General features: G+C 29.6%; 43 protein-coding genes and 2 pseudogenes (1 of these 45 cut by a window edge). 9 read left to right on the forward strand and 36 right to left on the reverse strand.

Annotated features, from left to right (window positions below; translation table 11 throughout):
• On the reverse strand, nucleotides 1–133 hold the 5' end (the start) of the coding sequence (locus I4V16_RS05925; protein WP_049178853.1) for an iron-containing alcohol dehydrogenase. The gene continues 1,034 nt to the left of window position 1, outside the view; only the first 133 of its 1,167 coding nucleotides appear in the window; its start codon is at nucleotides 131–133; the stop codon falls past the left edge of the window.
• A 190-nt stretch (nucleotides 134–323) separates the two neighbouring features.
• Between I4V16_RS05925 and I4V16_RS05930 the strand changes: the two genes are divergently transcribed.
• Nucleotides 324–1,073 carry an FAD-binding oxidoreductase gene (locus tag I4V16_RS05930; protein WP_195618466.1) on the forward strand — a complete coding sequence of 250 codons (750 nt, stop codon included), beginning with the start codon at nucleotides 324–326 and terminating at the stop codon, nucleotides 1,071–1,073.
• Nucleotides 1,074–1,116: 43 nt separating this feature from the next.
• On the opposite strand, the gene I4V16_RS05935 is transcribed toward I4V16_RS05930, so the two are convergent.
• From I4V16_RS05935 to I4V16_RS05975, 10 genes and pseudogenes are all read right to left on the reverse strand, one after another.
• Nucleotides 1,117–1,554 (reverse strand): immunoglobulin-like domain-containing protein, encoded by a 438-nt coding sequence (locus I4V16_RS05935; RefSeq protein WP_195618468.1) that lies wholly within the window; start codon nucleotides 1,552–1,554, stop codon nucleotides 1,117–1,119.
• 106 nt (nucleotides 1,555–1,660) lie between these two features.
• Entirely contained in the window at nucleotides 1,661–3,547 is a 1,887-nt protein-coding gene (locus tag I4V16_RS05940) for an endonuclease MutS2 (protein ID WP_195618470.1), read from the reverse strand.
• Nucleotides 3,548–3,881: 334 nt separating this feature from the next.
• A complete protein-coding gene (locus I4V16_RS05945; protein ID WP_049178846.1) occupies nucleotides 3,882–4,109 on the reverse strand; it encodes a hypothetical protein in 228 nt (75 codons plus the stop codon).
• Between the two features lie 78 nt (nucleotides 4,110–4,187).
• Nucleotides 4,188–7,238: an SNF2-related protein gene (locus tag I4V16_RS05950; protein WP_195966575.1), complete on the reverse strand. Its 3,051-nt coding sequence runs from the start codon at nucleotides 7,236–7,238 to the stop codon at nucleotides 4,188–4,190.
• 66 nt (nucleotides 7,239–7,304) lie between these two features.
• Nucleotides 7,305–8,270 (reverse strand): hypothetical protein, encoded by a 966-nt coding sequence (locus tag I4V16_RS05955; protein ID WP_195966576.1) that lies wholly within the window; start codon nucleotides 8,268–8,270, stop codon nucleotides 7,305–7,307.
• Nucleotides 8,271–8,606: 336 nt separating this feature from the next.
• A pseudogene (gene pulA, locus I4V16_RS17430) lies at nucleotides 8,607–10,670 on the reverse strand (type I pullulanase); the annotation flags it as partial.
• Between the two features lie 189 nt (nucleotides 10,671–10,859).
• A pseudogene (locus I4V16_RS17435) lies at nucleotides 10,860–11,582 on the reverse strand (pullulanase-associated domain-containing protein); the annotation flags it as partial.
• A gap of 431 nt (nucleotides 11,583–12,013) precedes the next feature.
• On the reverse strand, nucleotides 12,014–12,517 hold the full coding sequence (locus I4V16_RS05965; protein WP_049178321.1) for a QueT transporter family protein: 504 nt from the start codon (nucleotides 12,515–12,517) through the stop codon (nucleotides 12,014–12,016).
• Between the two features lie 218 nt (nucleotides 12,518–12,735).
• On the reverse strand, nucleotides 12,736–13,617 hold the full coding sequence (locus tag I4V16_RS05970) for a hypothetical protein (protein ID WP_049178320.1): 882 nt from the start codon (nucleotides 13,615–13,617) through the stop codon (nucleotides 12,736–12,738).
• 162 nt (nucleotides 13,618–13,779) lie between these two features.
• Nucleotides 13,780–16,347, reverse strand: a complete 2,568-nt coding sequence (locus I4V16_RS05975; RefSeq protein ID WP_195966578.1) for an SH3 domain-containing protein — start codon at nucleotides 16,345–16,347, stop codon at nucleotides 13,780–13,782.
• Between the two features lie 415 nt (nucleotides 16,348–16,762).
• Between I4V16_RS05975 and I4V16_RS05980 the strand changes: the two genes are divergently transcribed.
• Nucleotides 16,763–18,256: an immunoglobulin-like domain-containing protein gene (locus I4V16_RS05980; protein WP_099329961.1), complete on the forward strand. Its 1,494-nt coding sequence runs from the start codon at nucleotides 16,763–16,765 to the stop codon at nucleotides 18,254–18,256.
• 62 nt (nucleotides 18,257–18,318) lie between these two features.
• Here the strand turns inward: I4V16_RS05980 and I4V16_RS05985 are convergent, their stop codons facing one another.
• From I4V16_RS05985 to I4V16_RS06005, 5 genes are all read right to left on the reverse strand, one after another.
• On the reverse strand, nucleotides 18,319–19,266 hold the full coding sequence (locus I4V16_RS05985) for an SAM-dependent methyltransferase (RefSeq protein ID WP_099329960.1): 948 nt from the start codon (nucleotides 19,264–19,266) through the stop codon (nucleotides 18,319–18,321).
• Between the two features lie 47 nt (nucleotides 19,267–19,313).
• Nucleotides 19,314–19,745 (reverse strand): hypothetical protein, encoded by a 432-nt coding sequence (locus tag I4V16_RS05990; RefSeq protein WP_053089729.1) that lies wholly within the window; start codon nucleotides 19,743–19,745, stop codon nucleotides 19,314–19,316.
• A gap of 106 nt (nucleotides 19,746–19,851) precedes the next feature.
• A complete protein-coding gene (locus I4V16_RS05995; protein ID WP_195966579.1) occupies nucleotides 19,852–20,469 on the reverse strand; it encodes an ABC-2 transporter permease in 618 nt (205 codons plus the stop codon).
• A complete protein-coding gene (locus I4V16_RS06000) occupies nucleotides 20,462–21,322 on the reverse strand; it encodes an ABC transporter ATP-binding protein (RefSeq protein WP_049178314.1) in 861 nt (286 codons plus the stop codon). The genes I4V16_RS05995 and I4V16_RS06000 overlap by 8 nt, the downstream gene beginning before the upstream one ends.
• A gap of 5 nt (nucleotides 21,323–21,327) precedes the next feature.
• Entirely contained in the window at nucleotides 21,328–21,702 is a 375-nt protein-coding gene (locus tag I4V16_RS06005) for a GntR family transcriptional regulator (protein ID WP_049178313.1), read from the reverse strand.
• 310 nt (nucleotides 21,703–22,012) lie between these two features.
• On the opposite strand from I4V16_RS06005, the gene I4V16_RS06010 reads away from it, so the two are divergent.
• A complete protein-coding gene (locus tag I4V16_RS06010; RefSeq protein WP_049178312.1) occupies nucleotides 22,013–22,606 on the forward strand; it encodes a zinc dependent phospholipase C family protein in 594 nt (197 codons plus the stop codon).
• A 51-nt stretch (nucleotides 22,607–22,657) separates the two neighbouring features.
• On the opposite strand, the gene I4V16_RS06015 is transcribed toward I4V16_RS06010, so the two are convergent.
• The 9 genes from I4V16_RS06015 to I4V16_RS06055 all read right to left on the reverse strand — a co-directional run bounded on the left by I4V16_RS06015 (nucleotide 22,658) and on the right by I4V16_RS06055 (nucleotide 30,314).
• On the reverse strand, nucleotides 22,658–22,861 hold the full coding sequence (locus I4V16_RS06015) for a hypothetical protein (protein WP_049178311.1): 204 nt from the start codon (nucleotides 22,859–22,861) through the stop codon (nucleotides 22,658–22,660).
• Between the two features lie 426 nt (nucleotides 22,862–23,287).
• Nucleotides 23,288–24,796, reverse strand: coding sequence for an IMP dehydrogenase (locus I4V16_RS06020; protein WP_111938076.1), 1,509 nt, complete (start codon nucleotides 24,794–24,796; stop codon nucleotides 23,288–23,290).
• Nucleotides 24,797–24,955: 159 nt separating this feature from the next.
• Nucleotides 24,956–25,324: a phage holin family protein gene (locus I4V16_RS06025; RefSeq protein ID WP_099329957.1), complete on the reverse strand. Its 369-nt coding sequence runs from the start codon at nucleotides 25,322–25,324 to the stop codon at nucleotides 24,956–24,958.
• A gap of 55 nt (nucleotides 25,325–25,379) precedes the next feature.
• Nucleotides 25,380–25,712 carry a hypothetical protein gene (locus I4V16_RS06030; protein WP_049178308.1) on the reverse strand — a complete coding sequence of 111 codons (333 nt, stop codon included), beginning with the start codon at nucleotides 25,710–25,712 and terminating at the stop codon, nucleotides 25,380–25,382.
• Between the two features lie 263 nt (nucleotides 25,713–25,975).
• Nucleotides 25,976–27,067, reverse strand: coding sequence for a MupG family TIM beta-alpha barrel fold protein (locus I4V16_RS06035; RefSeq protein ID WP_195966580.1), 1,092 nt, complete (start codon nucleotides 27,065–27,067; stop codon nucleotides 25,976–25,978).
• A gap of 83 nt (nucleotides 27,068–27,150) precedes the next feature.
• A complete protein-coding gene (locus tag I4V16_RS06040) occupies nucleotides 27,151–27,891 on the reverse strand; it encodes a class I SAM-dependent methyltransferase (protein WP_099329955.1) in 741 nt (246 codons plus the stop codon).
• Nucleotides 27,892–27,969: 78 nt separating this feature from the next.
• Nucleotides 27,970–28,332, reverse strand: coding sequence for a hypothetical protein (locus I4V16_RS06045; protein ID WP_099329954.1), 363 nt, complete (start codon nucleotides 28,330–28,332; stop codon nucleotides 27,970–27,972).
• 140 nt (nucleotides 28,333–28,472) lie between these two features.
• A complete protein-coding gene (locus I4V16_RS06050; RefSeq protein ID WP_207745414.1) occupies nucleotides 28,473–29,723 on the reverse strand; it encodes a S41 family peptidase in 1,251 nt (416 codons plus the stop codon).
• A 12-nt stretch (nucleotides 29,724–29,735) separates the two neighbouring features.
• Nucleotides 29,736–30,314: a hydrolase gene (locus I4V16_RS06055; protein WP_195966581.1), complete on the reverse strand. Its 579-nt coding sequence runs from the start codon at nucleotides 30,312–30,314 to the stop codon at nucleotides 29,736–29,738.
• Between the two features lie 142 nt (nucleotides 30,315–30,456).
• Between I4V16_RS06055 and I4V16_RS06060 the strand changes: the two genes are divergently transcribed.
• Complete coding sequence (locus tag I4V16_RS06060; protein ID WP_099327510.1) at nucleotides 30,457–30,957, forward strand: HD domain-containing protein; 501 nt, start codon at nucleotides 30,457–30,459, stop codon at nucleotides 30,955–30,957.
• A gap of 494 nt (nucleotides 30,958–31,451) precedes the next feature.
• Here the strand turns inward: I4V16_RS06060 and I4V16_RS06065 are convergent, their stop codons facing one another.
• The 6 genes from I4V16_RS06065 to I4V16_RS06090 all read right to left on the reverse strand — a co-directional run bounded on the left by I4V16_RS06065 (nucleotide 31,452) and on the right by I4V16_RS06090 (nucleotide 38,097).
• Nucleotides 31,452–34,346, reverse strand: a complete 2,895-nt coding sequence (locus I4V16_RS06065) for a cellulose binding domain-containing protein (RefSeq protein ID WP_195966582.1) — start codon at nucleotides 34,344–34,346, stop codon at nucleotides 31,452–31,454.
• A 312-nt stretch (nucleotides 34,347–34,658) separates the two neighbouring features.
• A complete protein-coding gene (locus I4V16_RS06070; RefSeq protein ID WP_207747064.1) occupies nucleotides 34,659–35,195 on the reverse strand; it encodes a flavodoxin domain-containing protein in 537 nt (178 codons plus the stop codon).
• A 23-nt stretch (nucleotides 35,196–35,218) separates the two neighbouring features.
• Nucleotides 35,219–35,803, reverse strand: a complete 585-nt coding sequence (locus tag I4V16_RS06075) for a TetR/AcrR family transcriptional regulator (RefSeq protein ID WP_195631415.1) — start codon at nucleotides 35,801–35,803, stop codon at nucleotides 35,219–35,221.
• Between the two features lie 424 nt (nucleotides 35,804–36,227).
• A complete protein-coding gene (locus I4V16_RS06080; RefSeq protein WP_049178300.1) occupies nucleotides 36,228–36,632 on the reverse strand; it encodes a hypothetical protein in 405 nt (134 codons plus the stop codon).
• Between the two features lie 166 nt (nucleotides 36,633–36,798).
• Nucleotides 36,799–37,140 (reverse strand): zinc ribbon domain-containing protein YjdM, encoded by a 342-nt coding sequence (locus I4V16_RS06085; RefSeq protein WP_049178299.1) that lies wholly within the window; start codon nucleotides 37,138–37,140, stop codon nucleotides 36,799–36,801.
• Between the two features lie 69 nt (nucleotides 37,141–37,209).
• On the reverse strand, nucleotides 37,210–38,097 hold the full coding sequence (locus tag I4V16_RS06090) for a LysR family transcriptional regulator (protein WP_049178298.1): 888 nt from the start codon (nucleotides 38,095–38,097) through the stop codon (nucleotides 37,210–37,212).
• Between the two features lie 112 nt (nucleotides 38,098–38,209).
• Between I4V16_RS06090 and I4V16_RS06095 the strand changes: the two genes are divergently transcribed.
• Nucleotides 38,210–39,403, forward strand: a complete 1,194-nt coding sequence (locus I4V16_RS06095; RefSeq protein ID WP_027097763.1) for a coenzyme F420-0:L-glutamate ligase — start codon at nucleotides 38,210–38,212, stop codon at nucleotides 39,401–39,403.
• A 52-nt stretch (nucleotides 39,404–39,455) separates the two neighbouring features.
• On the opposite strand, the gene I4V16_RS06100 is transcribed toward I4V16_RS06095, so the two are convergent.
• The 3 genes from I4V16_RS06100 to I4V16_RS06110 all read right to left on the reverse strand — a co-directional run bounded on the left by I4V16_RS06100 (nucleotide 39,456) and on the right by I4V16_RS06110 (nucleotide 42,496).
• Nucleotides 39,456–41,051 (reverse strand): beta-N-acetylhexosaminidase, encoded by a 1,596-nt coding sequence (locus I4V16_RS06100; protein ID WP_049178297.1) that lies wholly within the window; start codon nucleotides 41,049–41,051, stop codon nucleotides 39,456–39,458.
• A gap of 150 nt (nucleotides 41,052–41,201) precedes the next feature.
• Nucleotides 41,202–41,792, reverse strand: coding sequence for a glycerol-3-phosphate 1-O-acyltransferase PlsY (gene plsY / locus I4V16_RS06105; protein ID WP_049178296.1), 591 nt, complete (start codon nucleotides 41,790–41,792; stop codon nucleotides 41,202–41,204).
• A 71-nt stretch (nucleotides 41,793–41,863) separates the two neighbouring features.
• Nucleotides 41,864–42,496 (reverse strand): pentapeptide repeat-containing protein, encoded by a 633-nt coding sequence (locus I4V16_RS06110; RefSeq protein ID WP_049178295.1) that lies wholly within the window; start codon nucleotides 42,494–42,496, stop codon nucleotides 41,864–41,866.
• A 176-nt stretch (nucleotides 42,497–42,672) separates the two neighbouring features.
• Between I4V16_RS06110 and I4V16_RS06115 the strand changes: the two genes are divergently transcribed.
• Nucleotides 42,673–42,999, forward strand: coding sequence for a hypothetical protein (locus I4V16_RS06115; protein ID WP_049178294.1), 327 nt, complete (start codon nucleotides 42,673–42,675; stop codon nucleotides 42,997–42,999).
• A 66-nt stretch (nucleotides 43,000–43,065) separates the two neighbouring features.
• Here I4V16_RS06115 and I4V16_RS06120 read toward each other — a convergent pair whose 3' ends face one another.
• Together I4V16_RS06120 and I4V16_RS06125 are read right to left on the reverse strand one after the other, a co-directional pair.
• Nucleotides 43,066–43,752, reverse strand: a complete 687-nt coding sequence (locus I4V16_RS06120; protein WP_099329948.1) for an ABC transporter ATP-binding protein — start codon at nucleotides 43,750–43,752, stop codon at nucleotides 43,066–43,068.
• A gap of 6 nt (nucleotides 43,753–43,758) precedes the next feature.
• Nucleotides 43,759–44,919, reverse strand: coding sequence for an FtsX-like permease family protein (locus I4V16_RS06125; protein ID WP_049178292.1), 1,161 nt, complete (start codon nucleotides 44,917–44,919; stop codon nucleotides 43,759–43,761).
• Nucleotides 44,920–45,075: 156 nt separating this feature from the next.
• On the opposite strand from I4V16_RS06125, the gene I4V16_RS06130 reads away from it, so the two are divergent.
• From I4V16_RS06130 to I4V16_RS06140, 3 genes are all read left to right on the forward strand, one after another.
• Complete coding sequence (locus tag I4V16_RS06130; protein ID WP_243282789.1) at nucleotides 45,076–45,777, forward strand: response regulator transcription factor; 702 nt, start codon at nucleotides 45,076–45,078, stop codon at nucleotides 45,775–45,777.
• Nucleotides 45,767–47,140, forward strand: a complete 1,374-nt coding sequence (locus I4V16_RS06135) for a HAMP domain-containing sensor histidine kinase (protein ID WP_049178290.1) — start codon at nucleotides 45,767–45,769, stop codon at nucleotides 47,138–47,140. Before I4V16_RS06130 ends, I4V16_RS06135 begins: the two co-directional genes overlap by 11 nt.
• Before the next feature lie 125 nt (nucleotides 47,141–47,265).
• On the forward strand, nucleotides 47,266–48,723 hold the full coding sequence (locus I4V16_RS06140) for an IS1182 family transposase (RefSeq protein WP_055185269.1): 1,458 nt from the start codon (nucleotides 47,266–47,268) through the stop codon (nucleotides 48,721–48,723).
• Nucleotides 48,724–48,936 lie beyond the last annotated feature (213 nt).

Genomic DNA, 48,936 nt, shown 5'->3' on the forward strand with positions numbered 1-48,936 from the left:
TCTGTAGAAAACCAAACCTTTTCATTGATCCTCCACCTACTACTATAAATGCTTTTTTACCTTTTAAGGTCTTTAACACTTCTAAAGATCCCTCACCATGATATATATCTCTTGGTAATGTAAAACGTGCCACTTTCATCCCTCCATCTTCATATAATTATATTAAGATTTAACATCTTATATCTTCTATAATTTATTTAAGAATAAGTATAAAAATGATTGACTTTTAATATTAATTAATAATTTACAAAATCTTAATTGTTATTTTTGCAATATATACTAATAATAATTATAAGATAAACTTTTAGAAAGAAGTGATACTTATGACTTTAACAAGTGGAAAATGGTCAGGATTTAGGGAGCTTGTTCTATTTGATGTAACTAAAGAATGTGAAGGAATCAAATCTTTTTATTTTAAAACAAAAGATGGCGCTAAATTAGTAAGACATATAGCAGGTCAGTTTCTTCCTATTAGAATAAAAACTGATAATCCTAAATATAAAGACATTATACGTACATACAGCTTATCTATGATTCCTAATGAGGATGTTTATAGAATAAGTGTTAAAAAAGTAGATGGAGGCCTTATAAGTAGCTATCTACATGATTCACTAAATATAGGCGATTCAATTGAAGCTATGATTCCAACTGGCCTATTTACTTTAAGGGAAAGTTCTACTGAAACCCCACTAGTATTTATATCTGGTGGTATAGGGATTACTCCCCTAATTTCTATGCTTTATTATGAAGCACTTAAGCGAAAAAATATCACATTTATTCAAGCAGTTATAAACTCTTCTGTACATCCTTTTAAAAATGATATAGATTATTTCGCTGATATAAACGGCCTTAAAAACTTTGTCTTTTATTCCGATCCTTTAAAGTCAGATATAAAAGGAATAGACTATACGGAAACAGGATATGTAACAAAGGAATGGCTTGAAAAGAATACACCTTTAAATGGTGACTTCTACTTTTGTGGACCACCTCCATTTATGAATAGTGTGAAAAAATCTTTATCAGAGCTTGGTGTTCCAGAAGATAGAATTCATTTTGAATCTTTTACACAATAAGAAAAAGTCTCAGTCAATTTATATTGCTGAGACTTTTTATAATTTATAAAGAAAACTCTACAAATACCTTTTTCTTTTCTTCATCTTTATAAAACTCTTTTACTATTCTATATTTTCCTTTTTTCAATTCCCCAAAGCATGTATCTAACTTTATATTTTCATTATTATTACTCTTTGGTTTTAATATAATCCCAATTTCAATAAAAGCCACATTATCTTTGAAAGGAACCCTATACCAGTTCTCATCCTTTTCTACTTCTAATTCAAATACATATCCATATACATATTCATCATCAGTTTTATTCTCTATAACTAAGTCTAATTCTTTATCACTTTTATCTTTTATAGTCATTACAATGTTATCGGCATTTTCAATTTGTGTATTTTTTGTAAGAGTTAACTCATATTCTTTTGCACCACAAGAAATAACTGTAAAACTAAGAATGATAAGCATTATTACAATAGATATTTTTCTTTTCATTATCTCACCTCTACCCCTTATTGTACCAGTCCAGCTAATAGTTTATTTACAAAAATATTAAATACTAGTTACAAAAGAGACTTTGATTTTCAAAGTCTGTTCAAGTTTACTTTAAATGATCTTTCCTTATTTTCTTTAAAGCCTTCTTAGAACCTCTCTCAATATCTCTTTCAAGTTTTCTCTCTTTATAACTTACAAATAATTGATTTAAGTCATATCCTTCCGGGTAAAGCTCCTCGGCCTTTAGCTCCAACTTAACCCTTTTATAATTAATCTCAATAAACTCTTTATTATAAAGTATTACAACATTATTAAATTCATCTCTGCCTTTGTATATAATTGCAGAATCATTCTTATCTAAAAGAAGCACCTTATCTCCAACAGAGAAATCATAATACTTTTCTTCACTTTCTACCTCTTTAACCTTCTTCTTTTTGCTTTCTTTAATAGTCTCATAATTATAGTCTTTATTCTCAATATATGTTCTAGTTCTTTCTATAATAGAATCAGAAATCCCCATCTTTTTAGATATATAAAGAGCATTACTATCTCCTGTTTTTCCAATGGTTAGCTTATATAAAGGTTCTAATGTTTCCTTCTTAAACTCCATAGCTGCATTTTCAAAGTCTGGATGGTTGTGTGAATAGTCTTTAATTTCTCCATAATGTGTTGTAGCAACTGTTATACAACCCTTATGATATAGTTCTTCTAAAATTGCAATGGCTAAAGCTGCTCCTTCATTAGGTTCTGTACCACTTCCTATTTCATCAAATAATAAAAGTGTGGACTTGCCTGATTCCTTTATTATTCTAGCTAAATTTTGTACATGAGATGAAAAAGTACTTAATGCATTTTCAACGCTTTGGTTATCTCCAATGTCAACAAATACATCTTGGAATATACTAATTTCCGTCCCCTCTTTAGCTCCAATATGAAAACCTGATTGAACAGCTAGTGTTAACATTCCTAATGTCTTTAAAACTACTGTTTTTCCTCCAGCATTAGGTCCTGTAATTATTAAAGTTCTATAATCTTTACCTATTTCAAAGTCTAATGGTACTCCCTTTTTTATTAATGGATATCTTCCTTTTATAATTTTTGTATATCCATAATCATTAACCTTAGGCTTAATTCCTTGAATGTCTAAGCTATATTTTGCTTTAGCCCAAATCATATCATACTCTGATATTACTTCCACATTCATTTTTAAATCCTTTATTCTTTCATATATCATCTCAGTTAATATGGCTAGTATCTTATAAACTTCCATACTTTCTTCAGCTTGTATTACACTAAGCTCTGAAGTAAACTTTGACACTATATCTGGCTCCATAAAGACTGTTGTCCCTTTTGATGACACTTCCACTATTGAGCCTGCCATCTTGTTTTTATAGGTAGCTTTAATTGGAATTGTATATCTTCCATTTCTTTGGCTTATAAAAAACTCTTGAATACATTCCTTATTAGCACTATTTCTTAAAAACTTATCTAGCTTTTCTTTTATTTTTCCTTCACAAGTATCAATTTGTTTTCTTATTTTTTTAAGCTCTTTAGATGCATTTGAATCAACTACAGAACCTCTTATAGATATATTTATTTCTTCTTCTATGTAAGATAAATCACTTATATTTTCTGAATAAGAACATAAAGTAGGCGCATATCCTTCCTTGTCCTTTAAGAACATTTTTACTTTTCTGCATCCTCTTAAAAAATCTGAAACCATTGTTAAATCTGATGGTTCTAGAACTCCTCCCTTATCCATCTTATCTATAAGAGGAAATATATTGTGTATTCCTTCAAGAGGTAGATGATAAGAAACATCTAAAAGCTTTCTTCCCTCTGAAGTTTCATCTAATCTTCTATTTACAACCTTAAGGTTTGAACTTGGTTCTAATTTATCTATTAATGTTTTACCCAAACCACTAACACAATAAGATTTTACTATTTCCTTTAAATCATAATAATTTAATTTATCTAATGATATTTTATCCATTTCTTAAACCTTCCTTAACTCTATTTAAGTCAACGAACCCTTTGACAGATTCCAATATTTTATAACATTAAAAAAAGCTATGGATACCTCCACAGCTTAAAAATTCAACTTTAATAAGGTAGATATAATACTACCCTAAAGTAAGTTCGTGGACTTGTATCTTAAAATAGTTTAATTAATTCCATGACAAATAAAGGCTTTTATGGCCCTATCTTTAAGAATTAATATTTAAATGTACTATTTTTTGATACTAAACACTCACAAACTTCCCTCGTTTCATTTGAAATCTATCTTTAATTAGTATATTAGAAAATTTCTATTTTGGCAATACTTTTTAATCATCACAGCCACAATCACAATCTCCACTATCACAGTCGCAATCACAATCAAATCCACAATCACAGTCATCATTATTATTAAAAAACCAACCAGAACTATGACTTCCAGAATCCCCATACCATGGTCCATCATCATGTCCACTATATAATCTACCATTTCCATTAATAGCATTTTTAATAGAAATTATAATAATAAAAATTATAATTAACCCTATTAAATCCATATAATACCCCCTATAAATTACTTATATACTTATTATATCAGAGCATATGGAAAGTATATACAATTGTTTTGTTAAAGCTTATCCTAATAAACTTAATATTTCATCTTCACTTAGTCTCTTAAACTTCTTTCCATCCATTTCTTTCTCATCCATTAAACTTTCTATAAGCTCCTTCTTATCTTCCTGTAATAATAGAATCTTTTCTTCTATGCTATCTTTAGAAATAAGCTTAATTACCTCCACCACATTCCTTTGCCCAAACCTATGGGCTCTATCTGTAGCTTGATTTTCAATAGCTGGGTTCCACCATGGATCAAAGTGAATAACAACACTTGCAGATGTTAAGTTTAGTCCTACACCACCTGCTTTTAAGGATATTAAAAACACACTTATTAAAGGCTCTTCATTAAACTTTTTAACAAGCTCTACCCTTTCTTTGCTACCTATGCTTCCATCTAAATATATATAGTTTATTCCCTTTTCTTCTAAGTTCTGTTCTATATTTTTAAGAGCTGAAGTAAATTGAGAAAATACTAATATCTTTTTATTTCCTTCAATATAATTGTCCAACAGCTCCATTAATGCATTTATCTTTCCACTTCCACCATTGTAATCATCCATTATTAGAGATGGGTCCAAGCACACTTCTCTAAGCTTTGTAATAAAAGTAAGCATATTAATGTTACCCTTTGACGACTTTAACTTTTCCTTTATCCCCTTTACATAAGACTTATAAATAGACTTCTGCTTTGTTGTCATATCTACCAAGTACTTTTTTTCAATCTTTTCTGGCAACTCATCTAATACATCCTCTTTTACCCTTCTTAAAATAAATGGAGTAATTAAAGACTTAAGTTCCTCTGTATTTTTATTTTGTATAAACTTCACCTTAAATCTTTCTTTTGTAAATAAGAAACCTGGCATTACAAAATCAAATATTGACCATAGTTCCATTAGGTTGTTTTCAATTGGAGTTCCTGTTAAAGCAAAGTTACATTTTGAGTTGATTTTCTTTACAGAAAGGGTAGTTTTTGAAGTTGGATTTTTTATATTTTGTCCTTCATCAATAATACAATAATCAAACTGTAGTTTTTCATATTCATTTTCATCATTCTTTAGGGTTCCATAGGTTGTTATAAGCACATCATACTTTTTAATTTCACTTAACATCCTATTTCTTTGAGCTTTTGTTCCGTGAACTAAACCAACCCTTACATTAGGAGCAAACCTTTCAAATTCATCCTTCCAATTATATAAAACAGAGGTTGGAGTTATAATTAAGGTTTTTTTACTCCTTTTAGAAAGAACAAAAGTTATTACCTGAATTGTTTTTCCAAGGCCCATATCATCTGCTAGTATTCCTCCAAAGCCTAATTCCGAAAGTTCATTTAACCACTTAAATCCTTCTTTTTGATATTTTCTTAAGGTTCCGTTAAAGGATTTTGGGGTAACTGACCTTTTAAAGTCATTATTAACTAGCTTTTGAACAATTTTTTGGAGAACATCTCCACCTTTAATAAAATCTAATACTCTAAGTTTTTCTTGAAGATATAAGCTTTTGTTCTTATCTATATCTATTTCAAGGCTTAATTTATCTTCTGATAATTCTCCAATTAAATTTAAAAACTCACAAACTCCTGGGTCTTCTAAATCTAGATATCTATCCTTACTTTTGAAAAATCTTTCACCTTTTTTCATAAATGCAATAGCACTATTTAATTCTTCAACTGTAAAATCACCAACTTCATAGTTTAATCTATAAAAGTTATCAAATTCTACTATGGATGAATTAATAAAGCTACTATCTAATATTTGAATATCTTCAAATTCTTTTGAAAACTGAACTTTTCCTATAGTTCTTAATAACTTAACACCTGTTGTTAAAAGGTCAAACTCTCCATTACCTATATAAAAATAATCTCTTTCTCTTTTTATAAATCCTACGTTTTCTAATTTTATATCTATTAAGTTTTCCTTATTATAATCCCTTAAAAAGCTTTTATCATTTTTATCTTTAATTAAATCTATAATATAACCACAGTAATCAATCTTTACATTGCAGTAAATTTCTTTTCCAACTTTGTATATTCTAAATGTAGGTTTAGACATATCTCTTAAGAACCATCTTGTTCCATCATCTAACACAACATTCTTTGTAATGCTCTTTAAGTCTGAAAGAAGATTATTTAAAACCTTTAAGTTCTTCTCATACTTTATCTCGTTATTTTTTATAAATAATTTATGATAAGGAAGATATGTTTCCATAGCCTTCTTACGTGGAAGGTAAATATCCCTATCATAAAACATAACATCTCCATTATTAGTTAATAAAATAGGAAACTTCTTCTGGGATCTTAATATAAAGCTATCATTATCAGCTCTTATTGTAAGAGAGAGAGGAACATTCTCCTTTTTCACTTTAGATTCATAGGTTATAAAATCATAATTAAAAGTTATTTTTCTTTCATTTAATAATGAAAGGAACTCTCTTAAATCTTTTCCTTTTAAATTTAAGAATCTATCACTAATTCTTTCCTTATGATTTTTTAAAAATTCTATTATTTTTGTATCCTCTTCACTAAAAAAGTCTCTTTTAGAGTCGTAAGTAAATAAATCATTAAATATAATTTTATCCTTTTCCAAGAAATCTTTAAGTGATGTAATTAAATGAGTAGTGGATTCCCCTATTCTAAACTCACATTTATATGTATTAACTTCATTTAACATGCTACATTTAATTGATATATGTAACTTTAAATTTCTCCTATTTATAACTTCTTCACTTCTTTTATTTGTATTTAAAGTCTTAGATTTTCCAACAAGATAAAAGGCTAAATTAGTAGCTATAATATGCTTACAAACATAGTTTCTAATATGTCTTCTATTTTCTATGAAGGTATGGCAGGAGCACTTTGTATCTAATACCTTATTAGTTTTCATATCAACTTTAATATGCGTGTTGTAATCCTTATTTTCGCTATTTACTTTTCCATATATGTGATAAATATTTTCTATTTTCTTACCCTTAAGGTCTTTTACTCCCTTAGCTTTAAGTATGGAAGTTCCCCCTTCTCTACTAAAGCTTGAACTAAACTTCATAACATTATCTCTAACAACTTTAATATCCATTACTCCTCACCTCCAATAGCATATTTTATCATAAATATTCCACTTAAACTAGAAAGGAAGAGTACTTTACCCTTCCTTTAAGCATTTATCAGGATCTAATTTTATAATCTTCCACTTTCCATTCTCTTTTACATATTGAGAGACTTCTATATCATAGTCATTAGTTAAAATATAAAATTCTATTCTATAATCCCTGTTATCTGTTCCTTTAAAATAAATATTCTTTACGTATCCTTCAGTGCTCACCTCATAAATTTCTTTAACAAGCTTACACCAACCACCATATTCAATTTCAACTTTAGATTTCCCATCATAGCTCCAACCATGATATGGTGCACAAAGATATTCTTCTGGTGATATACTTATATCTTTTATTTTAAATACACCAGCTTCATTAGAAAGCTTTATAAAGCCATAGTAATATACAAAGTTCGCAACATTCTCTTTTGATCCTTGTATGGTCTCAATTTCAAAAAAATATTTCATTTCATTTTCTGGGTTATTAACGATTCTAAACTTAATTAGATTTATGTGTAGAATATTTAAAAAGGAATTTTCATAAGCTTTAAAGCTTACCCTTTCCTTATATTCTTTTGTGAAAAACTCATAGGCTATTCTATAAGGTTCTTTCCATCTGCCTATAGTACCACAACCAGCACCCTTATCCCTTTCAACGTTAGCTGCTTCCCTAAGAACTGAAAAATAATTAATTATTGTATTATTAGGAGTTATTAAATAATTGTCTGGAATAACTACTTTTTTATCACTACCTCCATATTCATTTAACAACACTTCTACTTCACTTGATGTATTTAGAATTGGAAGCTTTGAAGGTCTAAAGTATTTCTCATAGTCAGTTTTATTTATAATTTCCTTATCTTGCTGTTTAAACTCCTCATTTTGAAATAAGACTCCTCCAGCTATTAATTTAATTTGCCTATACCTCCATCCATGATGTCCAAATACTAATATTATAATAAAAATTATAGCTATAAATATGAATATCTTATTCTTCTTTACAAATGTAATCATAATTACTCCTTTTATAATGCTTTACTATAATATTTATTAAATAAAAAAGAGAAATTGACATCAACTTCTCTTTTTACAAATTAATTATTATAACTTTTTATATAAAGGGGTATAATTTTATGAAATTTACTTAGTTAATGATTGTTTCTTTCTAGCAAATACTACTATTGCTAAGCCTGAAACTAATAATATTATTACTATTGGTAAAACAGTAGTTTCATCTCCAGTTTTGCTTGGATTACCACTCTCACTGTTATCAATAGTTGGTTTATTTGTATCTTCTGATGGTTTTTCAGGATTATTACCATCTTCAATGCTTCCTTCATCAAAGCTTGTTTTATCAACTAAAACATAAGAAGTTTGAGCTGGAATCTTAACCTTTGAACCTTCAATTGTTGCTAACTTCTCTATGCCAGCATCGTTTTGGTCCACTACTACAACCCAATCCTCTCCTGGTAAAATTACTTCTTTTGCTTCCTTATTTGCGTTGAACAATACTGCTATCTTATCCCAAGAATCTCCTATATTTGTCCCATCTAAAGTATAAGCAACTAAATTCTTATCCTCTACATCTATGAACTTAAGATTATCTTGAATATCTTCGGCAGAATTCATTCTAAATGATTTATGTGATTTTCTAAGAGAGATTAATCCTTTATAGTAATTATTTAAATCACCATATTCAACCTTTCTCTCCCAGTCTATTTTGTTAACGCTATCTGGAGCGTTATAACTATTGTCATTTAGGCTTCCATCTGGGTTAACCTTAGTTCTAGCAAACTCTTCCCCTGCTTGCATGAAAGGAATTCCTTGAGAAGTATATACTATTGCAGCTGACATTTTATTCATTAATAATAGCTCTTCCTCTGATGCATTTGGATTAGTAGTTTGAAGTTTGTCCCATAGAGTTAAGTTATCATGAGCTGAAGCATAGTTAATTGTTTGATATGGTTGATTAGCCCATGCCTTAGTTCCATTTGCAACCTTACTATAATCTATTTGTTCATTTTCAGTAGATGCCACTATACCAAACTTAATGGTTTCTTCAAATCCTTCTCCACCATTTACAAATGCAGGTGCAGTAGCTGTGAATACATGACCTTTTATGCCATCTCTTATATCATCGCTAAAAGCTGCTATTTGCATATTTCCATACTTAGTTGTATTTGCTTTAATAGCCGCTTCCTCTGAAGATAATGGTGAATCTCCACCTGTCCATCCCTCACCATACATAAGTATAGTTGGATCTATCTTATCAAGTTCTGTTCTAATTTGTTTCATAGTTTCAATATCATGTAATCCCATTAAGTCAAATCTAAATCCATCAATATGATACTCACTTGCCCAGTAAACTACAGACTCAACAATTAACTTTCTAACCATTGAACGTTCTGAGGCTGTTTCATTACCACAACCTGATCCATTAGAGAATCCACCTTGTGAATTTTGTCTATAGTAGTAATCTGGAACTGCTAAGTTTAAGTTAGAATCTAAAGTAGCACCTGTATGATTATAAACCACATCCATAACCACCCTAATTCCTGACTTATGCAATTCTTGAACCATTTCCTTAAATTCTTTTATTCTTATTTCTCCAGCATATGGATCTGAAGAATAAGAACCCTCAGGAACATTATAATTTTGAGGATCATATCCCCAGTTATATTGATTTGTATCTAATTTTGTTTCATCGATTGATCTATGATCAAATGTTGGAAGTATATGAACCGTTGTTACTCCTAACTCTTTCAAGTGATCAACACCAGTTTTTACATCACTTCCTGGAATAGTTGTACCTGATTGCCATACTCCATTGTATTTTCCCTTATACTCCAAAGTAATACCTGAGTTTTCATCTATTGAAAAATCTCTAATATGCATTTCATAAATAATAGAATCTGTTGGATCTACTAATGCTGGCTTCGTATCATTTTCCCATCCTTCAGGATTTGTTGACGCTAAATCAACAACCATTCCTCTATTACCGTTTACCCCTACTGCCTTTGCATATGGATCAGTAACCTCATTAATATTTCCATCAATTGTTACTAGGTAGTTATAATACTCTCCATTTAAATCTCCTAATTTTTCAACATACCATGTGCCTTTTTCACCTTTATTCATAACTATTGTTTCTTCAGCATCATTTGTATAGTTCTTGCTATTATCACCATATAAAGCAAGCTTAACTTCTGTTGCTGTTGGAGCCCATAAAACAAATCTTGTTTTATCCTTATAATAATTCGCACCTAAGGAACCAGAATAAGTATATATATCAGCAAATTCTTTACTATCATATATCTTACCTAATGAAAGTTCTTTACTATTAAATCCTTCTATGGACAATTGATATTTAGAATTTAAATCTAAGTTTTCTCTTACCTTAATAGTACCTTCCATTAAATTATCATTTACTGTTACGCTTTCAATTTCAACATTATTATTACCTTTTTTTAGTGTGACTTTATTTAATATATCTTTTGAAGGTAACTTAAAATTAGTCTTAAAAGTTATATCTTTTAGGGTGTCAATTTTTGCAGATGTTATTTTAGGGTCCTTTACTACATCCTTTTCCGAATAATATACAGTACCTTCTCCTTGTACAACATACGCATTAATTAATCCATCATTATTAGCATAAACCTTATTTATAAATCTATCTGATTCCCAATCCTTTTGAGACCAGTCTGATTTCCTTATAATAAAGCCTATCTTATCATCTGTACCTACATTATTATAAGCCATTGTACTTACTCTTCCAAAATCACTTTCAACAAAAGGATAGCCTTGTCCATCTTTGTTACCAATCCATCCCCAAACATCCCAATCAGTATAGTTACCATCAAATCTGAAATAATTAAGCTTTACTGTAACCTTATCAAAATCTAATTTGATATTACGTTCTGATAATGTTTGCTCTGAACCATTTTGATTTATTACTACCTCTGTATCACCCTTACTTAATTCTACAAACTTATCATCATTGAATACTTTTTCTGCCCAATCATTTCCCTGAACACTCTTTCTAATGATAAATCCTAACTTTTCAGCATCTTTACTAGTCTCGATAACAGCAAACTTACCTTCACTATCCTCACCAATAAAGTCTATTCTCTTACCTTCTTTACCTTGCTCCCAAGCCCAAATGTTCCATCCATCATAGATAGCATCCTCTCTACTATAACGAATCTTTACAAAAACTGATTCATTTTCAGGTGAAGCACTTGTAAAAATAGGCATTCTGATTAATGATACAATAAAAACGATTACAAGTAACCATGAGAAAGCTTTCCTCTTTTTCAACTTTATCATCCCCTTAATTTTATTATCAAACTCATTTTACTTGCTTTAAGCGCTTGTGTAAATTATTTCCACAACAGCATCTATGTATAAAAGTCTTCTAAGATATAGATTTTATATCGTGTTTGTGAAAGTGAACTAACTTTAGGATTACTTTTAAGTTTTATTATCTACTTTTCCTCCAAGTATTTCTCAAGTATAATTTTTAAAAGAATAGAAAAGGTGGAGTGGATATTTATTTTGTTTGTTCCGTCGCTACGCTCCAAGTCACATCAAAACAAATATCCCCCCACTCATACTAAAGGTAAGGAAATTATAAAATTATTATCCTTGATTTTATATTTTTTAATATGAAAAGCTAATTAAAATTTTATACGTTCCTATACTTTAAAAAAGAAGGCCCTAGCAAAAATAAACTAGAGCCTTATCCTACTTCTTTATATTTAAAATTCTGTTTTAAGTAATTTAGTATATCTATTTTGTATCATTTTAAATACTGGAATACCAACTATCGTAATAACAACAAATTCACCTAATGCAACTTCTCCAATAGTTATCCATAATGGTGCTCCTACAGTAATATTTAACATCCATCCAATAATTAATCCGTTAAATATTGTTGGCCATAATGAAGCTATAAATAAAGAAGCTTTGTTCTTTATATATTTTGCTGTTAAGCTTATAGCTCCAACACTTATAAATGTTGCTAAAGTTCCAAAAATAACATCCATTGTTCCATTTGGTCCAAGCAAGTTAGCTATGAAACATCCTAAAGTTAATCCACCTACGTAAAATGGATCAAAGTAAGCTAATAATACTAAAATTTCAGATACTCTAAACTGAAAACTTCCATAGCTTATTGGTGCAAGTGCAACAGTTAATAATGCATATAAAGCTGCAATTACTGCTGTTCTTACTAGTCTTTTTGTTTTTAATTCATTTGTCATAATAACTACTCTCCCATTCTTCGAGAATTAGTTCAAGCCATGCAAAACAAAAAAGTCGTAGAAGAAATTCTTCCACGACAATAAAAAGCAATATAAATCCTATGCTTTGTTGCCGTAGTTTTGTTTATTGACAGGAGGCTCACGAACTGTCTCTATTTAATTTACTAAAATAGTATATATCAACTAATTTATAAAATCAATACTTATGCTCTTATTTTCTAATTATTTGATTCATATAATACTTGTCCATCCTTATTATATACATCTATAAGTTCTCCCCTATATTGCTGATCTAAATCAGTAAAATTAACCTCTGTTGCTTTGCCACTAACTAAAGAATACTTATATTTATTACCTAAATTATCTACTATATTCACTTGTATTTCATAATTTGAATTTCTCTCTACACTTTCTTCCATAGAAAGATTATTAGTAGTACCTACATCATTAATTCCAAACTCCTTTGATGAAATAACCTTATTATTCTCAAGAATATCAACTGTATATTTATCTATATGAATTTCATTTAAAATTCCATCCTGATAGCTACCTGATAAGTAAGATATATTAGTTTCTAGGTTTCCTTTTAGTTTTAATATTTCATTTTTATAGCTAATAGAACCATAATAATTAATAATCTCGCTCATATTTCTATCATAATTAAATAAACCTTTAGCATTTTCGACTTTCTCTGTATTTCCATTCTTAATAACCAAGTATGAAGGAAGATCATAATCACTTAAAAGAGGCATATCTATAGTTCCAGTAAAATTAACTCCATCCCTCTCAAGTTTATAATCCTTATTATTTATCCTATATATAACTTCAGTGGTATCTGTAATTTCTTTTAACACTAGACTTATTTTATATGTGCATTTTAGAGCATCTAAGTCTTCATTAACCATTTCAACATTACTTTCACTTATAAGAGAGTTATCATCTTTTGCTTGAAATCTAATACTGTTTAACTCCCCACTTAAACCATTTATATAATTATTATTACTATCTATTTTTTTATTAAGCTTAACTATATAACTTAATGAAATAATATTTATAAAGATAAGAATCCCTATTATAATTTGTAAAGCATATTTTTTCATATTTCCCCCTAAACCCGATATTTTAGTTTAATTGTATAATACAGGAAATAATTAATCAACAAAAAAGGTGGTGTGGATACTTATTTTGCTTGTTCCGTCGCTGCTCTCCAAGTCACATCAAAACAAATATCCACACCACTCATACTAAAGGTAAGAAAATAATTAATTTATAAATGTTGGTATATCGAATTCAAAGGCTACTCCACACTTTTCTAAATATGGTGCCATTATTCTAGCTTGTTTTTCTGCCCAAGCTATATCTGAAGCATATTGATGCCATCCAATACTTGTAGAACTCATATTCCATCTCATCTTATATAATGTATTTTGATTGTATTTAGTACTGTTTATATAGTTTCTGCTTATCCAACTAGCCCCCTCTGAAATTGCTAGTTCTGGAGTAAACCATCCTTGTTTATATGCATATTCTGAGCCACCTCTTAATGGATCACTATCAATTGCTCCTACACCATACATATTATAAACAACCCTTGGTTCAACTGGCACACCATCAACTTCTGTTACTAGTACACCATTTGATAGTGTTGATGTACCATTGCCTGTTTCAAGTCTAGCATGGGAAAGAAGATACATTACATTAACATTGTACTTTTTAGCACCTTCTAAGAATGCATTACCTTTTCCAGATAAAATTCCTCTTCCTTGTATAACTTCATTAATTACAGACATAGGAATTCCATCTACATAGTTTAACTTCATAAACATATATTTACTAACATCATTTATAAAGTTACTTGGATTCATATAATATTTAATGTCTTCAAGAGAAGCATTAACCCACTTTCCATCCTTTTGAACCATATTTAATGTAGGGAATTGTAACTCAGCAAATTTGTCTACAGTTAATCCATAGTTGCTTGCTCCAGTACTTATATTAATATACTTTGAACTTACATATGCTGTATCTTCTTTATATTTTATTTTGTACCAACCATTTTCTTCTCCAACAATTTCTACTATATGGTTAAGAGTTACTGTACCCTTTATGGTATGGCTTGTCCCAGCTCCACTTCTAACATTTAGGTTAGATGCATTAACAGATCCAATAGATATAACCTTTAGATTTTCTTCTGGTTTTTCATCAGGTACCTGTGGCTTATCTTCTGGAACATCCGGAACTTCTGGAGTTACAGGTGGTACTACTGGAGTAGTTGGCTTTTCATCTACTAGCCTTACATAATCTTTACTTACAAAACCAGTTTTATCTTTAAAATTGATTTTATACCAATTACCCTCACTACCTATAATATCTACTTTTGTTCCATCAACTAAATATCCTAATACAATAGAATTAGTATTTGCTGCTGATCTAACTCTTAGATTACTTCCTGTATTATATACTTCACCTTTTTTTACAACTACTTCTGGCTTATTATCAGGTTTTTCTTGTGTATTATTATTGTTACTTGATGTTTTAATTGTTACGTAGTCCTTATGTACATACCCGTATCCTGAACCATACTTTACCTTGTACCAACTTCCATTAGTATCAACTATCTTTACAGCTGAGCCATGATTTAGTACTCCTAGTATCTTAGTATTTGTTCCAGCTCCTTCTCTTACTCTTAATCCATCTGTTGCATTTATAATTCCATCCTTTTCAGTAACAGTGGAACCATTATTATTTGATGAATTATTGTTTTGAGATCCTGAACCTGTTGATCCAGTAGATCCTGAAGAAGTTACTTTTATATAATCCTTATGTACATAACCATATCCTGAACCATACTTTATTTTGTACCAACTTCCATTAGTATCAACTATTTTTACAGCTGAGCCATGATTTAATACTCCTAGTATCTTAGTATTTGTCCCAGCTCCTTCTCTTACTCTTAATCCATCTGTTGCATTTACTGTTCCATCCTTTTCAGTAACAGTGGAACCACTATTATTAGATGATGAATTATTGTTTTGAGATCCTGAACCATTAGATATTTTTGTTATGTAATCTTTATGAGAATATCCTACTTTTCCATTGAAGTTAATTTTATACCAATCTCTACTTTCACCAGTTATTTCAACCTCTTGTCCACTTAAAAGGTAGCCAATAGTTAAAGAACTAGTGCTTGGAGCTTGTCTAACTCTAAGATTGCTTGTAATATTATTTACTTTTCCTTTAGTTATGTTAGTATTTGTACCAGATTCAGTTGTTTGAATAAGCTTAATATATTTGCTATGTACAAATCCTGTTTTATTACCATAACTTATGTTATACCAATCTCCGCTTTTAGAATTGATTTGTACAACTTCTCCATCTTTTAACATTCCAATTTTAGCTGAAGTTGAACTAGCAGTTTGTCTAACATTTAGCCCTACTCCACCTGTGTTATATACCTGTCCCTTTTGAACTGCTCTAGACGCTTTATTTAAGGTAGTAACTTCTACATATTCCTTTGACACATATGCTTCGTGTCCTTTAAAGTCAATTCTATACCAATCTTCAGTTTCACCTTTTATATTAACTACTTCACCATTTACTAAATATCCTATAACCGTTGATTGTAAGCTTGCACCTTCTCTTACTCTCAAATTACTATCAATGTTTACAACCTTTCCTTCATATGAATCATTTAAATTCATAATGCTTTCTATATCTAAAATATTATCATTAGTTAATTCAGTAGCAGCTACAGAACTATTAGCTAATGACATTCCTCCTGAAAAAGTTGCACCAGCTAAAATTATTTGTAGTATTTTTTTCTTATTCATACAAAATAATCTCCTTAATAACTATATTGTAATTATTTATCGAATATTATCACTCTTATTTTACATTATATACTAAGTTAACCATCATTCCTATACACTTTGATAAATTTAGTAAAATTTTTAAGGCTTATTCCATACCTCAATCACTAAATTATTTACTTGCATTTATTAATATAAAATCAATTAATCTTTCATTAAAGTTTCTATAAAAGCTAGCTTGATTTATTTATCAAAAAGGCTTACACTGTAAATAAATGGATATCTATTGCAATATTAGCTAGTTCTAGCTATAAGAATTCTTTAAATGACATTTCAAAAGTTAACTCTAAAATTACATCTAAGTATTACATGTAAACTTTTACCCGAATTTTATTGACATAAGAAAATATTAATTAAATTAGGAGGCGTATTAATAATGAGAAAAAACTTCTTTAAGAAAGTTTTTTGTCCATGCATCATGATACTATCTCTCTTGTTACCTATGTCTTTAAAAGTTAATGCAGCAACTTCTACTGGTTCTTTTGGTGCTGGAGTAGGAATTAAAAATTGGCCAACCCAAGTAAATGCCCCATATGTTGACATGGTAGATTGGGTAATAAAACAAGGCTACTATGTAGGTGAAGATACTGGAGGGCCCGCAAATTTAAGTAAATTATCCCAAGATACAGGCATTAAATTCTTTAACTTAGCATTTATTCAGTCTACTGGTTCAGTCTCTAATGGCAAAGTTAATTGGGGATGGGGTGGATACTCTGTTTTATCTGAAGGCAAGATAAATTCTCAATATGATGCAATTAAACAATCTTTAAGAGAATTAAGATTGCTAGGTGGAGATGCTACAATATCTTTTGGCGGAGCTAATGGAGTTGCTTTTTGGCAAACATCTCAAGATATTGATGTTTTATATAACACTTATCTTGATATTGTAAATGGATATGGTTTAACAAGAATAGATTTAGATGTAGAAGGTGGAGCTCAAAACAAACAAAATAATATTGCTAATGCAAAGGCAATAAAGAAGTTACAAGATGAAACTGGAGTTGAGGTTTCTTTAACTCTACCTGTTCTTCCATCAGGACTTACACAAACACAACTAGATGTTTTAGAAGCTTATCTATCTAATAACGTAAACTTAAAATACATTAATATAATGGCAATGTGCTATGGAAGTGGAGTACTACAACCTAATGAAAACTATGGTACAGCTTCTGTAAGAGCCATGGATTCTACTAAAAATCAAATAAAAGATTACTACAAAAAATATGCAAACACTACTCTATCAGATTCAGAGGCTTATGCTAAATTAGGTGTAACTGTTTCTATAGGATATGAAAGTGGTTCAGACCCTATATTTATCCCTGAATGGTCTCAACTTGTTACTAATCATGCAAAAGTAAATAATATAGGAATGACCTCATATTGGTCATTAAATAGAGATGCACTACTTGATAATAATTCAGGAATTTCTAGTCAATATGAACACTCTAAAATTTTTGCAACATTTGGATCTTCTCAAGTTGATCCAAGTAATACCTTACCTATAATCTCAGGAGTTGCAGACAAACAACTTCTAATTGGTGATCGCTTTAATCCTTTAGATGGTATAACTGCAACTGACAAGGAGGATGGAGATTTAACTAATAAAATAATTGTTAGTGGTTCTGTTGATACTACAAAGGCTGGAACTTACACAATTACTTATGCTGTTACAGATAGCAAAGGTGGAAGCGCTATAGCTTATTCAAAGGTTACTGTAATAGATACATCTATCCCTGTATATGACTCATCGAAAATTTATCTTTCAGGAGATATTGTAATGTACGAAGGTGTTCAATATAAGGCAAAATGGTGGACATTAGGAGAAACTCCAGGTGCCTCACAATGGGGTCCTTGGGAAAAAATAAGCTAAGCCTATATCTCTACCACTTATAATTTTAGAGGGTGCATCACTTTTTTGTGAGCACCCTCTATTTAAATACAAACACTTATGTATCTAATAAATTTCCCTTTAGATACCTTGCATCTATCAATAATCTCAAATCCAGCATTGTATACAAATTCATCCATATCTTCAAAGGTAACTAAAATTAATTTATCTGCTATTTTCCTTGCAGAATTTATAATATCCATCTGTTCATTAGGTCTTATTGGTGTAAATAGCCCATAAGGTAGATCTATTATTGCTACATCAAATTTTTCTTCTATATCTTTAATATCCATTCCTTTAACCACATCATTATACCCAAAGAACTCTAAATTTCTTCTAGCATTACTACAGATTTGTTTATTAATATCAAAGCCTTTAATATTAAATCCCATGGATATCCCCTCTATAACAACAGTTCCTACTCCGCAACAAGGATCAACCATTTTTATATTAAAGTCATTTCCACCAGCTATATTAACTAAAGCTCTTGCTAGTTTTAACCCTAAGGAATTTGAATATGAGTAAGGCTTTTTATCGTGAATATGCCATTCAAAATCATTCTTTTCATATTCACCAAAATACCATCTGTCTCCTATTTTGCTAATTCCAATTCTTACTCTAGGGTTATGAATATCAGGTTCACCAGTTATAACAAAACCAACTGCCCTTAAACTATTTAATCTCTCTTCATATGTTGTATTCTTCTCTTCCGCTTTAACATAAACAACCTTAAAATCATCATAAGATAGATTTTCATCCTTTATCTTATCACAAATTTCTTCTACACTATCTCCTTCATAAATCACTTTCAAAGCTTCTTTTATAAATGGACTTCTTGAAGGATTAACCCATATATCAGAGAAAAAGTACTTTTCTTCTATGTCATCCTCAAATAAAGACTTCATCTCCATTTTATATAACTCCTTTTCATAAGGAGGATAGTTTGCAACGTATAGATACTTTTTATCATCTGTATTTATATTTTCTAACATGTAATACTTTCCTTTCAATAACTTAGATTAATCTAAGTATAACATATCTATAGTCCAAATACAGGTAAGCTTAAATCTCTTTCGTAAATTCCCATAGTTCCCCTTAAAAGATACATATATGAAATCACTCCAAATATATTTCCTAAATTAATATCTTCATCAGGACTAAGTGAGAAATCTATTTCACCATTATTAAATTTTTCTACTAAATGTCCATACCTAGCAAAACCTACGTCAAAAAGAATACTTCTTGCTATTACTGCTAAATAAGCAGATTCTAAAGCAGGTGTATCTGGATCTGGCAAGTTTTCTGATGTATTCTCATATTTACTATAGACTAGGTTTATACTTTCAACAGTTGATATATATGATAAAACATCTGACACTATAAATACTAAATTTCCATATAGTTGCAGATCTAAAAGCCTCAATGTTTCTACATCTTCATCTGTAAGATTATAAAAGTTATTGTTTTCCATCTTGCCTCTCCTAAAGATTACTACCTACTTATTAATATAGCTTTACCTCCTTTCTTTGTGATAACATTGTAAAAAGACGTGCATCAATAAAGACGCACGTCTACAATTAAAGTTTTACTCTCTTATATATATTAACTGTTACTAAATAAGATATATACATTATCAATATTGTAACCAACATAATAAGTAAAAATAATATATTCTTATTTAATATATTTATGTTTATATCACTTAATAGCTCAGGTAATTTCATTATAAACATAAGTGGTAAAAGTGTAAGAAGAATTACGACTATTTTACCCTTTTCAGGACCTATTATTGTTACAATGGGAGTTATTATTCCTACTAATACACTTCCAAGTACAAGAGCTGATATTACAACACTTTCCACTGATATATATGGACTTCCTTTTAGCAATAATGCCACTATGCTCATAATGCCAATAGAAATTAATATTCCTATTGCTCCAAACACATATCTAGATAAAATATATTCATTTACCTTTACTGGTAGTGTTCTCACAAGATTATCAATATTGCATGTTTTCTCTCTTCCAACTGTAATATTTGTAAACGCTATAACTGTTATTCCAACAGCATATGTAGCCATCTCTGGAATTATAAAAGGTATAAGTACACTTATTCCAATCATAGCTAAAAAAGTTTTATTTAATGAAAATAAATTTTCAAATTGCATTTTAACAAGACTTATAACATTACGCATTCTCATCACCTCTAGTATAAAATAATAAAATATCTTCTAAAGTGGCCTTATCATAAACCACTTCTTTTCCAAATATCTCATAAGCTTTATTCTTATCAGATGCCATTCCCTCAAATCCATACCTAGTTATTTTAATTCCTCTTAAAATTTTCTCAGATTCCATATCTAAAAGTTCAGTTTTCCCCCTTATAATGGCATGTTCTTCTAATATTTCATCTTTTATTCCAGTTAAAATTATTTTACCTTCATAAATCATAACTATATAATCTGCTGTTTTTTCTAAATCAGATGTTATATGAGTGGAATAAAAAACTGTAGCTTCCTCTCTTTCAATGTGATCCTGAAGCATTTCTAACAAATCACCTCTAACCCTTGGATCTAGGTTAGCAGTTGGCTCATCCATAATAATTAGCTTTGGATGATGAGATAAGGCAATTATAAGTTCAAATTGTTTTTTCTGCCCCTTTGAAAGATCTTTATATGCCTTATTTTCATCTATTTTAAATCTACTTATATACCTTTTATATAAACTTTCATCCCATTTTTCATAAAAATTACTCATATACTTTTTTATATTCTTTACCTTAACAGTATCTAAGAAACCCGCTTCATCCCCAACATAACCAATTTCACTTTTATAAGTAAAATAATTTTGTATATCATTATTAAAAACCTTTATGATTCCAGAATCCACCTTGAGCATATTCATTATTAATTTTATTGTTGTAGTTTTACCTGAACCATTGGGCCCAATAAAACCTGTTATATATCCACTTTCAATTAACAAATCATCTATAGAGAGTTGAAAGTTCCCTCTTCTTTTTTTAACTCCTTGAAGTTCTATAGCTTTCATAAAAATTACTCCTCCAAAAATAAACTTTTAAATATTTCTATGCATTCATCTAATGTTAATCCAATAGCCTTAGCTTGGCTAATAGCATCATCTAACTTACTTTCTATTTCACATATTGCTGCTTCCTTAAGCCTGTCAGAATTACCTTCTGACACAAAGGTTCCTTTTCCAGCTACTGTTTTTATAAAACCTTCTTTTTCAAGTTCTTCATATGCCCTTTTAGTTGTTATAATACTTACCTTCAAATCTTTAGCTAGCATTCTTATTGAAGGTAAAGCCTCACTAGGCTTTAATTCACCGTTTAAAATTTGATTTTTTACTTGGTTAGAAATTTGTTCATATAATGGAACTGATGAAGAATTACTAATTAATATATTCATTTTTCCTCCTAAGTGTATATACTCTCTATATACAGATATTAACACCTATACACACCACAGTCAATACTAATATCATTTTTTTTATATTTTTCCACATTATACATACTTTTTTAAATGAGAAATGTTTCAAAACTTAGTAATATAAGATTAAATTTAGCTGCTAGAACACTTTGCAGAGCAATAAATTCCCTTATAGGTAACAATTACAGTTTTACTTTTTTAATTATCTCCGTTATATTTAAGTTAGTAATTTCAGAACTTTTGCATATAATAAAACCACGTAGCAAAATTTTTACGGGAGCTAGATTTTATGAAATTAAAAACGCATTTATTTATAGCAAAAAAAATAATAAACAATAATAAAGAAGATATTTTATTAAAATATTACTCACCATTTTTTTATCTTGGAACAATATTACCTGACTTGATTGCTTCTTATAAAGTTCATCCCCATTACTTTGAAGAATCATCAGATTATATTTATAGCAAAATAGAAAAAATATCAAACTCTGGTAAACTTAATATATTTAATTCTATAAGAGCAGGTATAGTAGTTCATTATTTATGTGATTTCTGTTGTCATGCACATATAAGAGGAAACTTTAGTTCCTTAAGAAAACATCTTAAATACGAAAATGAATTAGAGAAGTTTATACTTGATGGGGAAAGTAGCGAAGTGGCAATGGATAATAATATAACCCCTGAAACTTCAAATATATTGTACGAGCCAGAATCTTTGAATTCTTATATTATTGAACAAATTAAATCATATAGACTTGGAGACCCAAGTTATAACTGGGATTATACAAATGCTACAGAGGTATGCTCTACTGTATTTAATTCTTTATTTAATCTTTGCACATCTTATAGCATAATTTATAGAAAATTAGCATTTAGTAACTAAAAAAGGAGCCAATACTGTCTCCTTTTTACTAATATTCGATTTTCCCTAATTTCAAAACAATGATTTGTTAAGTATAAATATATTTTCTATTTCATTATTATCTTCATCATAATATTTAACGTCAGCTCCTAAGATATATCCAAGATTTTCTCTTCCAAGTAATTCCCCTTGCATATCTAATAGCATCTTAGGTTCCATAGGAAGATCAACCATAGCCCCTTTCCCTGTAGTGTCACAAAACATTTTAACTTTCATACTAAGCCACCTCCAAAAGTATTTAGCATACTTAGTATTAATTAAAGTACAAACATTTATTAAAATCCCTTCACTGCTGCGATTTTTTAGTGGAGAGATAATAGTTAATGGTGAAGAGTTATGGATAATTTTTCTGCTAAAAATTCTAACGCAAGCAGCTTGAGATAAAAGGGATAATCAAAATAATAATGATAATAAAGTTATGAATAATTTTCTTACAGAAAATTTTTAGTCCTAAGTGCTTGTCCCCCCTAATAAACATAGAATTAGAATAAAAACTATCTTCCAATAAAATATACTTTCCATTCAGTACAGCAGACTTATTAATTGTAAAAACACTAGCGCCAGCAGAATTTCCTCCGTATCTTCTTACCTATACTGTGCGAAGCACTGCTTGTACCTTTTTACCTTTTTACCTTATACCTTCTATTTTACCGTCATTCCATTTTTGTCCTTTAATAAAACATCATGTGCTCCACCTTCAACTATACTTGTAGAGGAAACTAAAGTTATCCTTGCCTTTTCTTGAAGTTCTGGAATAGTTAAAGCTCCACAATTGCACATAGTGGATTTAATTTTTGCTAAGGTAACCTCTAAGTTACCATGTAAGTGTCCTGCATATGGAACATAGGAATCTACTCCCTCTTCAAAGGAAAGCTTGTTTGCCCCGCCCATGTCATATCTTTGCCAATTTCTTGCTCTTGCAGAACCTTCTCCCCAATATTCCTTCATATAGTTACCATTTATAATTACTTTATTTGTTGGACTCTCTTCAAATCTTGAAAAATATCTACCAAGCATACAGAAATCTGCTCCCATGGCAAGAGCCAAGGTAATATGATAATCATGAACTATTCCACCATCAGAACATATTGGAATATAGATTCCTGTTTCCTTATAATATTCATCACGTGCTTTTGCAACCTCAATTACAGCTGTAGCTTGTCCTCTTCCAATACCTTTTGTCTCACGAGTAATACATATAGATCCTCCACCTATACCTATCTTTACAAAATCTGCTCCTGCTTCAGCTAGGAATCTAAAGCCTTCTCTATCTACTATGTTTCCAGCCCCAACCTTTACCTTATCACCATATTTTTCACGAATAAAGGTGATAGTTCTCTTTTGCCATTCTGTAAACCCTTCAGATGAATCTATACAAAGAATGTCTGCTCCTGCATCTATTAATGCTGGTACTCTTTCTTCATAGTCTCTTGTATTAATTCCAGCACCTACAACAAATCTCTTTTGCTCATCTAAAAGCTCATTTGGATTTTCTTTGTGAGAATCATAATCCTTTCTAAAAACAAAAGCAACAAGCCTTTGTTCATCATTTAATATTGGAAGTGCATTAAGTTTATTATCCCAAATTATGTCGTTTGCCTCACTAAGGCTTATTCCTTCCTTTGCATAAATAACCTTGTCTATAGGTGTCATAAATTCAGAAACCTTAGTAGACTTATCCATACGACTTATACGATAATCTCTACTTGTAACAATTCCAACCAATTTCCCTGTAGATGTTCCATCATCTGTTACTGCAACAGTGCTATGTCCAGTTCTTTCTTTTAAATTAAGTATATCTTCAAGAGTTTCATCAGGTTTTATACTTGAATCACTAGTAACAAACCCAGCTTTATAATTCTTAACTCTTTTTACCATTTCAGCTTGATTTTTAATAGTTTGAGAACCATATATAAAAGATATCCCACCCTCTTTAGCAAGGGCTATAGCCATTTTATCATTTGATACTGACTGCATAACTGCAGAAACAAGAGGAATATTCATGGTGATAGATGGTTCTTCACCTTTTTTAAACTTTACAATTGGTGTTTTTAAACTTGCTTTTGCTGGTATACATTCTGCTGATGAGTATCCTGGTACCAATAAATATTCACTAAATGTATGTGATGGTTCATTAAAATAATACGCCATTTCCATGCCTCCCATAATATTTTTAAAGATAATTATAACTCTTATACCATATGTTTACAATACAATGTATTAAATATTACCAAGAAAAAGTAAAGTGGATATTTATTTTGTTTAAGTACATCAAAATAAATATCCACTCATCTTATACTGAAGAAATAATTATAAAACTTTTATAGGGAAAATAGCATCTAATATGCCAATCACAGCTGCTGCTAATATTGCACCAATTATTGATACTCCCATATATGGAACGAAGAATTGCGCTACATAAATAATAACAGCAGAAATTAGAAATCCCTTTATACCTTTACCAAAAGGTGATATATTCTCATCCATAAAAGACTCTACTAAATAGTCAAGAACAGATATTACAATTGCTGCAATTAAATATGACCATAATCCATAGATAGTAAATCCAGGTGTTAAGAAAGATGTAACTCCTAAAATAATAGCTACTACTACCATTCTTCCCAGCCACCTTAAAAAAGTATTACTACCAGAAGTATTTTTTTCACCATTATATCCCATACAAAAACCTCCTTTAATAGGTTTAGTATGCTCTATAATTAAATTTTTATACCTATTACACTACCCAATGACCGTCTTTAGGTAATTCTTTGCTTTCCTCGTACCTACTTAAGATATTAAGAACTGCTCTAAAAGCAAAAATATCTATTCCTAATTCATTTTTTTCAGCATAATAACAATCTTTTAGGACCTTAACATTTCCTTTTTCAAAACAATCAAAACACTCATTATTTTCTAAAACACATAAATTAATTTGAAGTCTACCATCTAATGAGTCAGCTAGCTTTTCCTCAGCTGGAAAGCTAAAATTATCTCCTGAATATGCATACAAAGCATTTTCTTTATCAATAGAAATTAATTTGTATATTCCCTCATAACCCCTGCTCATAATACTTCTCCTTCTTTATTTCAAAAGATTCTATATTTTATATTTTAGCATATATATACATTTATATAGATATCCATATTTATTCTCTTAGTATAGAGTTTTTAACATTTTATGAATCATTTGTATGTTTTGTTTACATTGTATTAACCTTTTATTAACTTTATGTTTGGTAAATTTATATCTTTCTTTTACTAATGTTACATATATTTTAACATATTTAACCACAATGAAAAAGGAACTAACTTTCGTTAGTCCTTTTACTTTTAATATTCAATTATGAACTTTTTACCATACTTAATATAATCTAATAAATCTAAATAATCCTCTTCAATAGAACCTATAACATTTCTTCTATTATCTATTTTTAATTCTTCTCTTGCAATTATTAATTCCCCTTTATAATTTAGATATTCATCATTATTTATAAGAACAGTACCTCTTTTAACCACCTTGTTTCCAGTATTATCACTTGGAATAGATGTATTCTTAAACTCTACTCTTCCCATAGAATATCTTATTATTTGCTCACTACTTTCATGTCTATCATTAAGAATCTTATTAAAGAAGCTTTTTTCTACTTCTGTTAATTCCTTTGATGCTTTAAACTTAAGCTTAATTATATCTTTATCTAGATTAGCCAAAGCTTCTAGCTCTTCATTAGTAGCAAAGGCATTTCCTATTATTACATCATCAACACCTAAAGCAAATAATTCATCTGCCTGAGCTATTATATCTTTATATCTGTGTTTTTCTAATGTTGGAAGACCATCATTAGTAGGCCAAGGTCCCATCTTGCCACCCTTAGTTCCATTTACAAAAGCAGCTGTCTTTAATCCTAATGCTTTATGTCTGTCCATACAGCTATTAAAAAACTCTAAAGAAAGACCTGTGTACTCTTCAGGATAGAAATTATGGCATACAACTAGCTTTTCTTTCTTGCACCCAAAATCAACTATATTATTTGCATAGGATGTATTTAAGGAACCATTTATTTCTATATCTAAGTTATACTCATTATATGTCATCATCATTTCATGAATTCCATTAAATATTCCATCTAACCTTATTCCTGTAACACCTAAGTCAAGGAAAAACTTCAAATCAGTTGGATCTACTCCAATATTCTTAAGAACCTGAGGATTTATATCTATAAACACTCTCATTCCTAAGTTTTTAGCATAATTCATTATTTCTCTATAACACTCTATTTGTTCAAGAGCCTTTTCCTTTTCAGAATCCACCTCAAGCATTGATGTAAAGATTCTTGAATAACCTAAATCATAAGCCTTTTTTATATAATTTAAGTTATCTTCCTTTGAACTTAATAGTGGATAAACACTTATACCTATTCCCATAATACCCCTCCTAAATCTTAATGTTTATGTTTACAGTTACATATTATCTAATTTATATATTTTTTTCAATCTAATATTTTTATTTACCTAATTTTCTTTTTTGCTGAAACTAATAGCATCATAGGTCTTCGTAATTCATCTTCCATTCCAGGAATTTCTTTCAACATATTTTCTTCAGGCTCTGGTTCTACTACATTTGTTATTTCAAATCCTGCTTTTATCAAGGTATTAAGATATGTTGTTAAAGTTCTATGATACTTAGTAACATCTGCCCCTAAAAAATTAGCATGTCTCAATCCTTCATAAAAATATCTATCAACTGGCCAATGAAGTATTTCTCCCTCTTCTCCATAATACCAATCTTGTGTTCCATGTGCAGTAAATATTGGATGCTCTACTGAGAAAATAAAGTCACCATTTTCCTTCAAGAGGCTATATACCTTTTTACAAACTTCATCAAAAGATTTAATATAGTGTAATGCTAAAGAACTAATTACTACATGGAATGAATTTTCTTCAAATTCTATATCCTCAATGGGTACTTTAATATACTCAATAGCTTTAGAATCCGTCATCCTTTTAGCCTCATCTAACATTTTTTCTGATATGTCTATTCCTATTACTTTGTTTGCTCCATGCTCCTGAGCATATCTACAGTGCCACCCAAAGCCACACCCTAAATCTAATACATCTTTATCTTTAAAATTTGGCATCATCTTTTCTAATTCATGCCACTCTCCAGCACCCTCTAAACCTTTTACAGATCTAAGCATTTTCTTATATTCATTGAAAAAGTCTATATCATCATATTTATTTTCCTTCATACTTAACACCTCAATTTGTATTTTAAGTATATTCTAACATAAAAATGATATGCAAGACTTACCTTCGCACCTTTATATCTAGTCATTTCTTTCACTATAATTTAATTTTCCACCCATATATATATTACTATCTTCAATATATTCACTTCTATATCCATATAACAATATCTCTTCATATAGCGTTGTCTCAATATCATTAGTATTAACTTTAGTTAGTATATCTCCTACATCATTAGTATTTTCAATAGACTTTATGTTTATTAATTGGTACATCGTGTTTACATCTTCTACTGAAAAACTACTAAATCCATAATATTTTAGCATTTGTAAAATAAACTGAATCTGCTCATAAAAAGACATACACCTAAAGTTAATTTTGCTATATTTACTATTACATGCGAACTTTATTTCATTTAAGTTTAAATTTACCCAACCCTTCACAATTACACCTCTTATCTTTTTCTAACACCCCTACTTTTACCACCATTTTAAGTTTTGACATATCCTTAAGTATCCATACACTAACACCAAAAACAACCCATAAAAAAGGACCATGATTATTTATTCCATAGTCCTTTTTACTATTTTAAATTTTCAAGTTCTAACACCTTTTGTATACATTCATCATCCAAGTAATTCTCCTTCTTTCTGGCAATTGTAACTTCATAATCTGGAATAGTTTTATATTCCTCATTACATGTTCCATCAGAAGTTGTTCCTAGTTCTTTTGACATTCTAAATATATACCCACTATTAGGCAAAGATATCAAGACTGGAGCGCTACCAATTCCATCCCCACCTGTTGTCTTCCCTATCAATGTAGCAAAACCAGATTCTTTAGCAAAAACTGCAAAGGTTTCAGCAGCTGAATATACTACGTCATCCACTAACAAATATATATTTCCTTTAAAATCAACTGAATCATTAGGATTTATTGTAATTGTAATCTCATCATAATACTTAAATTTCTCCTTTACTTCAGGAGGAATATTAGAAAGCTTATCTACATCTAACTTATCTATAGTTTCATATGGATTCCCTTCATCTTTTTCAAGAGCTGAAAGATATTCTCTTATTATCTCTCCATCCTTCATAAAGTTATATTCTGTGTGGCTATATGGTTTATTAATCAATTTTGGTACAATTAAATCCATCCAATAAGCTGATCCTCCACCTCTATTCCCTCTTATATCAATAATTAAGGCTTCATAGTTCTTTATTTTATTAAAATAGGTATTAATCAAATTCCTATCCCTATCTAATTCATAGTAATTTAACATTGAAGGTATTGTTATATATCCAACCTTGCCCTCAATAATATCTTTTACTGATGCATTATTAGTATTATTTAACTTGATTTCTTCCTTGCTTATTTCAGACATCTCATTTAATTCCTCTTCAGTAATACCATATCTACTTAAGACTTTATCATTATTAATGACATTTAACTGAGCTCTTAGCCATCCATAACAATTACTGTAAAATTTATACATCGCTAATAATTCTTCTTTTTCACTAATCATATGTGTATGCCTGTTATACAACCTTGACACCATAATATTTAACAATTCTAAATACTCTTCATCATTTTTTGTTTCTTTAGCCTTTTCTAAATATTCTTCCTTATGGCTAAGCCAATCTATACCTGTAAGCCTTTCATTAACCTCTAAAAAAGGATAATTCTCTTCTATAGTTTTATAAAGATATTCAACTTCTTCTACCTTCTCCTTCTTAGAAAGTCCTGTAGACTTCCCACTCTCATTTAAAATTAACAATAAAGGAGTGATTAATATTATTAATATAACAAATATCTTTCCCCATCCTTTTTTCATACTTCCCCCTAATTATACTGTAATTTCTTCATTAACTCTTCCTTCACAAGATCTCATAGCCATAATTGTCATTTCCATAAGCTTCTCTAAGTCCCATCCTAACATTTCAGCACCTTGTCTTATAACATCCCTTGAACAACCAGCTGCAAATTTCTTATCCTTAAATTTCTTCTTTAAGCTTGATACTTCCATATCCATAACACTCTTTGATGGCCTCATTCTTGCTGCTGCACCAATTAGCCCTGTTAATTCATCAGTTGCAAAAAGAACCTTTTCCATTTGATGCTCAGGTTTTACATCAACTGTAATTCCATAACCATGACTACATACTGCATGTATTAATTCATCGCTTACCCCTGCATCTTTTAATAGTTCAGGAGCTTTAATACAATGTTCATCTGGATACATCTCAAAATCTATATCATGCAAAAGTCCTGCCATTGCCCAAAAGTCTTCCTCTTCCCCATATCCTAGTTCTTTTGCAAAGTATCTCATTACCCCTTCAACAGTTAAACCATGTAATATATGAAAAGGTTCCTTATTATATTTCTTTAACAAATTTAATCCTTCTTCTCTAGAAATTGTGTTCATTACTTTCCCTCCTAAAACTTTGTATATATATAATTTTAGCATTTAAATTTTATAATACAATAATTTACTATTTGTTGAATATTATCCATCATTGTATTATAATTAATCCCATTAAATTCATTTTGTGAATAGGAGAAGACATATGAACAAAGAAGCTAAACTTATGCTTTCAGCACTTAATTTTGAAGAAGGTCATAACCGTAGAAGCAATCACATTTTAAAAGTCTATGCTCTAGCAAAAACCATTGGAGACTGTGAAGGTCTTTCAGAAAAAGAAAAGCTAGTACTACATGCCTCAGCTATATTACATGATATAGGGATAAAAATTTGCAAAGAAAAATATGGAGATGCAAGCCAAGAACTTCAAAGAAAAGAGGCTCCCCTATTAGCTCGTGAGTTCTTAAAAGATGCTGGATATGAAGAAAAAGCAATTCATAGAATACTTTATTTAATAAAGATGCATCACAGCTATGAAAAAATTGATAGAATGGATTTTCAAGTTTTAGTTGAAGCTGATCTTATGATTAATGTTTTTGAAGAAGGATATTATGAGATTAGTTTGGATAGGATGAAAGAAATTATAAAAACTAGAACTGGCAAAGATTTATTACATAATTTTCTTAAGACTAAATTGATATCTTAAACATAAAGCTTGCTCTCCTTAACTAATTTATTGGTTATATTCCTTCACAAAGAAAAAACTAGTTTTCTAGGTTTTTCTTTTATGATAAATAAAGACATGCTATCTTATTCTATACATCTCTTGTTTATATTAGCTTCACACAGATGTCAAAAATAAAATTCACTTTTCTTATTTAAATACATCTCATGTTAATGTTAATCCATTGAAAAAAGCCATTCCATAAATCTATTATCTCCCTGATCACTTATTAATTCAAACTTCACATTTTTTTACCATGTAAATGAATATTGCGTATAGTTTTTCTTCTTTCAACTCCTACCACTGTAATATCAATATTTTCAAGATTTATCACTTAAAAATCACTTGGTAAAATTGCTCTTATTAAAGTTCTCAAAAGAAATTGTTAAATCATATAATTTTGGCCTTCTGCATTTTCTAAATTTAAATAATAAAAAGAGCTTATACTAAATCACACTTTAGTATAAGCTCTTTTTCTAATTCACTTTTACATTATATATATTTAAGTTATTTACGTTACCTTCACATCCACCAAACAAAACAAGTTTTCCGCCTTTAGGTATAACATTATTCCATGATTTTGGTGTTATAGTATAAGTACTTCCATTCTGTGTGAAGTTCACATCTGGAATAGAATTTATCTTTTTATCAAAATCAAAACGCAAAGTCCAATCTACTAAATCCATATCTGTATTATTAAATATAGTAATTTGAAAGTTTGCACCTGTACCCCAGTCAGCTGTTGTAGCATATTCAACCTTTACTCCACTTTCAACTACTGTAGGATTACAATTTACAGTTATCGTATCGCCCTTAGTTGTAGCATCTTTATTAATTAAATCCACTCTATAAACATATGTGCCTTTAATCTTATTAGTAAAATTAACATTAATTACTTGTGAAAGAGTTGAAACATCTCCTGTTTTTATAATTTTGTCATCTTCATACAAATTGTAGGAAGTAGCATTAGACTTTTCAGGTATAGAAATAATTAAGTTATAATTACCATCATTAGAACTTTTATCAACTTCTAATGTAGCTTTTAGTGGAACATCTATAGGTGGAACCACATTATTACTTACTTTTACTGTTATAATTTGACTTGTACTAGACGCACTTCCATTAATAAGCTCAGCCTGATACATATAAGTTCCAGTTGGCTTATTTAATATTTCATGCATTATTGTTGTTTCAGATGTAGTAACAGAGCCATCCTTTATAACTTTACCATTTTCATATAGCTTGTACTCTTTAGCTTTAGAATTTGATTGAATTTTAACACTTAATGTATAATTACCATTACTCTCCAATGATGATGAAGATATCTCTGGACTTAATGGCTTTTCATCAGAAGGTGTTGGTGGATTTATTGTACTATCAAGACTTAAAGGATTTTTCAAATATCTTTGTGCTTTTGTAATCCACCAATAATTATCTGGGGCTGGTGATCCAACTGCATCAGTACTTGCATTAACGCCAGCACCAAATAAAATTGAAACCACACCAGCATCTTTGGTCTCTTCCATATGGTCTCCCCAAGTAATTTTATTTCCTTCTACCTTTATTTTTGAATCATTAGCAAGATTTTTACTAAAATATTCTTTTCTTGCATCAGAACTAGCATTAAAAGTATCTCCAAATAAATAAGTTGGTGCAGAGTCCTCATAATTTCCTACAGCGTTGGTTAAATCATCAAATTTGCCTCCATTATATGGGTTAGGCTCTTCACTACTATTTAAGTGCCCTACTGGAATTTGCCATAGAATAACTGGTTTTTCTGTAACCTCATGTAAAGTCTTAGTATATAGTAAATAGTTATTCCATATATCTGCATTCCACAACCATTTTGACCCTTCAGGATTTGTTGCTGCGTTGTCTTCATATGCACCATCTAATCCATATTTATCAATAGATATAAAGTCAGCATCATATGAAGTAATTCCAGCTGATTTATAGTAATCTGCAGTTTCTTGAGCAACTTGTTTTATAAACTGTCTACCATTATCCCAGCCAATAAACTCTGTTTTATGAAGTAAACCTTGGTTAGGTATTTCTGTACTATCATAAGACCAAATATTAAATTGCCATCCAAAATATGCATTCTTATACTCTTTTCTTACTGTGTAGTTTATAGATTCTACTAATCCCTTAACTGAATTTTCAAATGTAGGATCTTTTCCTTTTTCAAGGACTCCTGAAGTGTATGCTGTATCCACTAGTGCACTTATTGTTGATGGATCTTTCTTATTCTGCTGCATCATATAACCTAAAAAATCAGGTTCAAAAATCATCCCAACAGTTTCGTCACCTGCATACTCATTACAAATATCTAAAAAGAATTTCAAATCTTTGTAATATCCCTCCATATATGCTTTGTCATTTATATGTTTTAAATCTAATTCATAACTTTCACCACTATCTGGTATATTGTAATAAACAAAGAATGGTATCATACCAAGCTTTAAACTTTCGCGAATATAGCTTTTTACTCTATCTCCATCTTCTGTTGTCCAACTTCTCCAGCCACCAAATGGTCCTCCATTAACATAAATATATCTTATGTCGCAACGTTTATTAGTATCATTATTACTTGTATCTTTCCAAAAGTTCAAATCATTATCAGTATCCTCTGATACTTGTCCAATTGATAAATAATCTGGCATACCAGGTAAAGATCCATCAGAATTCTTTACTCTAAACCCAATTTGTCTTATATCACCAGTAGATTCATCTACAATTTTAATTCCTGATCTTCCTGCTGATACTCCTTCAACTACCAAAATATTACCATCTTCAATTGAAGCTTTTACAACAGAAGTATTACTTGAAATAACACTAAATTTTGATGAAGTATTTTTCCTATTAGTTATTTTATAACTTTCTTTACATTGAGCAATTATAGTTTGATATTGAATACCTTCATTATCAACTTTATCTATAATAATCTTAGCCTCTCCATCTTTTCCTACTCTTACCTCAAGTACATCACTACAAGTACTTCCATAACTATTTATAAACTCTGTATAGTAACTGTAAATGCCTATATTTTGTCTTCCTCTTACCTCTAGAACCTTTGATTGAACTGCCGGTGTACCATCTGTTAACTCACCTTCAGAGATAACCCTATACTCACCATTAATTCCATACCTCTCATAAAGCTTATAGCTTGTTGCATTATTTCCATAATACATGTTCATTGTAATGTTGTAGTCACCATCATAATCAACTCCATACTGATCAGATGACAATGTTGGTTTTCCAGGTACTCCCGAAGCCGAAGCGCTGGTTAGTTTACATGGCATTAGTGTAAAAAGTATTCCTAAGAATACTACAAAGGCTGCCATCCTTTTAATTCTTTTTTTAATATGCATAGCATATTCCCCCTTTATACCTTTAGTATTTTTATTCACCAACATTTTGGTAAATATTGTATACAATTTATATTTTAAAAACTATTTTGTTCATATTCAAGTTCTTTTCAGAAAATTCACACAATATTTCCCAAGCTACTTTGTGATTTTATGAAGAATAAACTTTATGAGCATTAAAAATTGAAGCTATCACAATTTAATTGCAATTATGATTTCCTAAATATAAAACAATAAGCCCTAGAAAAATTCTAGAGCTTCCCATATTTATATATTGGTATATTCATATATTTACAAAAACATATATTTATATATTTATTTGTTTATGCACTTTTCTATAAAGCTTTTCATTACATCCTCTTGTCCCTTAGACACTTTAATACCTTCAACACTCTTTGCTCTAGAAGCTTTACCTTTCAGCAATTCTAGTTCCTGCTTTTCATCTAGAGAACCTCCAACAGAATAAACGATAACATCCTTACCTTCTAAAGGAGCATTATCCATATATTTTTGTAATGGCTCTGATACTGTTCCCATATAAACAGCACTACCAAATACTAAAAGATCATAATCATCAACATTATAATTCAATTTTGAGGATGGATGATTTATAACTACAGTGTATCCATTTTTATTTAACTCTTCAGCTAATGCCATAGTAATATTAGTAGCAGTGTCATGCTTTGATTTTTGATATAGCACTAAAGCCTTCTTATCAGTGTCTCCATTTAATATCTTTTCATTTGGACTTAATTCTTTAGTGTTAAGATTTAAGTAGCTCTTGAAAAATAACATAGCTACAATAAACAGTACAGCCAAAATCCCTAAAATAATTAAAATAATCTTTCCCATTCTTTTCAATTCCCTTCTCTCCCTTATTTTTTTAATCCACCAAAAATTAATGATGTTTGAACCTTAAATAACTCTTCCGCTTCTTCCATAGTTATACTCTTAGTTTTACTCATAATTAAATTGAATCCTAAAAATGAACTCCAGATACAAAGGGCTGTTTTCTTAACATCTACCTTTTTGATTTCTCCAAGCTCTATCCCCTTTTCAATATTAGCTTCTAGTAGATGAAGAAATTGACTATTCTCTTCATTCTTATTTATAGAATACTTATCCAAAACAATAAGATTGTATCTTTCCCTTTCATTGATGGCCAATTCCATTATGCTATGAAAAACTCTAGTAGTATTCTCTATAAATCCCCCATTTGGCTTTAGCGCTGCTAAGATTCTTTCTTTCATCTCTAAGTTTGCATTTTTTTGAATCTCATCAATTATTTCTTGCTTATCCTTAAAATGATGATATATAACACCTGTTGTATAATCCATCCTATCACTTATTTTTCTAACTGTTAGAGCTTCAAATCCTTCTTCTATCCCTATTTCCATAGCTGTATCTAATATCTCTTGCTTAATACGTTCACTTCTCTTACTTTGTCCTTCTCTTCCCATTTACTTCCCCTCTTTTGGTATCATAATTATTTTTAATAACACTGTTATGTTTTAATGTTACCATTATCTTCCACGCACTGCAACATTTATTTTATAAAAAAGAAGAAACACAAGCAGTGTTTCTTCCACATCCTTTTTACCTTATCAATTTTATCCTATTTATCTTGATTATCTTGTATCTTTTTACCTCTTTACCTTCTTCTCTTTTTACCTCGATTGCCTCGATTCCTCTTCCACCAAACTCAAATCAAAATAAAAACTATATTCCAGGAATAAAACTCTAAGCCTACACCCCGAACCATATATTTTAGAAATTCTAGCGACAGCAGAATTTCCTCCTCATCTATTTTATCCTAATTATCTTGATTATCCTAATTATCTCGCTTATCTTAATTATCTTATACCTCTTTACCTACTTACCTCTTTACCTATCTTCATTATCCAAATTAATAGTTCCGTAATTTCCCTCTTCTTTTACTTCTTCAAAATCTACATTCTTAACAACAGTACTTTTTTTAGCATCTGTACCTTTTGCCTTAACAGAACTTATCTTTTCACTAATTTCGTCTCCAATATTTTTGCAGATTTTACTTCCTGATTCTACTGCATTATCAACCACATCTAATGAACTATCAGCTATTTTACTTGCACCACTCTTAATATTAGCACCAAGTTTCTTTCCCATGTTTTGATATTTTTCCTTGCTCTCTGGGTTATCATCAATCTTTTCTGCTATTGCACCAACAGCATCAGCCCCCAGTTCAACACCCACCTTAGCAGCAGTTCCAACAACATTTATTGTCTTCTTTACAAATTTACCTAACCCCATATTCATCACCTTTCAAAAAATGTACTTTATATTATTATATTCCAAATTACACCTTACGTTAAAGAGTAAAATGTATAAAATTCAATTAATATCTCTATTTTCATCATTTTATGTATATAAAACAAAAAATTAACTGGACATCTGTTTTGTCCAGTTAATTTTTATACTAAAGTTTTTTAACAAATTCAGATTTAAGACTCATAGCACCAAATCCATCAATTTTACAATCTATGTTATGGTCACCTTCTACTAATTTTATGTTTTTAACCTTAGTTCCCTTTTTTAAAGCAGATGATGCACCTTTTACTTTAAGGTCCTTAATTATTGTAACAGTATCTCCATCACTTAAAATGTTTCCATTAGAATCTTTAACAACTAAAACATCATCGCTAGCTTCATTGTTTCCTTCTTTGCTCCATTCATAAGCACATTCTGGACAAACAAAAAGACTTCCATCCTCATAAGTGTATTCAGAATTACATTTTGGACAATTTGGAAAATCGCTCATACTCTACATTTCTCCTTCGTATCTTATATTGAGATTTTATAATATCACAGTATTATATTATTTACAATTCTATATTCCCTTATTAATTATCTCAACAAACTTAGTTGAGGCTATGGACATAGGAACACTTTTCAAATGACAAATACCTATACTTCTTCTTGGAATATCTTCTTTCAACTTCACTTGGTATATCATGCCTTCTTCTAAATATTCCTTAGTAAATTCTTTTACAACACATGCTACCCCTAAATTTATCTTTGCAAATTCTAAAAGTAAATCATATGAGCCAAGTTCAAACTCTGGAGATATTTTAACTCCCTTAGAAAGCAAAAACTTTTCAACATACTTTCTTGAATTAGAATTAGGCTCTAAAAATATTAAAGGGTATTTACATATCTCATTAAATTCTATACTTTCTTTTGATAGATGTTTAAACTTTTCTCCACATATAAAAATATCTCCTACTTCAAAACAAGACTTTGATTCAATTGAAGGATCTTCTATTGGAAGGTTACATATGGCAATATCAATATCTCCTGATTTTAATAATTCACAAAGTTCCAAGGTTGTACTATTGTTGATTTTGAACTTTATATTAGGATATTTATTATGAAACTTTTCTAAAAAAGGTACTAGAAAATATTTAGATATTGTATCTCCTACCCCAATCTTTAATTCTCCAATTGCAAGATTTTGAAATTCTAATATCTTTTCTTCCCCAAGTTTTATCAAATTCATTGCTGAATTAATATATTCAAATAATAAACTCCCCTCATTAGTAAGAGACACTCCCTTAGGAGTTCTATTAAACAATCTTATATCTAACTCTCTTTCAAGGGCCATTATAGCTTGGCTAACAGCTGGTTGTGTCATATACAATTCTTTAGCTGCTTTAGAAAAGCTTTTACTTTTTACTACTTGGCTAAATACTTTATATAAATCTAACTTTGTAATCATATAAGTACTCCTTATACCTACTATTTAATCTATTTATTTTACTTATATCATTATCTAGAGTATATTACAAGTATATGGTAAGATTTATTTTTATTTAAGGAGAGATTATAAAGTGGAAAGAGTAGTTGGAACAGTTGTTAGAGGATTACGTTGCCCTATTATTAAAGAAGGTGACAGCATTGAAAATATAGTTGTTGAAAGTGTATTAAAGGCATCTGAAGTTGAAGGATTTGAAATTCAAGATAAGGATGTAGTTACAGTTACTGAATCAATAGTAGCTCGTGCTCAAGGAAATTATGCTTCAATAGATAATATAGCTAAGGATGTACAAGCTAAATTTGGTGAAGATACAATAGGTGTTATATTCCCAATTCTTAGCCGTAACCGTTTTGCTATATGTTTAAGAGGAATTGCTAAAGGAGCTCATAAGAAAATAGTTCTTATGCTTAGCTACCCTTCTGATGAAGTTGGTAATCACTTAGTTGATTTAGACATGCTAGATGAAAAGGGAGTTAATCCATGGACTGATGTTTTAACAGAAGCAAAATTCCGTGAGCTATTTGGATATAATAAGCATCCTTTCACTGGTGTTGACTATGTTGAATACTACAAGTCATTAATTGAAGAATATGGTGTAGAATGTGAAGTAATCTTCTCTAATGATGCAAAAACAATTTTAAATTATACAAAGAGTGTACTAGCTTGTGATATTCACTCAAGATTTAGAACTAAGAGAATTTTAAAGGCTAATGGTGGAGAAAAGATATACAGCCTTGATAACATATTATCAGAATCAATTGATGGAAGTGGATGTAATGAAGCTTATGGTCTTTTAGGTTCTAACAAATCTACAGAAGACAAAGTTAAGCTTTTCCCTCGTAACTGTCAACCAATAGTTGATAAAATTCAAGCTCTATTAAAAGAAAAGACAGGAAAAGAAGTTGAAGTTATGGTTTATGGAGATGGTGCTTTCAAGGATCCTGTAGGTAAGATATGGGAACTTGCTGACCCAGTTGTATCTCCTGCTTATACTGCTGGCTTAGAAGGAACTCCAAATGAAATCAAATTAAAATACCTTGCTGATAATGATTTCGCTGATTTAAAGGGTGAAGAATTAAAGAAGGCTATATCTGAATACATTAAGAATAAGGATGCAGACTTAGTTGGTAATATGGCTTCTCAAGGAACAACTCCAAGAAGACTTACTGATTTAATAGGTTCTTTATCTGACTTAACATCTGGTAGTGGTGATAAAGGAACTCCTATTATATACATCCAAGGATATTTTGATAACTATACTAAATAGTATAATAATTAAGGGTTAAATTCTCACAATGAGAATTTAACCCTTTTATTTCTTATTTCCAAAGGCTTGGATCTTTATAATAATTAACTCCTTGAAGTTCTAATCTCTTTGCATTTTCTTTCATTCTTTGAATATATTCTCCAGTATTTCTACCTTCTTTAGGAGTCCATCCTATTTCTGCATATCCTAAAACTCTTGGGTAAATCATATAATCCATATCCTCTTGATTTCTCAAGGTTTCACTCCAAAGAGGAGCTTCAATTCCTAAAATCAACTCCTTAGGAGCATAATTAGTAGGATCCCAATCATACCCTTTAATTATTGAAATATATCCAGCCCATTTTAACCCAAGCTTTATATCTTCATGATACTTCATATCTAAATATGATTTTTTAGCTATTGAAATTATCATTTTTAAATTCTTTTCCCTTGCTGATTTATTAGAACCAGACCAGTTTTGAAGAATAAAGTTAGAAGATATATCTTCTGATGTATCTGCTGGATCCCATCCAATTGGAACTTTTCCGTGCTTCTCTACTATTTTAGAAACTCTACCCATAAAATACTTATAATCTTCTTTTGATGTACTATCAGCCTCATCACCACCTATATGAATGTATTTAGAAGGTGATATTTCTGAAACTTCTCTTATTATATCTTCAATAAATTCATAAGTTTTCTCATCTCTACACATTAATGAACTAAATCCAATATCTATACCTGTATAATGCTCCTTCTTCTTACCATCAGCATTTAAAAAACCATAGGAGGCTAAAGCAGCATTTGTATGACCTGGCATATCAAATTCTGGTATAACCTCAATATATCTATCAGCAGCATATTTAACTATTTCCTTAAAATCCTCTTGAGTGTAATAACCACCTTTTCCTCCACCAACTTCACTTTTAGATCCAATATTAGTTAAGTCAGGCCACTTTTTAATTTCTAACCTCCACCCTTGATCATCACTTAAGTGTAAATGGAGCTTATTAATTTTGTATTGAGCCACTAAATCTATCTGCTTCTTTATATCTTCAACAGGAAAAAAGTGCCTTGCTACATCTATCATTATCCCTCTGTACTCATATTCTGGCTTGTCCTCTATTTCTACAAAAGGAATGTTCCAATGATGATTTTCTACAACATCTCTTGACTCTATCTCTACTGGCAATAGCTGTCTTAAACTTTGTATGCCTCTAAATATTCCTTCAGGAGTATATGCAACAATTTCAATCCCTTTCTCTGTTACAGATAACTTATAACCTTCATCCCCTAAGTTTTTTTCCCCATTTACAGTAGTTAATGTTATACTATTATTCATTTCACCTAATGACTTATCAATAATTAGTTCAAAGTCTGTAGATGTTTTAATCTTATCTTTAAAATATTTCCCTATTTTATATATCTCTTCTGTTTCTTCTTTATTATTTCCTTTTACATATATAATTGTATCTTTTGATAATGAAAATTCCCCTTCTCCTTTTTTATAGCTTAAAGGTTTAGGTAAAATATAATTATCTAACTTAGGTGTTTCCTTAACAGCTGGTTCATTATTATCTGCACAACCTATAAAATTAAATATTAGTATTACCCCCAAAAATAAGCATAAAGTTGAAAAAATACAGTTACTGTTGAACTTCCCACTCATAACTTTCCCCCTTGAAATTATTCACTTCTAAATTCCTATTACTTCCATATCACCAATATACACTAAAAGCCTAAAATATTGTATATAATAGTAGTATTCTTAAATTAAAAGCCACCTAAACTTAGGTGGCTTTTACTATACCTTATAAAATTATTTTTCAGTACCATTCATTATTCTAATAATATTGGCTTTATGCCTTACAATTAATAATAGTGCAGATAAAAGTGCTGCAATTGTAATTGTCATATCTGCTCCTGTTAATAAGCAAGTTATTGGCATAGATATTCCAAGAGCCATAGATCTAATAGATACAATTTTAGTAAAATACTTTAATATAAAATAAGTAGCTACTCCTACCACTACTGATAAAGGACTTAATAAAAAGAAAGATCCTAGAGTTGTGTTAACTCCCTTTCCTCCTTTAAAAGATAGAAAAGGTGTGAAATTATGTCCTAGTATAGAAGCTAATGCTACTAATGAAACATATAGTGAATAATCCATATCTACAAGTCCACTTTTATGTATCCCTATTGCTATTGCTACAGGTACAAGCCCCTTTAACACATCTATAACTTGTGTTGCTACTGCCAATTTATGACCTAATACTCTTCTAACATTTGTAGAACCAATATTTCCACTACCTTCAGTTCTTATATCTACTCCCTTAAACTTCTTAGCTAAAATAAATCCTGTAGGTATAGACCCTATAAAAAATGAAGCAATAATACTTAATATTGTCATAAACTCCTCCATCTGTCTTAGTTTTTTCGTCTTATTATAACAAAATTTGCGCTTATAGTCAGTTAAAAATCCTATTTAATTTGCAAATTTAATAACTTTGTTAGATGTAATGCTTGCATTGTTGTAACAATAGCTCCCCTAACATCTTCAATATCTACATTTATACCATCTATATCACAGGAGGTTAAATCCACCTTTTCAAAGGAAGTTTTATTGCAATATGCATTTATAAAACTACTTTCCTCAATTGCTAACTTCTTATGTTTTACCTCTTGGAAGGTTGCCTCTTCAAAATCACTATTTAATATATGCATTCCATTTACTTTTGAAAAAGAGAAATTAGAATATCTTCCTATAGAATCTTTAATTAGTACATCTTTTATATTACTTTCATCAAACCTTGTACCAACAAGCTTACAATTTACAAATTCAACTCTATGAATTCCACTATTACTTAAGTTAACATTTGATAAATCACAGCTTTCAAATCTAGTATCTATTAAATCAAGATTTTCAAAAGAACAATTAGTAAATATAACATTTTTAAACTTGCAGGAATCTATAGTTAATCCTCGTTCATTTTTTCCTTCTATAGAATATCCCTCAACAATCTTACTTACTATCTCTTCTGCATATATGACTTCATCATAAAAATCTTGAACATCTTCTAAATCTATAAATTTAGGCTTCTGTATCTTAACCATATTCCTCTCCTACTATCTATATAAATTCTTTATTAAGCTAGTCTACTTTATGTAATTCCTTAGATATTATACTCCTACAAGGTGTATATGCCAATTATTTATTTTATATTTAACTAGCATTTAAAAGCTATCTATATTATTATTAATTTAAACATTAATTAAAGGTAGGTACAAAAATGAATACATATTTAATAACTTATTATTTAAAAGAAGAATCTCATTCTTGTGGATGTGGATGTGAAGACCACGGTGACCATGATCATCACCACCATCATCATGAAGAACGTGATGACTATGAAGTAACAGCACATATAAAAACATTAGGAGCATGGGCTCATTTAATGCCTACAAGTTTCTTAGTAAAAACTGATAAGAATTCTGAAGAAATAGTTTCATTCTTAAAAGACTTCTTAGAAGAAAGAGATATGATTTTTGTAAATAAAATTGATAAAGAAGATTTAGCTTCACTTACACCTGGTGTTGTAGAGTGGATTAGACAGTAAAATTAGAGAGGGTATTTATTTTGATTGTTCCATTCAAAATAAATACCCTCTCCTCTTATAATAAAACTAATTTAAATAATCCTTTATTATATTCCCATCTAATACTTCTATAACTCTATCAGCCTTTTCAGCTATTCTATTATCATGAGTTATTATTACAAAGGTTGTATTATACTTTTTATTAATATCTCTAAGTAGATTATATATCTCATTAGTTGTATTTGAATCTAAATTTCCTGTTGGCTCATCTGCCAAAATTATTTTAGGACTATTTATTAACGCTCTAGCTATTGCTGCTCTTTGCTGCTGTCCACCAGATAAATCTGTAGCCATGTTATTTTTAACTTTAGTTAATCCAACTAAATCTATAAGCTCATTAGCTCTTTCTAAGATTTCCTTATTTACTTTCTTTCCAGATATAGAATAAGGCATTAATATATTTTCAAGGACTGTAAATTCAGGCAAAAGATAATGAAACTGAAATATAAATCCTAGTTTACTATTTCTTAAATCAGCAAGTTCATTCTTGTTCATGCCTTCTACATTAATACCATTAATATAAAGTGTTCCACTACTTCCTTTAGATAAGGTTCCCATTATGTTTAGCAATGTACTTTTACCACTTCCACTTTGTCCTATAATAGAAACAAATTCTCCTTCATTTATTGTTAAATCTGTATTATTTAATACCTTAGTCTTTACTTTTTCTCCATATACTTTTGTTATATTTTTAAGCTCTAATGCACTCATGATTTCCTCCTAATTGTTTCTTATAATGTCTATTGGATCTAATTTAAGTGACTTTTTAGCTGCTATTATTGAAGCTAAAACTGCTGCTAATATTGAAATAATTATACTCATTAGAATAAATCCATAATACATATTTCCTGGAACTAATGGACTTCCATCAGATGTTTTAACCATAACTGTAAATATCTTAAATAAGGTTATTCCTAATACCCCTCCAGCAAATGCTCCAACTACACCAAAAATTAATCCTTGAAGTATAAAAATAGCTGCTGCACTTCTGTCCTTTATTCCCATTGCCTTAAGTATTCCTATTTGCTTTGACTTTTGAATAACTGAAATAGCTAACACTCCAGCAATGCTCATAGTTACAGATATTATAATAAATACTTGTATTGTAATACTTGATGTCTTCTGTCCACTTAACGCATCTAATAAACTTTCATTGTCCTCTTTCCAATTTACAATATCTAAATCACTAGGAATGTAGGAAGATATATTTTTACTAATTTCATCACTTTCAAAAACATAATCATTATTAATCTTCATTTCTATAGAAGAAACTTCCCCCTCTTTAGAGAAAATCTTTTGAGAGTTAGTTAAGGTTGTAATTACCCATGAATCATTCATTCCCTTTACTTTTAAGTCAACTATGCCAGTTACCTTCACCTTCTTTTCCCCAATGCTAGGAGATGAAAACACTAATTCATCATCTACTTTTAAATTTAAATCTTCACTTATTCCCTTACCAATTAGCACTTCATTTTCATTTTCAGGAAACTTTCCTTCACTTATTTTATTAGTTAAATCATAAATATCATTTTCTTTAGATAAATCTAGTCCTCTAACTAAAATTGATTTATTAGAATCTCCTTCTTCTACTATTGCAGGATTATCTAATACACCCATTATATTAGTAATCTTATCTTCTTCTTTATCTTTTATATTAGCTATAATCTCATGATAATTAGATATTCCCTTATCCTTTGAAGAAACTGTTATCTGAGAGGTATTACCTATTGTTTTATTTAACAAATTATCATTTAAGTTATTAATAAGTAACCCTAAGAATAGCTGTACTGTAACTCCTAAAGCAATACCTAATGCTATTAAAATTGTTTGAGCTTTATTAGACTTTATAAATCTATAAGCTATTTTAAAATTATTTCTCATTGTTTTTCCCTCACTTTTTCTTTTGTCACTACTACTTTAATGGAGAGATATTTATTCTAAATAAAAATGGTCTTAAATCCATCTTAATTAATTTACTTAAATATTTTAGGAAAAACTATTTATGTTATAATTTATAAAAAACAAAGGATGATTGAAATGAATAAAATTTTATTAATAGATGATGAAATTGAAATTTTAGATATTTTAACTACTGTTTTAAAAATGGAAGGCTTTAAGCATATCTATAGAGCAACTTCAGGAAAGGAAGGAATAGAACTATTTAGAAAAGAGAATCCTGATATAGTACTTTTGGATATAATGCTTCCAGACATTATAGGATATGATGTTTTTAAAGAAATAAGAAAAATAAGTGAAGTTCCAATACTATTTCTTTCAGCAAAATCAGAAGAAGTAGATAGACTTCTAGGCTTCGCCCTAGGAGCTGATGATTATATTACAAAACCTTTTAGTGCAAGAGAAGTTGCTTTTAGGGCTAAAGCTCGTCTTAGAACCTTTAGTAAAACCAATATAAATGATAATAAAGTAATTAAATTTGATAATATAGAAATATACAAAGATAAAGGAACAGTATATAAGGATGGTAAACTTTTAGAATTTACTGCAAAAGAGTTAAAGCTTCTTTTATACTTTATTGATAATCCTAATAGGATTTTAAGTAAAGAGATGATTTGTAATGAGGTATGGGGAGAAGATTTCTTTGGATATGATAATACTATAACTGTTCATATTAGAAAGCTTAGAAAGAAAATTGAAAATGATCCCTCAAATCCTAAATATATAACTACAGTAATAGGACTTGGATATAAATTTATAAAGGAGGGTAAAAATGATATTTAAACCTTCATTAAAGTTTATAGTTTCTTCTATAATTGCAATAATATTAATTTGCATAACAATAGGACTATATGATGTAAGTGTTAAACATAGCTTTACTTCAAACTATTACCCTTCTGACTTTATTAATTCATTTAAAACACATATACATTTAGGTGATAGTAATAATATTTATGTAGATTCCGAAGGTTTAGCTTTACTAAATAGCAATGATGTAAAACTACAAATACTAGATAAAAATAATAAGGAAGTTTATAGCTATAATAAACCAAAGGACTATCCAACAGAATATAATAATGAAATCTTAATTAATCTATATACCAATCCAGATCAAACCATGTTTTTATTTACCAATTATTTCCAAGGAAATGATTATACTACTCTTTTGTTTTTTAATCCTAATAAAGTTGAAAGATTAATATTTGCTTATAATAAAGACCAATTAATTAAAGCTCATAATTTTCCATTGTTTATAGCAATAGTTATAATTTTTATTCTACTTATTAGCTGTATATATTTAATACATATTACACGTCCAATTAAGAGGTTAGTTGATAGAATTAATAATCTATCCAAAGGGAAATATTCTATAGAGAATGTTGGGAAAGGAATATATTCAGATGTTAGAGAAAGCCTAAATATACTTTCAAATAGGTTGTATACTAATGAACTTGAAAGAAATAAACTAGAAGAAATGAGAAAAGAATGGATTTCAAATATATCCCATGATATAAAAACTCCCTTAACTTCAATTAGGGGAAATGCAGAAATAATGTCTGTAAAAGATTATAAAATTAATGATGAACAAAGAATTAGGTATTCCAACATAATTATTAATAAGGTTGATTATATTAAAAATTTAGTTGAAGATTTAAACCTTTCCTCCCATCTTAAGGATAAGAACTTACTATTAAATAAAAAAGAAGTTAATATTATTTCCTTAATAAGACATGTAATAATAGATATAATGAATGATGATAAATTTAATAATGGCTCAATTAATTTTACTTTTTATGAGAATGACATAAAGATTAATTTAGATGAAAACTTAATTAAAAGAGTTTTTATTAATTTAATTATAAACTCCTTCCTTCATAACGACTATAAGGTTAATGTAGAGGTAAAGGTTGAAAGAATAAATAAGTCTAGGGTAAAAATTGTAATAGAAGATGATGGCAAAGGTGTATCTAAAAAAGACTTAAGATACATTTTTGAAAGATATTATAGAGGCACTAATACTTCAAGCCAGATAGAAGGTTCTGGATTAGGTATGGCAATAGCTCATGATATAATAGAAGCACATTCAGGAGCTATTTATGCTGAAAGTATTCAAGGTAAAGGAATGAAATTAACTATACTTTTATAGACGTAAGAAAAGAACTGCCTAAGGCAGTTCTTTTCAGACTGCTGACAAAGTGTCAGCAGTCTTTATTTTCATGTAAATTTATTATAGAATCTCAACGTTATAATTTAAAATTTCAGGAGAAAATTATGATTCACGAGAGAGAAAAAGTTCAAAATTCTATGGAAATAGTTATGCTAGAGCAATTAGTTCCACAAGATCATATTTTAAGGAAGATTGATAAATATATAGATTTTTCATTTATAAAAGATTTAACCTATGATTTGTATTGTCATACAAATGGTCGACCAGGTGTAGATCCGGTTGTTTTGTTTAAAATGCTTTTTATAGGGTATTTATTTGGAATTCGCTCCGAAAGGCAGCTAGTAAAAGATATTGAAGTTAATTTAGCATATAGGTGGTTCTTAGGATATTCTATAACTGAAAAGATACCAGATGCATCTACAATAAGTAAAAATAGAACTAGAAAGTTTAAAGGTAATAATATTCCACAAAAGATTTTTGATAACATAGTTAAACAAGCAATAGATAAAGGTTTTGTTGGAGGAAAAATACTATATTCTGATTCAACGCATATAAAGGCTAATGCAAATAAGAGAAAATTTGAAAAAGTGGAAGTCGAGATCACTCCAAAGGAGTACCTAGAGCAGTTAGATAAAGATGTTAATGAAGATAGAATAGCTCATGGAAAGAAGCCTCTCAAAAAGAAAGAATATATTCCGACTAAAAAAGAAATTAAGAAAAGTTCAACTGATCCTGATAGTGGCTATATGATGAGAGAGAATAAACCAGAAGGTTTTTTCTACTTAGATCATAGAACTGTTGATAGTAAAAATAATATTATAGTTGACGTACACGTTACCCCAGGTAACGTTAGCGATACCGACCCTATTTTAAAGCGACTTGATAGGATAACTAATACTTTTGACTTTCCAAAGAAAACTAAATATATTGGCCTTGATGCTGGCTATTCTACTAATCCTATTTTTAAAGGACTTGTTGATAGAAATTTAGTCCCTGTAGTTGCATACAGACGATCACCTCATAAAAAAGGAATGTTTACTAAGAATAAGTTTGTATATGATTTTGATAAAGATATTTATATTTGCCCTAATAATTTTGCTCTTATTTATAAAACTACAACTCGTGAAGGTTATAAAGAATATAGATGTTTTGAAGAAATATGCACTAATTGTCCACTAAGAGATAAGTGTATTAGTGAAAAAAGTAAATATAAAATAGTAAGGCGTCATGTATGGGAAGATCATAAAGACGATAATAAAAACTTTTTAAAGAGTGAAAAAGGTAAAGGTATATATAAAAGAAGAAAAGAAACAGTTGAGCGAAGCTTTGCGGATTCCAAGAATCTCCATGGGCTTCGCTATGCGCGTATGCGCGGAAATGAAAATGTTCGAGAACAATGTTTGCTAACAGCAGCTGTTCAGAACATGAAAAAGATAGCTACTAAGCTATTTTCTAGATTTAAAGAAATCAATATTGATTTTCTATGTTATTTAGAAAAATACTTATACAATTTTTCATTAATTTATACCTACAATTATGCAAGAAAAACCCTCTGTTTTTAACAGGGGGTTTTTCAACAAACTGAAAAGGGGCTGTATCAAAATAAATTTGATACAATCGGATAAAAAGAAAGAAGAGAATTCATGAATTTGAATTCTCTTCTTTTCGTATAATATTAATATGAAAAAAAACAATATTATACCTATTCACCAAATAGGTTTCCCAATAAGTTTCGAAAATATTATACCTGATGATGATTCGGTAAGAGTGCTATA

The sequence above is a fragment of the Clostridium sp. 1001283B150210_160208_E6 genome (assembly GCF_015669365.1).
Taxonomy (GTDB): domain Bacteria; phylum Bacillota; class Clostridia; order Clostridiales; family Clostridiaceae; genus Clostridium; species Clostridium paraputrificum.

Bases quoted from the DNA above. Each gene is read 5' to 3' on its own strand.
- I4V16_RS06005 (WP_049178313.1), bottom strand. From the start codon at position 21,702: ATGAATATATTAATTAGTAATTCTTCATCAGTTCCATTATATGAACAA.
- I4V16_RS06085 (WP_049178299.1), bottom strand. From the start codon at position 37,140: ATGAGCGATTTTCCAAATTGTCCAAAATGTAATTCTGAATACACTTAT.
- I4V16_RS06140 (WP_055185269.1), top strand. From the start codon at position 47,266: ATGATTCACGAGAGAGAAAAAGTTCAAAATTCTATGGAAATAGTTATG.
- I4V16_RS06070 (WP_207747064.1), bottom strand. From the start codon at position 35,195: ATGGGAAAGATTATTTTAATTATTTTAGGGATTTTGGCTGTACTGTTT.
- I4V16_RS06080 (WP_049178300.1), bottom strand. From the start codon at position 36,632: ATGGGGTTAGGTAAATTTGTAAAGAAGACAATAAATGTTGTTGGAACT.
- I4V16_RS06040 (WP_099329955.1), bottom strand. From the start codon at position 27,891: ATGAAGGAAAATAAATATGATGATATAGACTTTTTCAATGAATATAAG.
- I4V16_RS06130 (WP_243282789.1), top strand. From the start codon at position 45,076: ATGAATAAAATTTTATTAATAGATGATGAAATTGAAATTTTAGATATT.
- I4V16_RS06075 (WP_195631415.1), bottom strand. From the start codon at position 35,803: ATGGGAAGAGAAGGACAAAGTAAGAGAAGTGAACGTATTAAGCAAGAG.
- I4V16_RS05965 (WP_049178321.1), bottom strand. From the start codon at position 12,517: ATGACAAATGAATTAAAAACAAAAAGACTAGTAAGAACAGCAGTAATT.
- I4V16_RS06015 (WP_049178311.1), bottom strand. From the start codon at position 22,861: ATGAAAGTTAAAATGTTTTGTGACACTACAGGGAAAGGGGCTATGGTT.
- I4V16_RS06065 (WP_195966582.1), bottom strand. From the start codon at position 34,346: ATGCATATTAAAAAAAGAATTAAAAGGATGGCAGCCTTTGTAGTATTC.
- I4V16_RS05940 (WP_195618470.1), bottom strand. From the start codon at position 3,547: ATGGATAAAATATCATTAGATAAATTAAATTATTATGATTTAAAGGAA.
- I4V16_RS05950 (WP_195966575.1), bottom strand. From the start codon at position 7,238: ATGGATATTAAAGTTGTTAGAGATAATGTTATGAAGTTTAGTTCAAGC.
- I4V16_RS05945 (WP_049178846.1), bottom strand. From the start codon at position 4,109: ATGGATTTAATAGGGTTAATTATAATTTTTATTATTATAATTTCTATT.
- I4V16_RS06110 (WP_049178295.1), bottom strand. From the start codon at position 42,496: ATGGTTAAGATACAGAAGCCTAAATTTATAGATTTAGAAGATGTTCAA.
- I4V16_RS06030 (WP_049178308.1), bottom strand. From the start codon at position 25,712: ATGAGCAGGGGTTATGAGGGAATATACAAATTAATTTCTATTGATAAA.
- I4V16_RS05930 (WP_195618466.1), top strand. From the start codon at position 324: ATGACTTTAACAAGTGGAAAATGGTCAGGATTTAGGGAGCTTGTTCTA.
- I4V16_RS06025 (WP_099329957.1), bottom strand. From the start codon at position 25,324: ATGGGATATAATGGTGAAAAAAATACTTCTGGTAGTAATACTTTTTTA.
- I4V16_RS06060 (WP_099327510.1), top strand. From the start codon at position 30,457: ATGAACAAAGAAGCTAAACTTATGCTTTCAGCACTTAATTTTGAAGAA.
- I4V16_RS05980 (WP_099329961.1), top strand. From the start codon at position 16,763: ATGAGAAAAAACTTCTTTAAGAAAGTTTTTTGTCCATGCATCATGATA.
- I4V16_RS05975 (WP_195966578.1), bottom strand. From the start codon at position 16,347: ATGAATAAGAAAAAAATACTACAAATAATTTTAGCTGGTGCAACTTTT.
- I4V16_RS06135 (WP_049178290.1), top strand. From the start codon at position 45,767: ATGATATTTAAACCTTCATTAAAGTTTATAGTTTCTTCTATAATTGCA.
- plsY (WP_049178296.1), bottom strand. From the start codon at position 41,792: ATGACAATATTAAGTATTATTGCTTCATTTTTTATAGGGTCTATACCT.
- I4V16_RS05935 (WP_195618468.1), bottom strand. From the start codon at position 1,554: ATGAAAAGAAAAATATCTATTGTAATAATGCTTATCATTCTTAGTTTT.
- I4V16_RS06010 (WP_049178312.1), top strand. From the start codon at position 22,013: ATGAAATTAAAAACGCATTTATTTATAGCAAAAAAAATAATAAACAAT.
- I4V16_RS06055 (WP_195966581.1), bottom strand. From the start codon at position 30,314: ATGAACACAATTTCTAGAGAAGAAGGATTAAATTTGTTAAAGAAATAT.
- I4V16_RS06115 (WP_049178294.1), top strand. From the start codon at position 42,673: ATGAATACATATTTAATAACTTATTATTTAAAAGAAGAATCTCATTCT.
- I4V16_RS05990 (WP_053089729.1), bottom strand. From the start codon at position 19,745: ATGGAAAACAATAACTTTTATAATCTTACAGATGAAGATGTAGAAACA.
- I4V16_RS06125 (WP_049178292.1), bottom strand. From the start codon at position 44,919: ATGAGAAATAATTTTAAAATAGCTTATAGATTTATAAAGTCTAATAAA.
- I4V16_RS05995 (WP_195966579.1), bottom strand. From the start codon at position 20,469: ATGCGTAATGTTATAAGTCTTGTTAAAATGCAATTTGAAAATTTATTT.
- I4V16_RS06000 (WP_049178314.1), bottom strand. From the start codon at position 21,322: ATGAAAGCTATAGAACTTCAAGGAGTTAAAAAAAGAAGAGGGAACTTT.
- I4V16_RS06020 (WP_111938076.1), bottom strand. From the start codon at position 24,796: ATGGCGTATTATTTTAATGAACCATCACATACATTTAGTGAATATTTA.
- I4V16_RS05955 (WP_195966576.1), bottom strand. From the start codon at position 8,270: ATGATTACATTTGTAAAGAAGAATAAGATATTCATATTTATAGCTATA.
- I4V16_RS06050 (WP_207745414.1), bottom strand. From the start codon at position 29,723: ATGAAAAAAGGATGGGGAAAGATATTTGTTATATTAATAATATTAATC.
- I4V16_RS06100 (WP_049178297.1), bottom strand. From the start codon at position 41,051: ATGAGTGGGAAGTTCAACAGTAACTGTATTTTTTCAACTTTATGCTTA.
- I4V16_RS05970 (WP_049178320.1), bottom strand. From the start codon at position 13,617: ATGAAAAAATATGCTTTACAAATTATAATAGGGATTCTTATCTTTATA.
- I4V16_RS05985 (WP_099329960.1), bottom strand. From the start codon at position 19,266: ATGTTAGAAAATATAAATACAGATGATAAAAAGTATCTATACGTTGCA.
- I4V16_RS06090 (WP_049178298.1), bottom strand. From the start codon at position 38,097: ATGATTACAAAGTTAGATTTATATAAAGTATTTAGCCAAGTAGTAAAA.
- I4V16_RS06035 (WP_195966580.1), bottom strand. From the start codon at position 27,067: ATGGGAATAGGTATAAGTGTTTATCCACTATTAAGTTCAAAGGAAGAT.